The following is a 57,671-nucleotide window of genomic DNA, read 5'->3' as shown; positions in this document are numbered from 1 at the left end:
GATGAATTTTTATGCTAATAATTATCCAATTCTTACCACTGCAAAGGTTTCCGCTCCTCTGATTAAAGATGACACTATTCAATATCAATTTGAAAGTGTAATGGGAACTAAAGGATAACAGTTTATGAATTAAATCAAAATTAAGATGAATGCAACAAAATATTATAAAAGGAAAAATAGTAATTCCGGAAGAAAAAAAACAAAAACAGGTTCATCAGCAGGTAGGCGATTTTATGAAATGGATGAAGCAGGAAAAAGACAGTTCGGAAGTACAGAAAGACCAGAGAAAGTCTGTCCCATTGGCACAAATACCAATGGTTTTCTGAAAACGGCTTTTCTGCCAAAGCTTAAAGAATGTAGCACAACATCAAATTTGTCAAAATCAAAAACAATAAAATTGGAGAGGGATTTTTATAAATCCCTTTCCCAAATGTCAGAGCATTATAATCTTTCTCAATCTGATCATAAAGATTTTGAATTTCCATATAACATCTCACTATCTCTGAATCATTGCCGAAAGCAAATGAAAACGAGTATCAAAAATTGGCAGGATATTAAATTGGAGCACAAAGGTAACTGCCTATATTTTGTGAGCGAAGAAAGAATCAGTACAGGAATGACTCTTTACTATATTCCTGTCGTTCCTCTTCATAATATGCTTCATCATAAGAAATACAGAAAAACAGCTCAAATGCTACTTTCTGTATGCACTTATCTGTATCGGATTATTGATATTCCTTATTACAGACAGGAAGCTTCATACTTATTTTGGTTATATGAAATGCTAAGCGACTGGATTGACCAAGATGAAGAATTGGATGAAAATTGTGAATATAAAAAGCAATTACAACAGGCTGAATTAATTGGTGATATTATGGAGCAGAAGATTGCATCTATCAATAATTTGTCATTTTTTCAACAGCGTGTAACTTCATTTAAAGCAAAAGATAGTTTTGATGTTGAATGTTTGAATCTTGCTAATAAAGCTTTCTCCTTATACAGCAAATTTCCCGAAGAACGCATCTATAGAAACATACATTTTAATAATAATAAGGACTTCTCTAATGATGATGAATTCGATTACGATGAAAATGATGAAGCCGTTATTTCAATGGATAAATACATTTCATTTTTTGCTGATGATAGAGGATGGGCATATCAAAGTATTATCGATAGTGTAAATAATGAATTCAATGAATATGCTGAAATTCAAGAACCTATTGTTTTCAAAGTTTTTGATGGGAAAGAAGTTTCAGATAACAGTCTGGATTTTGAAAGTGAAGTTTTTGAAATTCTTAATCAGCTTGCAGGAATACTTGGCGACTTTTCAAGTCTATAAATCTTAACTCGAATTAGTTATGAAACGAAAAAATAATAATATTGAAGCAAAAGATGTAACAGAAGATTTTGAAAATCTTTATCATCCAAAATCAGCATTAGTTTTCTACGAAAGTGATGATAAGCTTTCTGATATGTACGTTGAATATTTTGATATGGATGAAGATGGCAGTCCCATTAATGCACATCCACTTACAACCAACGAAGCTAAATATTTAGCAAAAAGACTTAAAATTCAAAATTGCAGAGAAAAAGAATTTCTTAAACCACAGGGAATTATTTCTTCTAATATTTTACTCATCGACAATTCAGAAAATGCAAAAGTGATTTGGTACACAGAATTTTCAGAACGAGAATTATATTTTTCTAAGGATTTGGAAATACCAAATGGTACAGCGAAAGTACCATCCTTAATTTGGTGTGCTGATAAACTGCATTTGAAGATATTTGCTGTTGATTACAATCAGCGACCAACAGAAGAGACTTCGCTATATCACGCACCATTTTTTAACATCTATGATAACGGGAGTGTTTGTATGGGGAACGTTGATACTAAAATTAAAAAGTCAGCTTCCTTGGAAGAATTTACGGCTACTTGGGAGCATTTTTTTTTCAATTCCTATTTCAGTCACTTAATGTACAATCATAATCCTATAAAGGGAAATTGTGTCTCGCTTTGGAAAGACCTTGTTCAGAACAGAAAGGATTTTCCAAATGATGTGCTTATAAAATCTAATCTTAAATTAAAAAACCTACTGTAATGAATATTCAAAATAATTCAATTGTAAATAATAAGCCAAGAGTTCATTTTACCTATAGTAATTTTATTCAGCCGACAAACCCAATATCTATAAATCTGATAGGGGCAGGAGGAACGGGTTCGCAGATGCTTACTGCTTTGGGCAGAATAAATTATGCGCTTAACGAAATGGATCATCCCGGACTTTCTGTAATGTTATGGGATGATGATAGGGTAGAAGAAGCAAATCTCGGCAGACAGCTTTTTGCTGAAAGCGAACTTGGACTTAATAAAGCGACAGCATTAATCAACAGGACAAACCGATTTTTCGGAACGGCTTGGAAAGCGGAGACTAGAAAATTTCAAAGAGACGCTTCGGACAGGATTACGAGTAATATGACCGCCAATATTTTTATTTCCTGTGTCGATAATGTGAAAACAAGATTTGAAATCGCTGAGGTTTTAAAAACTTTGGATGATACTTATATACATCGTAATACAGCAAAATATTGGATGGATTTTGGAAACAGTAAATGTACAGGACAGGTATTACTCTCGACAATCGGAGATATTAGACAGCCTGATTCTCAAAAATATGAAACGGTTTCCAATCTTGCTTTTATAACCGATGAATACGGTGATTTATTGAGACAGTCAGAAACAGTAGATGATACTCCAAGTTGCAGTTTGGCAGAAGCACTTGAGAAACAGGATTTATTTATTAATTCTTCTTTAGCCCAATTAGGAGGCTCACTCCTCTGGAATTTATTTCGAAATGGGATGACCGAAAACAGGGGATTTTTTCTGAATCTTCAAAATTTTAACTCACAGCCTATAAAAGTTGCCTGATGGAAATCGGGTGGCAAAAATGCAATTTCTCCTATGGTCGAAAACGCATTTTTGCCTATATGGAGCAACCACATTTTAAAATATACCTATCTAATTCCATTCCTAATATTTTAAAAAAAGGTTGCGGACTTTTTAAATTTTATCATATGATTGTAAAATTAATTTATTTTTAACTCATTGTAATATAGTTTGTTATTATCTTTATGGTAATTAACCTTGAAAACAATAATGCAATGAGAACACGTGCTAAAGAGAACGGACTTGAAGTGACCTGCGTTGCAGGAACTTCAGCAGTGATACTTTCGATTGATATGCCCCAACAACAAACTGAGGGACTACTGGGATTTTCTATCGAAAGAGAAGATTTGATAGAAAATGAAAAGTACTTTTTAAAAGGATTTAAATATTTTGAAGAAACTGTTGGGAGCGCAGTAAAAAATGAATTATTCAGCAGCTTTGAGCATCCTATCCAATCATTTATGTGGGAGGATTTTACTGTAAAATCAACCTACGATTATATCTACAATATAATTCCTGTATATGGAAAGCCTAAATTTTTAGAGCATAGACCTGGCTGTAAAATCAAGGTTAATATTCCCGACGAAAGTACTTCAAAACACTCAGTGTATTTTAACCGTGGGGTAGCGGGGAGCCTAGCATATGCTAGAGAGTTTGGGAATATCAGACCTTGGTCAGAGGGAGTATCTGAAGAGAATTCTTTGAGAGCATTAAAGTGGCTTGGTAAGGGCTTGGATGATGCTTTGTTGAACTTTATCAAAAAAGCTGAAGATGAAACATATAGTATTAGAGCTGCTTTTTACGAGTTTGAATATTTGCCCATTTTAGAAGCATTGAAAGATGCATATGAAGATAGAAGCGTTGATGTTAAGATAATTTATGATTCCAGAGGAGAGGAGAAAGCAAATAATCTTGCCATAAATGAAGCAGGCATTCCAAGACAAATTTTAATTCCAAGAAAAGAAGAAGCAAATAAAAGCTATATTGCTCATAATAAATTTATGATACTGCTGAAAGATGGTAAACCTATTGAGATATTATCGGGGTCTACCAATATAACAGCAAAAGGAATTTTTGGTCAATGTAACGCTGCTCACATTATCAGAGATGAAGAGGTCGCTCAAAAATTTCATCAATATTGGGAATATTTAGCACAAGATCCAATTAACGAAGTGTTAGGTAAGCAAACTTTGGAAATTCAAGAAGATATATTGTATGATAATCTTAACAAGGGTATAACCGTATTTTTCAGTCCCCGCGAACAAAAAACTATTCTTAAAACGTATGCTGAATATATGGATAATTCAAAAAGTCTTATTTGTGGAATGTTTCCATTTTCTTTTAGTAAGCATATGAAAGAAATAATAACTAAAGATACAGAAAATCTCAAATACATCATCTTAGATAATAATAGATCTATACATACTACATTAGTTTCAAACGATTATGATAATGTAATAATTTATGGAACTTATTTAAAAGATGGTCTATATGATTGGCTCGCAGAAAAACATTCAGGTTTACTATTGAATGCAAAGCCAAGTGGAGTAGGGACAAATTTCATTCATAATAAAATTATACTTATTGATCCTCTAGGTGAAGATCCTATTGTCATTTCCGGTTCTGCAAATTATAGTGATAATTCAATTTTGAATAATGATGAGAATACTTTGGTAATTAGAGGTGATAAGGATTTAAGTGATCTTTATTTTACTGAATTTGTAAGAATTTTTAATCATTATTATGCGCGATCTAAAGCTTTAGAAATGTCGGGAAAAGTTTCAGGGAACGATAATCCATTGCATTTGAAGACGGACTACCTTGCTTGGGTAAAATCATTCTACAATAAAAATGCATTAAAATATAAGAGAAAAAAAATGTTTGTAGATTTAATCTGTTCCTGATTTACTAGCTGCAGGGACTTTTTAATTACATAGCGATGTTACCAAATACTTATGACAAACAAGGCTTTACAAAAATTAATAGATGATTTAAATAATAAAGGTAAGAGAACAAAAAGTGTTATTTATCTTAGACCTTTAAGCCCGAATGTAGATTTCGCTAAGGTCTGGATAAATAAACCGAAAATAACTGATAATATTACATCTTCAGACGGATTCAAAAAATTTTACTTCATTAAAAATGAAACTAAAACTTATGTAGCTGTAGTCTTGGATATGTATAGTGATTTACATTGGTATGTTGTACCAGAACATAGAAAAAATGGACATTTGACCAACTCAATGAAGGATGTAGTTTTGTTTCACTTATTTATTAATAGAGATGAGCAAACAATTACTATCACAGAAAATCAAATTGGAAAATCTTTTGCTGATGCGTCGAAAAAAGTGGCACTCGAACTAGGATTTATTCAAACTGATGATAATGAATATGTGCTTGCAGGTGATGACTACGTATGTTCTGAGTCAAATTTTGTTTTGAACTCTAAAATGTCCGAAGATAGAATGGTTGAATTAAGGAACGAAATTAATTACTTAGGTCGATCACTTTGGAAAATTCAAACTGAAATTGAAATGAATCTTGGACTAAGTGATTACTGCGAAGAGCTTAAACAGACGGTTGACACATTAAGAAGTAATTCTTTGAAATTTGAATTCTTATGGAGAAACAATAACAAATAATAACTTAAACTACTGATTTTTTTAAAAAAGTAGTTTAAGATATTATTTAATTCAAGGCATCAAGATTTCCGATATATCTACTTATGATTTTTAGGTCATCATTTTCTTCAGTGTTCAAATCAGTCTTTTTAATCAATGAAATTATTTTGGAATAAAAACTATTATTAAATCCGTCAAGTGCTTTCTGATATTCGATATCAGTGTATGATATTTTGAAATCGTCAAATGAAAATGTAAAACCGATATTTGAATCAAATAACATATCTATCAGAATTTCCTCAGATAATAAAACTGACGGTTTGTCTTTTGGTACAATCTCCTTTAGTTTGAAAGTCGTTTCATATTTTTTGAATTCTTCCGATCTAATTGTTTTCTTTGAAACTTTACCTTTTTCAGAAACACGTTTATGAGCAATTGTAGTAACAAGCTCACCTATATCCTCTTGTGACAATGTTTTTGTAGTAAGTAATTCCTTTTTTTGCTTGTTAACAATTTTTGGAATATACTTTTTTGAAAATGAATCTGTGTCATAAACTCCAATGCTGTAACCGGAATTATTTGATTTGATTTTGGCTAATGGCCTGAATATTTCATTTATTTCCTCCTCTGAAAATTCTTCTTTGATTTCGGTAATTTCTTGTTCACCAAGAGGATTAATGAAAATTTCATTATGGAAATTTTTAACAATATTTGATTTTAAATTAACAATTTCCTTTTCTTCGTCATTTCTTTTCATCCAATCATTAGCAATTGAAAATCGAAAACTTCCATAACTTGAGTTTGTGATGACCGGATTAATAATTCTATCAATTTCTTTTTGAAGTTCACTTATACTGTCATCTCTAAATTTGACCAAACGCCTAACTTTAGTAAGTGCATATGCCTTTAATGATTTCAAATAATTATCTGTAAAGTCTTTAATCATTTCTAAAGTAACAGAATGACCAAATTCAAGCTTGGTAGGCTCAATAGTATAATGTGTGCTATTTTGTCTAAGAATACTTAAATAGGTATATTCTTTTGTCTGCCCAAAAGGATTAATATTTTTTAAAGAAACTAAAATCTCTAAGGCGTCATACAATTGTTCCTTAACCTCTTCATCTTTACTGTTAGTTAACCCAAAAAAAATAAACTTTTGTGCCTCCTCTATCTGTCCAGCTTTTAAATTTAAAAACGCAGCACTTCTTACCAGTATACTCCTTGTGGGTTCAAGGTCTGGTTTGTCGAAATAGAAATCTGCAACCTCACTTTCTAATTTAGCTGCCGTTTTGTATAGTTCTAATGAAGCATCAAAGTCACCTTCATCTAAAGCCTGCTTAGCCTTAAATGAGTAATCCATAGCTTCTCTATGTTGTAACTTTGGTTTCATTTATGAATTTCTTTTATGGTTGTAGGTTTGGCAAAAAGTGTGACAACGACAGATGATGATTGGTCTCTTTTTGAACCTCTATTAATTTGCTCGTGTTTCTTTTTTATGCGATTTATTAAGGTATTTGATTTGTTTTCCTCCAAAATACCGGATATTTCTACATAATGATATTCTTCGTCAAGAAAATTCAAATCATCATCATCAGGTTCAGTTTTAGAAAATCTATAGTCAACGCCATCGCCAATTTCAGTTTGTTCTACATATTTGTAATCCATTATTACTGACATTACAAACCAAGCCAATGCAACACCACCGTGATTAGCAATATCTTTATCCTCCTTCATTGTTACTTTTGAAAAATTGGAATCCCAAGTAACAATGTTTTTGCTGGATTTTCCGTCAATGGTAAATTCAAATTCAGCCTTAGAGTCTTTATGATAGCGATCAAGTCCAACAGCAGCCCAATAATTGTGAACTTTTATATGCTCTTTTGGTGGGCCTTGTAGCTTATCTAAAGTAAGATCAAGATGAAGTTCTGTCATTAAGTTATTAAAGTTATTGTTTTCACCAAATATACAAATTAATCGTTTTAGTTGTCAATTGTCATTCTAAACTACTTTTAATCTTGATTTTGTTATCAAAAAAATATAGAGTTGTTGCAACTAAGAGTTATTACATTTCCATACCTAAATCGAGTACTTCGTCAAGAATTTTCATTGTTTTAAAGGCATTTTCCCAACCTCCACAGCATTCAGGGCTTAATGCAATTGTAATGACATCTATCTTATCCATATTTTCAACTAATACATTCCCGACTTTTCTGATCAATTCATCAGAATAAATCTGATAATAGCCTTTACTGTTAGAATAAAAGAAATCTATATCCAAATTTACTATACCGCCATTTTTGGAATCTTTCAGCCAATGATGTAAGCTGTTAAGAAAGTCTTCTATCTTATACTCCCAATCTATAAATTCATTTTCCGGATATGGCTCTTTGGTTATAAAATGTGTAGTTCCAAAGAAATTCGGATATACTTCATTTAGATTTAATATATAATTATCCCAGCGGAACAACGGAGCTTTTATATTGAGTTCCTCCGGATGATTTTCATTAAGTTCAACATATTCTTCAAATGTAATTTTTTCAAGATCAACATTATCATTTAATAAATCTTCCTTGATAGATGGAATAGGGTATAATAGGTCATTATGTCTGTCAATATGATAGAAGTCGTATGATTTAGTGATATCTGTTTCCTGTAACCAGCACCACGCTGCACATAGATGATTATCCATCACATAAACCTTTCCTTTTTTGTATAAAAAATTGGCTGTTGTACTTCCTGAATCCAATAATTGCTGAGGTTTTTCTTTTATCCACATATGCTACCAAATATAGTAAATATCCAGCTGTTGTTGTATAGATAATAGTTCTCTTAAACCTGCTATAATCTAAATGTTCCGTGTTTTCGGTTTGCAAAACTATAAATACAGTTTCTGTACAAAAAAATCTTTTTGGGTTTCTAAATAAAATGCTGCGCCATTTTTTTCAGATACTCCTAAATCCGAAGGACAAAAATATTTCATAGCCTCCATTACATACTTCATTGCGGTTTTGTATTGAATCTGAATTTCTTTCGTCAGAAGCAATGAAAAACAGGGAGAAAGTAGATTATAAAACAATGCTGTTAAAATATCAACTGCTCTCAACAATTTAAATATTAACCCAAAAAATTGGCAATTATGAAAAATCCCAAAATCTCAGCTAATGATTTTTACAATCAGTTTACAGGAACTGAGCAGTACTATTCCTACATCTTTGGAATATTATTGACTGACGGAGTCAAAAATGTGGCATATGAAGAAGAGTGCTACTGGTTTCTGGACTGTATAGCATCTTATCAGACTTCTCAAAAATTTCAAAGTGAAGATTTTCAAGTATGGACGATTAAAAGAATCAAGGATGAGCAGTTTAGTCTTTCTGCATCTGACGGAAATGAAAATCAGTTAATGTCAGCCATTATTCCATTCTCTGACTTCTTTTTTGAAGAATTTACCATCTGGAAAGAGGGTAATGTACTATTACTTCCAAGCGAACACTAAATAATATGAAAACCTCACGATGTATAGGTAATCGTTTTATCAAATTCCAAACTTAAGAATACTTATAAATTTTATGGGAACTTATTCAATTATATATTTAAAAGAAGCTCAATTAGCTGAGGAAGTAAATAACTTTCTGAAAGAAAACTTTGATTTGAACTATGAAAATTTCAATGGCGTTGACTATGGTGTTTTCTTTACACAGGCAATGTTCAATGAAGAACTTAGATTTTTAAATGAAGATGAAGAAGGTAAAAAGATACTAGCCCATTATGACCGACCGCTTACTACAGAAACTTACTATTCTCTCTTATTTGGAATAGGCAACTGCTTTGGAGATATTGGAACTGCCTGTATAAAAGTCTCAAGTGTAATTGAATCAGATTTCAAGTTTATCAGAGCACTTCAGAAGTTCAAAAAGACACCTGAATTTATCAAATATGTCGATTTGAAAAAATCACAGCATCTTCAAAGATTATTATCAATAAGGATTGAATAATTTTAATTGTTTTCTAATCCTTTATATTCTGACTTTCTCGGTTTTCTTATGCGAAATTAGAAATCCATCCTCCAATCAAAAAATCTTTTTGGGTCTCTATAATTACAGCATAGCTATAATTTCAGACACTCCTGAATTCTTCGAACAAAAAGATTTCAAAGCCTTCATTACATTCTTTCATTCCGGTTTTATTGAATGACAGATTTCTTTTGGAATGCACATAAAACAATAGAAAAGTCAGAATATTAAATAAAGTATTATGAAAACATTCACAAAAAAAAGTAATTCAAAAGATTCTTCACAAGAAAAAAATGAAGATAGATTCATTTTAAAAATACTCGAAAACCTTGATAAAGTTAATCCGCAGGACTGGGAACATTATGCTGATGTGCAATTTCAAATGCCGAAAAATCTTTTTACAAAAAAGCAATATCAAGGCTTTAACACAGTAGCTCTTTATATTGATGCTTTAATCAATAATTTCCAAACCGCCGATTATGCGACATTCAACTCTATTTCGAAAGCCGGTGGCAGACTAAAAAAAGGAGCAAAAGGTACAATCATTGAATTTTTTAGCTTCATCTACAAACATAGAGAGACGGGTAAAATCTATAGCAGAGAACAAGTATTAGAAATGTCGGTGAATGAAAGAGAAAATATTAATAAGATCAGCTGTTTAAAGAATTATACCGTTTTTAATGCTGAACTGATTGAAAATATAGCCGATCTAAATATTGATACTGTCATTGAAGAGGAAAATCTAGTACTGGATTTTCAGGAACAATGTAATAGTGAAGAATTTATCAATTCAATTATTACTAACGGTAATCTAACAGTTAGGCAAACTCTTTCTAGTACAGCTTATTATACGCCTTTAACAGATATAATTTCAATTCCAGAAAAGAAATATTTTATATCTGAAGATAAATATTATTCTACATTATTTCACGAGATCATTCACTGGACTGGTCACGAAAGCAGATTAAAAAGAGAATTAAAAGGTCATTCAGATTTAACAAGTTACTCTTTTGAAGAACTTATTGCAGAAATGGGTAGTATGCTAATCTGCCTCCAATTTGGAATTACTAAGGAGTTTATCAATTCCGTAAGATATCTTAAAAGCTGGTCTGTCAAAAATACATCTAAGCGTGAGGAAAATATCAAGAAAGCATTTGCATCATCTAAAAAAGCAAAGAAATTTCTTGAACAACTTTGAGTCGTCCTAAAATAGGTTGACATAAATTAAACAATATTTAATCCGGAGAGATATTTTATTTCTTCGGATTTTTTATGCACTTTATCTGGAGTTTGCATATTAAGGCTTAGATGTGGTCTTTTAGTATTATAAAGATAAATACTTTCTTTTACTAATGAGTTTAGATCTTGCATATTCTTTGTTTTATAAAAAAGGAATTCTTGTTTCAATATTCCATTCACCCTTTCTGCCAGTGCATTTTGATAGCAATCATAACCATCAGTCATTGACGGTTTGATTTCATTCTTATTAAGTATTTTCTGGTAATAACCAGAGCAATATTGCAAACCTCTATCTGAATGATGAATTAATGGGCCACTTGAACCTCTATTTTTTATTGCCATTTTTAAAGCTTTCGCAACATTTTCAGTGTTCATATTTGAACTTAATGAATATCCCATGATCTTTCTACTATAGGCATCTGTTACCAAAGATAAATAACATGTAGATTCTTTGGTTTTAAGATAAGTTATATCGCTTACAAACACCTGTTCCGCTTTTTCTACTCTCAAATCCTTCAACAGATTGGGATGCTTTCTAAGCCAATGCTTTGAAAATGTTGTTTTAATATATTTCTTTTGTCTACGGATTAGCATATTCTCTCTTTTTAAGTAGGCAAATAAAGCATCTCTTCCCAATTTGACATCTTCCTGTATGAGCTGTTCTTTAAGAAGATGATAAAGTTTTCTTGTTCCTAATTTAGGTAACTTCATTCGTATTTCCTGAACCAGAAATTTTACCTTCAGTAATTGGTTTTCCCGGATTAAAATCCTTTGCTTAGCTTGATAAATAGCCTGACGGCTTATCCCAAACAATCTACACAGTCTTGATATACTTATTCCTTGTCTGTGGAGTTGGAAGATTGTTGGGAGGAAAACTTTTTTCTGATTTGAGTCCCATATTGTTTATCTGAGATATCAATCATCGTATTAAGAACCTTGGTTTTTAGCTTTTCATCAGCTAGTTCTTTTTCTAAACGTTTAATTTTTTGAGCTGGTGTTTCTTTGGAATTAGGCATAGTATGAAGTTTAGGTTTACTCCACTCTAAGTTACCATATCTTCGCAACCAAACCAAAACAGTACTTCTTCCCTGGATACCATACTCTTTTTGAGCCTGCTTGTAAGTGTAATCGCCGTTTTCTACTTGAGAAACTATTCTTAATTTAAAGGCTATACTGTAGTCTCTTTGTGTGCGCTTTTCTCTTTTTAATACTTGATCTTTCATAAATAAGTCGATTAATTGTCAACTTATTTCAGGACGGGACACTTTGATAAAATAATAAGGCTGCCATAGGGCAGCCTTTTCTATTATCGTCAAGAATTATTATTAAATATTTTCCTAAAGAATCTTTTTAAAGGATTCTTCAAGACATTCCAGCCAACGACGATAATAACTAAAGTTAGAGATATTTTTCTTGCATTATTATTGTCAGTGGTATTACCTATAAACGCAAACAGAAATATGTAAAACGCTATTGCTCCGTACACCACAAATTTTATTATTCTTTTCATTATTAATTCTGATTAATAAGAATATGTAAATATAAAAATATTTTTGAAATAATAGGTAAAATATTTTAAATTGGTTTAATAGGTAAAAAATAGTATATTTGTTTAATTCTGATAACAATGAAATGGAAGAGAGTACAAATCACAATTTATTTACGGACATTGCAAGAAGGAATTTTCTAATAAAACAGTTCTTTAAAGCAAATGATGTTACCATTGATTTACTGGGAGATATCAATAATCCCTTAATGGTAACTGAAAACAATATTGTTTTAAGCTGCTATGTCAGTAATTTTAATCTTATTTTTAAAGATGATTCTTTTGAAGGAAATGAATCATTTACCATTAAACTTAAAAATGACCCGGCTATTTTGAAAGATAAATTAGCGGACTGGATTAATTATGCTTCTCACAGGAAAATATATATTTTTACCTCTGACGAAGGATTGTATTATTCCAAGTTTATAAGAATTTATAATGGAAAATTACCCCTTTTCAGCCCTTCAAAAGAGTTGGCATATTATGTTTTCCAACGACAGAAAGCTGTTGAAATGGTTCAGAAACTTAAAAAAGACAAAATAAAATTGTCTATTGTGCTTTAAATAATTTGTAAAGCCGTAAAAATATGATTTATATTTTTCGGTTTTAGTTTTACATTTGTAATAATTTGTTGTCGTTGAATCGGCAAGTTGGCTAATAAATAAGCATTCTATGTGCGCAAAAAAAGCAACCAAAAACTTATTGGTAAAAACCGATAAGTCTTTAGTGGACAATTTTAAGATTTGCAGTTTTACTTATTACAAGGATAACGACCTGTTATCCCTATTTTCCTATAGACATTATTTATGTGTCACATTACTGAATGTTCAAAAGAGTTTTCAGCAAAAATATCATAAGGTTACCGCTCCTAATGAGCAGTATCTTGTTTTTTATAAAAAGAGAGGAACTAAGATTGAAAATACAAAAGAAGAAAGAATATTGGAAAGTATCAATTTTCTACTTCCACTAAAATATTCTGATCTTTATTATGAATTGATGCACACTTATTACATCAATGAAAAATCTGATTCTTCAAGCTATTCTATTTCCGCTTTTTTTGAATTTCTTGTTTCTTTTGTCAGCAAAACTCCTTTGGAATTTTTTTCTGTTGAATTATAACATTCTATATTTCTACATCAATTTAAATATATAATTGTATAAATACGGTAGTATGTATTTATTGAATTGTTGAATTATATGTTTATATAATTCAATAATACTGTCAATATATATTTATATAATTGTTCAATTGTAGGTTTACACATTATTGCAAATGTTGATTTCAACTTTTAAAAAATGGCTTTTGAAGATGATATTGTAAAAATAATTTGTTTTTTTTGTGGTGCAAGATGTCCTTTTGGACGTCCATTTATATAAAATGAGCCTACAAAAGAGTATCTTGCCTTTTTTCAAAAGGATTATTACTAACTCGGAACTCGTTGAAATTTTAACTTAAAATACTCAATTAATCATATTTTAAATGCTCATTCAGAATGATCTCAATCATTTTCAAATTTAAAGTATATTAGATATAAAATAGTAATTACTTAAAATGGTGAATATTTACATAAAAGAACCTTGGGCGATAGATGCAAAAAAAGCATTGAATTTTTTTGTGTCGAGAATGGGAGATGAAAGATGGTTGAAAAGACGAGACAAAGTTGTATCATATTTTCGTGAGGTTGAAGCTATTCAGTATGGATTTAAAAAAGCGGAAAGTAAAGATGGCAAACTCGTCATGCCAATTGCTTTTTATGATGACTGGATTGCATGGTATATGTATCTGGTAGAAAGTATCTTTGAAAGACCTTTATCTGGTGACGCTCTACAATCCGCTCGTATATTTCCGTTTTTTTCGATGATAGGGAAGAATCTTTCAACACTTCTTGAGATTGATGGGATAGAGAAAAAGATTGAGGAATTATTGAACGAAAAAAAGAATCACCCTGATACCATTTTTTTTGAACTGGCAGTTGCAAATTTATATTGTAAAAATGGATGGAAAGTATCCTTTATACCTGAAAGCACTTATTATAAATCTCCGGACTTGCAGATTAGAAAAGATGGACAACAATATTGGGTTGAATGTAAAAGAATGCAGAAAGTTCCGGATTATTCTGAAAGCGAAAGGTCAGAATGGCAAAACAGATCTTTACGATTGACTGCCATTTTGCAAGAATATAAATTGTCGTATTCCATTGATATTATTTTTAAGGTTCCAGTTTCAGAGACAGGCGAAAATATTTTAGTTGATTGTTTTAATGAATATCTTAAAATTCATAGTGGAGATAAAAGAGCACAAATTCAAACTTCTGAAATTGAAATTTCATTTAGACCGTTGAACTTGGCTTCTATAAATAGAGAATTAAAAGAAAGAGATATTAGAAACAATTCACCGGAATTAATTGAGGTTTGCATTGGAAAATATGAAAGTGGGGGTAATTATGTGACCGTATTTAACCACGATGAACTATATAAATTGGGTAAGGATAAAAATTTTGATATTCTAAATCTTTACATTGACAAAGTAGGAAGTATAAGTATTCTTAAATGGACAAGTGTCTCCGAACATTCTATAAATATGAAAGCAAAGGACGTAAAACGACTTCTTGTAAAAGCAGTAGATCAAATACCACTTGATGGTCCAGGAATTATTCATATCGGCTATGAAAATTTGGACGGACCATATGTAGAAAGAAAAAGATTTTTGAAGTCGGAGGAAATAATACAGGGATTTGATTATAAAGAAAAAGATATCCGAGCGATACATTGTAATAGTATTCAGCTGCTTGCTTCCAGTAATAATTTTGATTGGGCTGAAACTACCTGTTTTTATAAACAAAGCCATTATCCTGTTCTAAAAAATGATTTGCTTTTGGCTGATTCAGTAAGTGGCTTTAATAGACCTCACTGGGAAGATGATATAGAAAATTTAGAAGGTAATCAATATAATTAGTGAGCTTTTAAATATTTAGTGGGAGCTTCCATTGATAATTAGAATTGATTGGATAGAGCCATTGTATTGTCCTGAGACAAAGTATCATCTGATATTTTATACCTTTGCCGCGATTCTCAAGTTTAATTTGAGTTTTCATGGTTATTAGTTTTTATCCCCATCTTCTTGGGGATTTTTTTGTTTAAAACTTTTTCTTTGTATTGTCGAAGCAATATTTATCACTAAATTATTTGATTTTTTAAATATTTAATAACGTAATTTATAGTCATGATCAAAAAAAAGAGATCGAAATTGATGCTCAAAACCTATTTTACTTAACTTCACTAAAAGTTCTAAATAACAAACATTATTTTGTTCTTGAGTACAGCGAAAAAAGAAAATTTATTGTCTTCTACGCTAAGACAAACAAATCTAAAGTTACTCTTAAGCTTTCTCCTCCAGTCAAGTATAATAATTGCATTATTTTGACGGGGAAATTTTTTTCAAAACAGCGATACACTGTTTTTGATATTTTTATTTTGGATAAAAATGTGTTTTTATTTATAGAAGAGCAATTAATTGAAATTAAAGATTCAGATCAAGTGTTGATTAAACTTTCAAAAAAACGTACTTCAATCAAATAAAAAATCCCAAGCCAATTTGGCTTGGGATTTTTTATTTGGAATCAATATTTGTTTGATGATTATATTCAAAAATATCCGCAGCTTCTTTATCCCATCGTTTCCTAGGCAGCAATACGATTGTTGTGAATAAATCTCTTTTTTTATCATAGCTGTCAATTCTTTCAAGCCGTCCTCCATAGTCCTTGTCAGCAAGCGGATTAAGAGAATAGGGTAGAATAGTATCGGTTTTATTTAGATAGAAAATACTGTAGGTCTCTCTACTTATAATTTGGAATCTTTTAAAGTGTTTTTTTCCATAAAGTACAGTGTCATTTAGATTTTTCCGTTGCTGATAGTTGGATATAGGTAAGTCAATCCACATTGCTCCGTACCTTTTATTTTTGACATTTCTACCATTTTCAAATTTTTGATCTTTAAAAATCAAAGATTTTGACTGTAAAGTATTTCCAATGCTGAAATATAATGAATCACGGATATAATATACACTGTCAATTATTTCTGGAATTTGAATATTGGGGACTAATTCTATTAAGTCCTTATCCTGGTAGTTCATTTTGGACAAAATGATCTGTTGGTGCTCTTCAAGACCTTTTGAAGCACTGTAATAAATATTCGTGACTATATCAATTCCACCTCTTTTACTTTGAATTTTTTTTCCCTTATTACAAGAAACTAGAAATAAACAAAAGAATAATAAAGCAAAAACTCTCATAGATATTAAATTTTTCGGGAATGGCTCTGCTGATTCTTTACCTCATTAGTTTCCGAATTATCCTTTTGAAAGGCCTGCTCATTAGAGTTGAATCTTTTCATCTTATTATCATACAGATTCAGCATCTTGTATTGGGGGTTGAGAATTGCTTTTCCTTCGACTATATTATTTTTCAGATCTGAAAATTTTACCGAAACAATATTGCCTTTTTCAAGTGATTTGGTGGTAATTTCTCTGTGCTTATCGTTATCAAAATGAAGTTTTGCTTTATCAATGATCTTTTCAATGTCAATTCCGTAGTTTTTATTAAAAACCTGAAGCTTGAAATTTCCTTTTTCATTCTTTTCTTCATTCAATTGTAGCTTTACAAAAGCATCCTCTTTTGCATCCAAATGTTTATTATAAATCTCCGTTTTAACAGATCTGCCTTCTAAAAGATTGATCGCTTCTTTAGCCGTAAAGTTTCCATTAGCGGAAAATGTATGGTTTAAGTTGACATCCTTCTCATTGTTCTTAAGATTTGCAAGGAAAGAGTTTAAGTAGAAGTTTTCATTTTTTTCAGATTTTTGAAATTTCAGCTCAAAATTGATTTCATTGTTTTTGAAAGATGCTTTATCTGAAGAAATATTGATGATAAATTCTTTTTTATCTGAAGCTAAATTATCAGCCAGTTCCGTATGAACTTTTTGTTCTTCGCCAAAACCTAAATACTTGATCTGATCTTTTAAATCTTGTAGATTTCTATTTTCTTCAGGATGCCCGTTTTTTAGCCTGTTAACTTTATTGTATTCTGTTTCCAGGTTTTGAAGAATTTCTGGCTTCTCGGTTTGTTCTTTGGTGAGCACTAATGAAGTACCGTTCAAATTAACGCGTAGTGTCTCATTTGGATTTAATTTCTGCCCCGCTTTTTGCAGCATATTAACCAAATTATTAGGAGTGGACATTTTTTCAAAAAACGGTTTCTCTTGATTGGGCAGTTCGATTTTTACTTCTAAATCGGCTTTTTTGGATTGAAATACATTATTTTCCATGTTGTTAATATTATGATTGTTATGTAATTTGTTATCTAAATCATTTATTTGCTTGGATCGAAAATTTAGCAATCCCGAGAGTAGCTGCAGTCTTTCGCTGTCATTTTTTATAATTATTTTGAAGTCTGCTCCTGAGGAATTAAAAGGTGAAATAGTTAGATCAATTCCGGAAAACATTTTTCTCTTGTTTTGAAGATTTTCTATAAGAGAGTTATAGCTGTCAATTTCACTTGAGATTGAACCACGGAGCCCTTCTTTTAACCAAATACTGTTGTTTGTATTTCTAAAGTATTCAGATATAATCTCAACTTCTGATTTTAATGCGTCATCGCTTTTCATTATTGCTATATATTTGGATGTGAGGTTACCAATAGAGATTTCTATCACTCATTAAATGTGATAGATCATAATTGCGAATTTTAAAGATCTTATCATTTATACCTAACAGAAACAAAATTTTACTTTTCGTCTGCTGTTCTGTATCAAGTATAATCTGAATTGATTTATACTTTATCTTTAGATAATTTTGACCTTTTAGCTGAATGGTTTCAGAGACAACTCCTTTATCTAAAAGTTCAAGATAGAGTACAGTTAATTCAAAATTTCGCAGTGAATGAAATAAATGAATCTTTGGTACGACAAGATTTTTCTGAATGTATCGTCTAAATAAAAAGGATTTTATTTCTTTTTTATTTTTTGACGCGGTAATGATAATTAGCGAATTCCTTAGATAATCACAATGTTTATTTTGTAAAAAAAGCATTGCTTCCAAAATGTATCTGAAACAGTATATATTATGGATGATCAAATCACCAAAATGATTTATAATCTGGTAAAAAGACTTTGTCTCTAGTGATGAGCCATCTCTGTAAATAATAGTCCAGCTATTCTTTCTGAATCCTAAAAAGTAGAGATTTCCATTTTCACTGATTTTTCCCTGAAATATCTTTAGCGTTTCTAAGCTTAGGAGCATGATAATTATCATTATTACCGTCCTCTGGAATGAGATGTTGACCTTGATGCTTCTTCTGCATCTCGTTTCTCTTCCTCTTTCTTTTGATTAGCATCTTGATACATATCTGGATCGTTAACCTGAAGATTAATATTGCTCTTTTCTTTTTCCTTATTAGTATTTTCATTTAAAGAGGATTGAGAAGCAGAGATTTCTTTGCTGACAATATTAAGGTCAGTTATGATATTTTTATTATCAGGATATTGCTCTGATTTCGATTTCAGGTGTGCTTTTAGTTTTTGAAGCTCGACCTGATATCTTATACTTTCTTTTTGTAGTTGATTTTCTTCCTGCATTCTAGCAAGCTTCTGAATGCCTTTTATGATCAAGAAACTAAGACCGCCATCCGTCGCAAGGGATAGTATCAGGAGTGATTTTGAACTTGCGCTCAATTTAGCCTCATTTTTTGATGCCGGACTTATCTGTATGGTGGTTTCATCATCTAACTTAAGCTCTTTACCTTTTCGTAATTGCTGAAGCTGTTTTTCTGAGATATTGTGACCGTTAACATTTTTGAGCTCGTATTTTGTTGTATCCACATCTTTTATCGTATTGTCTTTTTTATCCAATTCAAAAATCCTGGACTGGAACTGCTTATTTTTTTCTTTGAACGGGTTTATTATAAAAACATTATCAAATTTTGCGAGTTCCTTTTCATCAGCATCATCTATTTTAAGAACCGTTTTTTCAACACCGGTCTGAATAATCTGAATTTTATCTCCAACTTTAAAATCTTTAAGACTATCTTCAAGCTTGTTTCCGAAAAAGATTGTTTTTCCCCTTTCGTTTTCTATTTCAACAAATGTGGTCATTTCGTTTTCCGGGTTCTTATTAAAGTACCCTGTTCCAATATGAGTGATGTTTCCATAGTCAGCCATCACTTTGTAAAGATTTCTATTGCTTGAAGAAATTTCAAAAAGTTCGGCAGTTGAAAGGTCTTTGTGATTGACTATATCTTTATTATAAACATTGACATCAAGCTTATCGTCATTTATTTTAAAAGTGAGCCTGTTTTTATCATTTTCGGCAATGAGAATTCCTCCTTTAAGAAAATCATCAATTTCTTTTTTTGAGAGTTTCTCGGAAAAATGATCCTGCTGATTCATGATTCCGAACTTTCTAAGTTCATCTGTAAGTAAGGTGCTAGTATTTTCCATAATTGTAATCTGAAATTGCGTTGTTTGTTTTTATTAAGTCATTTAAGAAATGAACCGGATCTATATATTTTCCTCTTTCTTTCACTGAAAAATGCAGATGCGGTGCAGTGCTTTTCCCGCTATTACCACTTATAGCGATAATATCACCGGCATAGACGAAGTCGCCCAATGAAAAAAAGTTTTTTGCAGATGCAGATATATGGTCTCAAAATCGCCGTGCTGTACTTTGATGTAATTTCCTGCACCATTACTGTAACCTGTATCACTAATGATTCCATCCAATACTGCAAATACATAATCGCTGTTAGCCCGCAGGTCAACACCGGCATGAAATTTTTCAATTTTATCGATGGGATGAAAGCGATGCCCGAAATTCGAGGTGATCTTCATTTTTTCTAAAGGCATATAAATAATCTGTAGTTCTTCAGTTGGGTATTTTTCGTATTCTAATAATGAAAGTTTTTTATTTCTGTATTTTTTTTCGGATGGATGATTCTCTGACAATGAATCGTCTTCCGACGTCGCTTGAATATCATCATCTTTTTTAATTGAATTGGCTTGTGGAGTAGTTGTTTGCTCAGTTTCATTTGCTGCATTATTCAATGAATCTTTACTCTTCTCAAAATATTTTTTATTCAACTTCCCTGCAATATGGTAAGACAAAAAGCTGGTGGTGAATTGATTTTGTAAAGAGGAGTTCAATCGAATAGTATTGAGTTTTCCTTTATAGGAAGCCGTATTAAATTGAGGTAGGAAATTTGAAAAAATTAACAAATGCATCAGTATTACTGTTTTTTTCATTTTTTTTAAATTTTATGTTGTTAGAGTTACGGATTGAAGTCCTTAATGATCAACTCTACTTCTCTGTTGATTCGTAGAAAGTTCGACATCAGGATTTTCTCTTTATCATTTTTTCCTGACTTGTCTTTAAAGTTATAATACACGGGCATTTCAATATAGTTAGCTTCCTCATCCTCGATACTTTTCATATCAAGATTGATTCTGCCGTGTATGGCCGAAGTTTTATATTCTTCAGTTTGATTATTTTCATCACCTGCGATAATACCCACCATTTCTCCCGTTTTTAATCCTGCTATTTTACCGGCAGGAATGAGGTTATCCATCTTTTCCTGAATTGAAATGGTCGTTTGATTATTATTGATTGACATAGACTGGCTTTTTTGTTTTACTTTGCCAAATACTTTTTCAAGCCAATCCAGTGTACTTTTATCTCGAGCACTGCCACTGAGAATATTTCCGATGATTGCTGTAATCGTGTCTGCAACTTCTTTTTTATAAAATTGGCGGAACTGGGGAATTTCCTGCAGTCCAAGGAGTACAGCTACTTTATTGCTTCTTGCAGTAGCAATTAAATTATCTATCTTATGTATATAAATAGTCGGCAGCTCGTCGGCAATAATTCCGCTTGGTAAATTGCCTTTGGAATTAATCTGTTTTAATAGTCTATTTAATATGGTAGAATATAATGCAGAATTAATATCCTGTGTATTGGGATCAGACGCTAAGACAATGATTGTAGGGTTTTTTCTGTCAGAAATTTTAAGTTTGACATCATCACCTGAAAATACCCAGAAACTTTCCTTCGTTGCCAATCTGGATAGAAATATCTTAAGTGTTCCGATCTGTCCTTCCAGCTGGTCGAAAGCCCTGTTATCAAAAGCCGATTTAAAAGTTGATAATAGAGAATGCAGCTCTATATTGGTGAAAAGAGTATTGAAAATTTCCTCGTAACCACGGTTCATAAATGAAAGCAGATGCGGTAAGGTCGAAAATCTGCCCTCTTCATATTTTGCAAGAAAAGCGATGCATGATGCTAGAAAATTGATGGCTGACTGGGTGAAAAACTGATCACTTCCACCTCCTGACCCACCACCTTTTTGAAGTGAAGACACCATTGCTTCCGCCATTTCCTGAGCTTCTGCTAATGTAGCGAGATATTCTTTTCTTAAAGGATTGACTCTTTTTGATCTTTCAACTTCATTAAGATTAATTACCGCAAACTCGTGCTTATAGCTCTCGTCATGTTGCCTTTTCAATTGATAATGATAGTACGCTATCTTTCCCAAATCTGGAAATTTATAATCATAAATACAGAGACAAAATCCTTTGCCAATCAATTGCCTGATCGCCGGATTAATAATTCCAAAAGATTTACCACTACCGGGCGTTCCTATTACAAGTGTACCTCTGAATGGATTGATATTAATCCATCCGTGATTCATCCGTTTGTTATAATAAAATAAGTAAGGGATGTTGATTGAAAAGTCATTCGTAATTAATTCCTTGTTTTGATCGAATGATTCTTCTTCAATGTTCCAGCGGTCTTTACCAAGCTTGATTTTCATAATCTTGCTGATGTTGTCAGCACCTAAAAGGGTTATTAAAACACCTACGAATGAAAGTAATGCGTAAACAGCCTGATAGATATTAAAATAGGGAGTAAACTGCGGGATGTCTTTTCTAAATGTATCATCTATAAATGCCAATGAACCAAACATCATCAGTAATCCAACGACTATTGGTAAAAGGATTGATTTTGTAATATTAATATCTTGATTTTTTTTTGGCTTTGTACCAATTGCAATTAGTATGATTAACAGAAGTTCAGCAAGTTTGGCATGGTACGGAGGAAATAGAAATGGCATTTTCGCAAATGATTTCAATAGCTTTGGAAGTATCGGAATCTGAGTACCTCCAAAAAAGATAATGCTGCATTCAATCAAAACCAGCATATAGACTGCTTTCTGAAAGAATCCGTAGATTTTTTGTTGTTCTTTACTTTCCTGCATTGTTTCTCAAATTGAATTATATAAAAAGCAGACAGCCAGGAGTTCCCAGCTGTCTGCTATACTTTAGATGTAAATGAATATTAAAAAGTGTCAGCCTGTAAAATATCTGAGTATTTAATCTCCAGATTAATTGTTCTGCCGCTGATTTGATTTTCGATCAGCCTGATGTTTAGAACCTTGTTATTCGGATAAGTGAATTTCTTAAAAACGAAAATATTTCTGTAAGACTTTTTAAATGTCTTTAAGTCATACAGACGGAATACAGGCTCTATCTCAATAGACTGAACATTCGTGGCTTTGTAAACCTTTTTATCATCGATAGAAAACTTAAGTTTGTCAATATCATAGATGAGATTTGTATTGTTTTTAAAACTAATATCTAGAAATACATAATCACCAAAAGCGTATACATTATTAAGCTGCGATTCGATTCCCAAATCTCTGTTTCTACGTATTTTATTTGCTTCTTTTTTTCTGATAATCTCCACCGAATATTTTCTGAGTTCGGCACTGGACATCTGGTAATCCGGATATTCAAGAGCCTGCATGTCTTCAGGTAAAATTTCAATGTTGGTCATTATAGTCGCACTGCTGTCAACTTTATAGATCAGCTTGTACTGAGCCATAAAGGATTGTCCGACAATGGTAACAATTCCTAATTCCTGATTATCATAATAATAAATCGGAGTTTCCTCTTTTATTCTAATACTGTCGGTAGCGGAATGGCTTTCCTCTTCAAACTGTTGTATTTTAATTCTTACAACATTTTCTGTAGGAAGATCGCCTATAAGGTGTTTCGTACTTAAATCAACAAACTGAATAGGCTGGGGGCTCCTGAAATGAAGATTGACATTACCTGTAATATAGATTTCGGGAAGATTATTTTTATATACTCTCGATAGTACTGTATTCTGAGCGGATGTCTCCGTAGAAACAAGCATCAGCATAAGGATAATAATGAAATTTTTCATAGATTATGGATTGGTGTTTTTCTTATAAATGTTCTTTTTCTTTTTTTCAAGTTCTTTGTTGTCAATGAGGTAAACGAAAGAATTGTATTTAATTTTTGCCTTGTTTTTCCGTATTACGTCCGATATTGTTTTTGAGGTGGATTGATATACTGAGCTAAGCGTCGTGGTAAAAAAATCAGCGCTACCACTGGAAAGATTTTGACCTTGCACAATGTTTTCTCCCATAGATCTTGTCATTTCACGGAATGCCGAACTTGGGACATACAATCCTTCCATGCCATCAACATCATAGATATTGAGACTGATAGGAAGAATCTCGTTCTGATGCATTACCGATACGATGTTAAGGTTCACCCTTTGCAGTGAAAATCCACTGATCAATGCGTAAAGGGGAGTACCTTTCGATATTTTTGCATTTCCGACGTATACATCTTCGAGTAGGCGAATCCTTATTCTGCTTCCTGCAAAGCCCTTAATGTTTTCGTCGATCACAGCTTTGATAAAGTTATTTTCACGTTGTCTGAAGATCGAATTGAATTCTGTGCTTTTCGAGGCTTTTGTTACATCCAATGTAGAATTGAGAAAAAAATCCATCTCTTTCTCATTTTTCTTCATTTTCTCAATGGCTTTGGCTTGATTTTTAAGTTCAGGGTTGTTTGCTTTTTCGATACTATCCATTAACATCATCTGCTCTCTCATCAAGGTCATCTGATCCTTTTTCCAGTCGGAATTTTCAGCACTCCGAGTATCAGCTTTTCCTGAATTGTTTACCCCGTTATTGTCACCATTGAGCATTTTTAACATTTTCATACTTCTGTCGTACTGATCATCCTCACGTTCTTTCGACTGTTTAGCATCCATCGCGTTATAGTAGGACTGTCGATTGGCCTGTCGGGAAAGATTATTCAGACGTTCTTTTTCTCTGACATAATTCATACTGTCAATATGCCTTTTCTGTCGCTCTGAAAGATCATCATCAAATTTTTCAAGACTTTCATGCTCATCACCGAAACCGTCAATCATGGTTCTTCCATCGGTTCTTTTATCAAAGAAATCAGCATAAGCGTCGGCCTTTCCTTTAATTTCAGAGCGTTCTCCAACTTTTCCGAAATCGGTGGAAATGTCTTTACTCTCAGCCAGTTTATTTTTGTCTTTTCCTGAGTTTTCCGTGAATTGAACATAAAAATACCCTATCATTAAAACGAATGGCAGGGCGATGAGGGGAAGAACATATTTAGGTTGTTTTAAATTGAGTTTTTTCATCTTGAATTATTTATATTGTATTTATCGAGGAGATATTTAATTCTCGAACTATCGGAAGAACTCAATATCTTTTTTTTCCGATAGTAATCAAGTTCTTTCAGCGCTTCTCTTATACCCAGAATTTTTTCTGTCTCTGTAAACGGCGAGTTGAATGAGGTAGCAGCATCCTTTAGGACATTTTGCTTTTTCATCGTTTCGTATTCAGGAATGGAAACTTTTTGTATGTAAATCAAGCTTCCAATTGAGAATAGGGTGGACAAAAAAATCAATCCAAACATGAGATAAAATGTTCTCTTCGGCTGACGTTCTGCAAATTGTTCCACACTTTTCCATATGGTTGATGGATTTTTACTGATGATTTTATTTTGCTGTTCCATTATCTAAATTTTTCTTTTACGGAAATGTCCGAGTTATCTAATGTTTTCCATTTTTCGATCAGAACACCATGAGGATTATTGGGAGATCGGGGAAGATCTTGCAAAAAACCTTCAGTGATCAATTTTCTGACGATAAGCTGCGTCTTTCGGTTAATGGTCTGTTTGCCATAGTAAATAAATTTTAAGTTCTGCTCATCGAGTTTAATGCTGTCTGCTTTTATAGTCATCACACTATTGGAAGAAATGATCTGGTTGTAAAATCCCTTTTCCTTCAGATTCATATACTCCTTCATACCACTGTCATCGATCAGATACAATGCTTTTCGTGTCTGAGATTTTATATAATCGTCATCTGCTGAAAGTGTGAAAAATAAAGAATGAAACATATCGACTTGAGCTTTATATTCAACAGGTCTGTTTAGGAGCAAATCGGTCTGCTTGACTAAAACAGGAACCCCGTTATCTAAAATATAGATGGATTTTCTTGCATCTTTTATCTGTTTATATGAGAAAACAAATCCTGCAATAACGACGATGACTGATAAAATTATGCAGCCAATGGAAGTTACTTTATTGATCTTGATTTTTTTTTCAATGTTTTTTACAACTGCCATAATTATCCTTTTAATAATGAAACTCCTTTAGTGGCTATTGCCATTCCTGCTTTTTTCATCTTACTCATGGCTCCTGTATTACCACCGCCCGACGGAATGATATAATTGGCCAGGGTAGGAACACATAATATTCCTACGGCTGTAATTAAAAAACAGACGATGACCAATCCAAATGACATGATCCCACTGCTAGAATAGGTAAGCAGCAAATCCATGTTCTTTATACTGCCGTCTGTATTGATAATCTGATCATATCTCTCAATTTCTGCCTCAAAGGCAAATAGCTGAAGGAGGGTTCCGATTTTTAAAATAATAAATGCCACAAATCCGTAAAGATTGACATTGATGAATCTGGAAACCCATTGAGAAAGAAAACTTGAAAACGCAGGAAAAACTGATAACCCAACCGGTATAGGACCGATAATAATTAAGATGGTCGAAAATATCAGCTGGATAAAAAATATCCCATAGACACATATTCGAAGTATCCATAACCCAATCAATTCCAGCGCGCTCGATATGGCTAATTGTAAACCAACCTGTAATCTGAGATAAAGTTCATAGACAGGACTCATAAGACTTGTTAATCCATCTCCAACCATATCCAGTCCTTCTTCTATTAAAGATTGGTCTCCGGCTTCCTGTTGTTGGATTTCAGCTTGTGCTTTAGCTTGCTCTTCAACAATTCTGTCTACAACCTGCTGCTGTTTTTTAAAACGTACCCATCTTAAAGAATTCAATTCCTGCTGACTCTCAACAAAGCTGCTCTCTGAGACGTCCTGAAGCTTGATTAGAGGAGTACGGAGAATACCGACAAATGATACCCAATTCACAATAACCAGTCCAATGGCGAAGGGTTTTAGCATCGGTACTATTTCCCATTCACGATCTCCGCCTATCATCTGCCATCCTATATTCCCCAGATAGAGTAGTGCGCCTAAACCCGCTACAGCCTGTCCAAATAATATAAATTGTCCATATTCTGCGGTCATAAAGCTGTCGTAAAGCGGTAGGAACTTTTCAGTAAACCAGCCTTCCAATACGCCCTCACCCTGCAGAAAATCCATTGCTTTCTGGTAATATTCATCACTGTGTGTATCCTGTGAGAATGCAAAGCACGGAATGAATAAAAGCATTATTTTCATAATGCTTTTTAAAATCTTTTTTCGTTTCATAATTTTTTTAACTATAAATGCCCCGTCATTACATCCATGAATATCTCTGCATCTCTCCGTTCTTTTGTAATCTTTCCGGGATTTTTTGTTTTGTAACTTTCAAGTTTAACTTCGGCTCTAAACCTGTTCTCTCCCTGCTGGTTTAAGTACGCTAGGTATTTTTTCATTTTTCGCCATTCGATAAGGCAGTCATGGTAGGCAAGAATCCTTTTGCCTCTCGGCATATCTGCACTTTTAGCAAATTTGTATTTGTCCTGAATGACGTTGATCTTTCGCCTGCATTCTCCGATGATGCCGTAATTATTGAATCGTTCCCAGGCTTTCGAAGAAGTAAATCCCCACTGAGATAATGCCGAAGATCCGGTGTCAAAATTATCCAGACTGTTCAGTACATCTTTATAATAAAGCAGATAAAGAGGATCAGCCCCTGAGGTCGCACTGGAATAATGATAGAATTCTTTCAGGTTTTCTTCATATGTTGTCTTTGCTTCTTCCTGAATATCGCTTGTTTTGTCCTGCTGTACCAAGGTTGTTGCATATCTTTGGTTTTGCAATCCCGCCAGTCCTAAAGGTCTGATGTCATTTCCGCCTTTGTAATCACGGTTTCGACTTGGAGCCAGCCAGCCCCATACCATGGCATAGGCATAATTAGTCTGTATGCCCAAAAAGTATTTTGGTTCAGGCTGCCAGTCTCCCCATTGATAAAAGACCTGCCTTTTCTCCTGACCTACAATGTGTTTGTCCTTAACTCTTTTTATGGTCTGTCCCTTTACGAAAGATAAAAGGGGAAGAAATGATAGTATTAATAGTATGTTTTTCATAGATTATAATTTTACCAACCGTTTAAATTCTGGTTATAATTATTAATAATATTTTGGATTAAACCTTTGTCCCGTATATACCAGCTGTTGAAAACACCAATATGACGGAAGTATGGTTTTTTTTCAGCATTCCTCAGGTAATTGATAATGTGAACTGTCCAGCCATTCATAATTTTTATCTCATGCTGTATTTTTGAAAGAATTTTCTGCCGATCGTAGCTGTCCATAAGAAAATCATTTTCTTCATTGAGAACCGATTCGCTTATATTTTCATATGAGTTCATCGCATGCAGATAAAGCTTAGAATAATAATTCATAATCAATACGGCATACTGAGGTTTTTGAGCTGAAAGCTCCAGCATTTTCTCCATGTTTCCAATAAGTTTGGTAAAATCATAGTATATGGCTTCAAGCTGTTTTCCCTGCTTCAGTGCTGAATTGACATTACGAAGCTGATTATATATGTGATTTTTTATGACCACAACCTGCACAGCCTTTTCCTTGATATCATCGTAAGCTTTTCTTTGTTTCTCGTAAGAATTTTGGTAAAGCTTTTCAGAAGCTACTCTTGCAGCCTGGTTGGCCGTTACCTGAGCCTGCAGTTCTAAATTATAATAGAGCTGATAATAGGTTTGTGACTTTGCATTATTCAGTAAAAGCAGAAAAAATACAATTAGAAATGTTTTCATTTTAATAAAGATTTGCATTGTTAATGATATCCTGAATGATTTTCTTGTCCCTGTTCACCCAATTTTGAAGCAGGTTATTACGCAGTTTTATTTTTCTCTTGACATTGATGATTTTCTGAAGGGTAGAGTAGGACTGCTGCCGAAGAGTCTTGATTTCACTTTGAGCAAAATCCAGAAGAATTTTACGTTCGGCCTTTTCCATTTCGTTTATCGTCCCATACGATAAAACTATACCTGCCATCAGCCTGATATACAACTGCAGACTATTTATAAACTCATACTGACCATTGAGTGCGACAGGAATCCAGATTGGGGCATCAGATAATTCAGTATAAATTTTCGACTGTATCTCATAAATCTTATCAATTTCTCTGACGATGTTCACCGATGTCGGAATAGCCTGAACTGCAAACGAAAGGTTGTTAAGCCTTCCACGAATTTTTTCAGTCACATCCCTGTATTTGCTCCATTGTTCCTTATTGGCTGATTCCAGACTTAAATTGGTCAGCTGCTTATTTCTCATTTCTTTCTGCTTCTCATTTTCATCCATTGTTTTTTGAATTTCAGAGTTAATAAGGTAGTAGCAGATATAATTCCCTCCAGTAAGCTGACCTTTAAGTATATTTGAAAAAATCAGAATCAGGAAACAGACTTTAGTTTTTGATAAAGTTTTCATAGTCCCAATGTTCCTGCGTTGTTCAATATTTGCTGAAAAATATGCCTGTCAGTATTGACATACGTCTGAAATGGATTGATAGATTTCCAGAATCCTTTTCTTTTGGCTCTCCTTATCGTCATCTTTACGTTGATCAAATAGACATTCAGCAGACGGGTGTTATTTTCAATATTGTACAGAAGCCTTTTCCGATCTCCTGAAGTTGCAAGATTCAGCTCACCACTTGTCAGCAGATCAGCAACATCAGTATAAATGTCGGTCGCTTTGTTAGTTACCAGCTGTATTGATTTTGTCGCAAATATGCTGTACTCCGGTGCATCCTGCACTTCGTTATATATCCCATCAACATTCGTGATTATTTTGCTAAGGTTGTTGTAAATATTCTGAACTTGAATGCCGTTTTTCAAAGTACCATTTACCTCTTTTAATCCTTTGTACAATTTATTCTGCAGATCGTTGGCCAGAACCATCTGAGTTGAGACAACCGCCTGCGCCTGCTGCAGTTTATTCATCTCGTCGACTGTTTTCTCCTGCTCGCTTTTAATTTGATTGGCATATAAAATCATAGCAGGAGCTGTCAGTACATCTATATAGGGAGTTTGTGTTTTATAAAAACTCATGATAAAGACCATGAGTATGATGCTATATTTTTTCATAAGTCTGATTTTTGCTTTTAATAAATTCCTTTAGCGTTATATCTTGATCTATAAGTAGCCGTTTGATACTTTTGAAGAAATCTTTACTAGGGTTTTGCTTTTTGAATGAATGATAGTATTCGATTAACCCGTTGTCAATAGGTTTTTGGTAAATATTTACCAATGATACCAAGTTTGGTAGACCGTCTTTCAGATGATCAATATCTAGAACAAACTGCTCCAATGCATCCTGATAGTTTCGATATTCATTAACATAGTATTCGAGTGCAGATTTTTCAGGTTTTTCAGTAGTATAAGTCAAATATTGCTGTAGTGAAACTTCATTACCATATACTTCACCTTTGCTGCCCCGTTTAAGATAAAATTCTTTGAACCGGCTTCTACCGCTTTTATTATTTAGATTATTAATGGTGAAAATCTTACTCTGCTCAACCTCATTAAGTGAGAGCAATTTTGCAATCTTATCAAAATTATCGATGAATTTTGTCTGATCGAGAAGTATGAAGGTATCCGAATTATTAATAATACTGTCTTTTACGACAGCATTCCCGATAATATCATCCAGCTCCTGTGTAACAACAACGGCTTCACCCCAGAATTTTCTGACTGTTTTATACAGGTATAAAATATAACTTCCCATTAGTTTACTCGCAATTGCCTTCCAGGCTTCTTCAATAATGAGTGCTTTTCGCCTATCTTTTCTCAGACGCATTTTCTGGATAAACGTATCCATAATAATGAGGGTTACAATAGGAAACAGCTTAGGATTATCTTTAACATTATCAATCTCAAAGACGATAAAGGGCTCATAAAATAATGAGTTGTCTGCATCTTCATTTAAAGTCGTTCCATACCTACCTCCTTTGTAAAAATCAGCCAATACATAAAGGAATGTTCTCAGGTTGAATTCAGCTTCAGAAATTTTGAACTTTTTATTGGAAAGATAAATAGGAAGAAATTTTTCAGAATACTCATAAAAAGTGTTGAAAGAAAGTTCTTCCACGTCTAGCATTTCTTCAAGCTCTACCAGTTTTTTGATGAGTGATTTTCTGAAGGCATTTTCCCACTCCGCACTGTTGATTTTGGGTCTTTCAATTATTTTAGTATTTGAAAGGATCAGTTGGCTTTCATCGTAAGTCTTTCTTTTTTCGGTATTGACCAATGTTTCGTAAGCCTCGTGTATTTTGTCGAATATGGAATCATCAAAATCAGCTTTATCAAGATTTTTATCAGGATGATACTGTACCGCCAATTTTCGAAACGCCTTTTTAATGTCCGAGCTTTCAGCATCCATTGGTATTCCTAAAATTTGATAGTAATTTTCATTTTCACTGTATTGGCTCTCAAATTCATTATAAAGATCATCTTCGTAGATGTTGTATTTACTTAGGTATAGAATCAGCTCACGCGAGGTCTTTTGCTGATACCAATTGGTACCACCTTTGAAAAACTGATGGTAATACGCTAAGAGCAGATTATCAATAATGGATTTTTGTGTGGTGGTCATCGATGAATCTGCACCCTGCCATATCAGAAAAATAAGATTTCCTAGAAACTCAATTTTCTCAATATTAAATTCCGATTGGCTGACTACAAAGGGGTTCATTGTGATTGGCTTCTCTTCGGTGTACTGAATATACTTCCCATTCTTATATTTTGCCGTCCCGCTGTAACTGTCTCCGGTGTCCACAATTACAACATCATAATTGTAGGCTAAATATTGTTCAATGATATTATTCATCAAAAAAGATTTTCCGCTTCCTGACGGTCCAAGAACAAATTTGTTTCGATTATTGATTCTGCCGATCTGCATTGGCAGATCAGCGGTGTCGACCTTTAACGGAACTCCCTGTCTGTCCGTAAATCTCAGGTAAAAACTGGATGGTTCATCTACGGGGTAGCTCTCTTTAAAAAAAAAAGCACAGCGAGGCTTCACTCGTTGTGGTAAACAAATCGTATTCTTTTAGTTCATTGGCATTCCCCGGTAGTGATGCTCGAAACAACTCCAATTGATTGAAAGAATTTTTACTGGAAATTACTCCTTTTTGAAAGAGCTGGTTCTCAATCATCGACTGGATTTTTTCCAAATCCTCAATAGTTGGGCAGCTGGTGACAAGACTGTAATGTGCGTCAACAATAAGCTGACCGTCCTTAGCAATATTATCCAGCAAAATACCTATTTCTTCGGCGCAGATCCTATTCAAAGGTTCATTCTGAAATCCTTCGTGACGATTTTTTTTATTGGCTAAAAATTTAACTCTTTCCGTCTGATCAGGAATGACAATAATTTGGTTGTAAATAATGGTATTGTACAGTTCCAGGTCATTAATAAAAGAAAAATTGTCAACTGCGGTATCTTTGATAGCTCCGTTTCCACCCAACGTTGTGTAAGGGTAAATTTCATTGGGCAGTTCAATATTTTCAACATCTACTAAAGAAATGGTCTTCACATAGGAATTACCAATCTGGAGATTACTGTCAAGTGACCTTATATTGTCAAAAGCTTTTGTTGATCTGCCAAAGTTCATGGAAAGAATAGAGGAGATGTAATACTCAAAATTCTTTTCAAAGAAAAAATGGGGCTCAAAATCATTTTCCTTCAGAAGCATAAAGATTTTTTCTGCTTTGTCTCGCAATTCCTTATACTTTTTATCTGAATATTTGTACTGGTTTTTCTTTTTGCTTTGATCGATCCTGTGGGTAAATACCAGAATGCTATCGATTGTTTTGTAAATTCTTCCCGCAAAATGTTCTGAATATTTTTGCTGTAAATATTCTTCATGTGCTTCCGCCTGGTAGATCTTTTTATCGAAAATGTCCAGCTTCTGAACGATATATCCTTCTCCAATAATACTGATAATATTAAGTAGTATTGAATGATACTTCAGATACAAGGCACGGTCTGCCGAATACTGTGTGACAATATTTTTAATTTGGATGGCAATGATCGGGTTTCCAAATTCACCGATAAGAACATCATAATTAACATTAAATTCTGAACCGTAGTCGTAGCCAATAAATGGCAGACTAAAGCTTTTCTTTTTCATTGTGTGTATTTCCTAACGTTTGTACTTCTGCTTCAGTTTTATTTTTACAGGAATCATAAAAATCTCATTTTTGTTAAGCGTTTTGTTAAAAAGACCTTTGGTTTTCTGTAATCTGAAGACATTCCAAATCAATCCTGCACCAATACCTAAAGCAAGAACTATCCCTATAAAGAATCCTATAACTTTGCTTAGAATGATGCCTAAAACCATTGTGCCGGCAAATGAACCACCGGCATAATAGATATACTTTCCTTTCAGACCTTTAAACACAAGGGGCTTCTTTAGCCCCTTGTATAGAAAGAAACTCTTTTCTTCCATTTCTTATATTCCAAAAAATGCCTGAATTACTGTGGGAACGAGAAGCAGGAAGATACAGGCACCTCCCCAGCCAATCAGTTCTTTATTGACGTCTTGGTCACCATTGTTCCATTTGTTGTAAATTCGGACACCTCCGACAATGCCTACGATCGCACCTATCATTTGAACTAAGTTTGAGACTGGCTCAACGTACTCTTCGATATCCGATGTTGCCGAAGATATAGCTCCGGCGCCTCCTGTCTGAGCAAAAAGTAAATTTGTGCATAATACCAAGATTGCGGAGAACAGCGCTTTTTTAATTTTATGGTGTTTATTAATGCTTGTAATATTATTTTTCATTTGATTTTTAAAATTTTAATTGAACAATAATTGAATTGTTTCATTTGAAACCGTCTGGTAAAAAAAGATTCCAAAGCTCCATAAAGTGCTTTGGAATCGAAACAGATACGGCGTTTTCCGTATCATTGACTGAATGTAATTAAAAAACTAAACTTGATTTGTAAAAACTCTGACCGCTTTCAGAGCCGACAACGATATGTCTTGATGCTTTTTCAAAGAAATTTCGAAACATCTCATCCGAAATAACTGACGGAATTATTTCCTTCTGATGAGGTATTGCCTCCGAATTTTTGCTTCCGATCACTGAACTTAAATTTGAAAGAAATGATTGACGCACTTCTTTTTCATCTTTGCCCTGTTGATTGTCGCCATAGAAGTTTTCAATTTCCCGCTCTTCCTCAAAACGTCGATGGTTAAAAGGTTCGCCGTTTTCTTCGGAGGATAATTCTGTCTCTTCATAATCATAGGAACTTGGTAAGTTTAAATTCTCTACGTCATCTTCATAAATATTTATTATTTCTCCTGGAGTTTCTTCAATAAAGTTCTCAAGGCTGATCAATTCGCCATCATTTTCATTTCTATTTACGATCTGTTTTTTTATAAATAAGTCATAAACTGCAATGCCGGTATAATATAGAATGTATAGTAAACCAGTAATCATTAGGACTTTTCCCATAAATTTTCACTTTTTTAAAATGTTTAAGAAATTTTCATAATCGTCAGATTTTAGAGCGAGATGCACCGCAAAACTTACAAATTCGCTTACAGATATCCCGTCAGCACGAAGGCCCACCAACTTTCTGTAATGATGATCCTGTATCCTTATCATTCTGCTGGTTTTGTCATTACTCTTGTAAGAGTCAACAAATTCATTAATTATGCATAAGGTTTTATCATCAAGTTCGGTTAGATTGGTTGGTTTTTTCTTTGTCCGAGTGTTTTTTGCTGCATCTGCTGTTTTGTGTTTAATGCCCTTTTTCGATAAGACTGCCTCGTCACTCAGAATATTGAGATTCTTTGCTAATTCCTCTTTATCTTCATCGGTCGTATAGCGGTCTAAAATTCCCATAGATGATAAATTAATTCATCGAATGTTTCTTTGACAGCTAACTTTTGTTCATATGTCAGTCCTTTTGTGTTGATGCTAAGCATACATTTTCTGGTTAGAACTGATCCGCCAATTACTTTCCCTATCGTATTGAATTCAGCATCCATTACAGGTTTCAATTCGTAGCTGTCGTCTTTGCGCATATTATTTCTGATGAAATATATTTTTGCCTTGACTTTGATAAGCTTAAGAAGATTGAGAAACAGTACTGTAGACATCATTGTAACACTGGAGTATCCATAAGGAATTATTATGGCATCACTGTATTGTAATACCTGCGTGTAATTATTCTGAATATTTCCGGCGGTATCAAAAAGAATAACCTCCTGACTTTCCTTTAACTGCATTAAAACTTTTTCATTCTGCGTGAGATGAATATTTTCTTCCGAAATTTTCTCTACTTCATAAAGATAATCTGCTTTTAATTCTTTGTCTTCTGACCATTGCCTGTAAAATGAACGCTGAAAATCAAAGTCGATGACATTTACCTTTTTATCGGTAAACATAGAAAGATAGTTGGCAAATGCAATGGCTAAAGTGGTCTTGCCAACTCCGCCCTTCTGATTTGCAAACGTAATAATCATCTCTTTTTTTTCTTTTTTCTTCTTCTATTTTCTAGTTCTTCGCTTGATGGCGGAGAAGCTGCTGAAATATCAAATAGGGAAGTGCGTTTTAACATTTCTTCTAAACTTGATGCTTCTGCAGCTTGCACGCCATTGACAATAGACTGGTGTCCTGGATTTTGAGGATTTAGTAATTGAGATAAATAAAGGTTGTAATAGTAATCTCCGACCAATTCTTTTACGGTAAAGACAACATTGTCAATCTTATTAATGACGAATGCCTCATTTGAGAAACTGACGATCTTTATTTTATCCTGCGAATTATTACTTACTTTCCTTAAGTTTAGGATGTGATCTATTGTTGAATTTCGTGTGTCTTTCCAGATATTATAATTTGTCTTTTTCGATTGTTTCAAAAAAAGCATATAATCCTGGATTTCGCATTTGTACTCTTGTTCCAAATGCTTTTTAAAAACGTTCTTCGTTTCGATTGTCAAATTTGAATTGGCCAGAATGTCAAAGATCTTTTTGTCTAATACTTGGGAGCTGATAATGAATAGGTCACTCATTTTCATTATATCACTGCCTTTGTAAATCGTATTGGTTTTGTGGTCGATGATGGAATAGCCGAAAGGCTGTTTATCATCTTTGAATGAAAGAACAACATCAATCCCAAATTTTTTCTTCAGATGGTATTGAAGCTCTGATTGGTAGGAGGCATGGTTTTTATCCGATACTCTGAAAACCGAGTTGGAAAATACCTCTTTGTATTTTTTGAATAGAGCAAATATCTGTTTTTTTCTTTTCTCGTCAAAACTTTTTTTTGAAAAATTTAAATCATTGACATTTAAAACTTTGATAAAAGCGCCGTTTTTTGTAATATTTAACTTATCATTTTTTTCATAATAGCCGTATCCATTAAGTTCCAGCAGTGTCTTAAACTGATGTAACGTACTATAATTATAATCAATCAATTTTTCTAAATTTTGATGTACGTCAGTACCGTACAACTCTTTAATTGTTTCCTGTAAAGCAGTTTGACTTTTATATTTTTCGAAATCTCTCTCAATACGCTTTGAGCTGTCTTTATTAACCCTTGTACTTACAATATGAATGTGGTTGTTGGCAGTATCATTATGAAAAACAACAATGTACGGTTGTTCACCATAGCCCATTTTATCCATGAATTTATCTGCTGTAAGCGCCAATTGTTCCTTAGAATATTCGCGTCCTTTTGCGGATATTGTAGCGTGAAACTGCGGATTTTTTATTCTTGAATTATTTTTGGAAACTGCTTTCAGATAGTTTTTTATGTCTGGAGCTCCCGAAGAGTGATTAAGATGAGCCGGGAAATTTTTAATTGATAAAAGTTCTCCCTTTCCTTTTTCAATTTTCTTGTCATTATAAATCACACCATTGAACTCACTGGATGATTTGTTTAATATTTTAACAATCATTTTGCAAGTTCAATATAGATTTTTTTGATTATTCTGTTTTGCTCAATTTTCAGACTGTTGAGAATTTCAAGCTTTGAATTATAATCAGATAAAAGGGTAGTGGGTAAGTGCTTGTTGGTGTTGATATGTTTTGCAATCTGATTGATATTATTCTCAATTTTAGAGAATAAATTAACCTGATTTTCGATGAAATTCATGATTTCTTTCCTGTCATTATCAAGTAGCTTTCCTTCGACGCCGCTAATGATATAATCGGAAAGATGAAGGTTGTATTTATTACAGTGATTCAGCCATTTTTCTTTTACTTCGTCATGTAGCCTTAAAGTAATTCGTGCAGTCTTTGATCTGCCTGAGGTTTTTAAATCTTTCATTTGGCAATTTTTTAAAATAGTTAAGGCAATCCTAATTAGGATTCGCACATTTCAATTTGCAAACGAGAAGATTCTTCTCCTGATTAGATCATCAAAATTATGTAAAATTCACTTGAAAATTATAGATTAGTATTTTCGATTTCTATTTACCGTTATTATTTTTTTGCTCTTCTTTCTTTTTTTTGATAAAATCTGTTGGACGCATCCCATTAATTTCATAAAAAAGATCTGAAAAATTCTGACGGGATGCTATACCGCATTTTTCAGCTAATGCTTCAATTGTGTATTTCAAGTAATTTTTATCAGTATTCATTAGATTGGTAATGTAATCAATTCTAAGATTGTTTAGGTAATTTTTAAAATTAACGCCTTTTGATTCGTTGATAAAAGTTGATAAATATGTTGTATTAGTATTGAATTGAGCCGCCAACTGATTTAATGTTAATCCTATTTGAGTATATTCTTGTCTATCCTCAAATGATTTTATTTTTAATAGTAAATCTTGGTAAATCTCCTTACTAATTATCGATGTCTTCTCATCCTCGTAAATGGTATCGGGACTATGTTGATGTAGCATTTTTTCAAGCTGACGATTGTCAAGCTTTATCTGCAGTATCCTGTAATTCAGCATGATCTTCTTATTCTTCCTATATTTAAAAATGTATAGTGTGATAAAAAGCAGCGAAAGACATATAAAAAATATTACCATTAAGGAAGTGAGAAGATTTCTCTTCTCTAAAGCTTCTTTGTTATCTAACAATCGCTTCGTGTCGTATTCTTTGTGAATTCTTGAGGTCAAATAGTAAAACTCTTTTCCTAATAAGCTGTCAACTGATAAGAGCTGTTTAGTGTAGTACAGCTCTTTCTTTGTGTTGTTCAGGTTATTAAAATGGTTTATTAAAATTTCGTAGCTATCACGTGTCTCCGGTAAAACAAAATTTTTATGAACGAAAATTGAATCTACCATCTCAAAATAATGGAGTGCTTTTTCCTTATCAGAATGATAGTAGCTCTTTCCTAAGTAAGAGTAAATTAATGATGCAGTCGCAAAATCATCTACCTTCAATATTTTTGGTAAAGATTTATTTAAGATATCGATTGCATGCTTATAATTTTGACGGTTATATGCTGAAATGCCTTTGCACTTTAAAAAATAACTCTTTTCCAAAGAAAATTCATCAATCCCCTCAATTTCTTTTAGCCCAACATTTATTAAACTATCAGCAGCAGCAAAATTTTTTAGATTTCTCTGACAGATTATTAACTGGTGAAGAGAGTTAAAATATCCCCTTTTATTATTGAAAACTTCATTTGGATGAAGTTGTTTAACTGATTCATTATTAAAAAATTTAATGCATTCTTCGAAATTTTCTTTAGATTCTGAATAATAGCCTAGGTAGCTTTTGACGACTCCCATATGATAGACGACCTTATATTTCAAATACTCGTCTTTAGTATTTTTTAAATAGTTATAAGCTTTTAAATATTCATCTAAAGCCGGATCAAATTTTTTATAGTTAAAGTAATAGATAATCCCTTTTCCCAAATAAGCTAAACCTATCAAATCTTTATCTCGTGATTTTAAAGCGGCATAGATCATACTATCGGAATATACTAATTTTTGCTTTTCATTTTTAGTAAAGAAAACGGCATCCCGATATCCTTGGGTTAAATGTTCAAAATCATTTTCATTTTTCGATTTTTGAATATAAGTCTTTACATAAGGAATTGCTCTTTTATCATTTTTAGGAAGATTCTCATAATTTTTTCGGATAATCTCATATTCGCTCATCTTCTGCGCATTTAACAGCAGAAAAAAGGGGAATAATATCAAAATGAATGAAAATCCTTTAAGCATGGTTAGTAGGCTTCAATTAAGAACCGCCAAATTTATGTAAAATCTCCATAAAACAGGGCTTTTCCCAATATTCTATTAAGATATTTAATTATTATTAAAAACAATTGATAATGAAGCGGTTTCATTGTTTTTTGTTGTCGTGCTTTATAAAACACGACGTCGTGCTTTGTAAAGCACACCCACATATGCTTGTTTGGACGGTCTTTTCGACAATACCTTTGACTCCAAGAATTCTGAGAAAAACCGGCCGGGATAATCCTTAATAAATTTTACTATTATGAAAAAAGTTATCCCATTTTTAATTCTTATTGTGGGTTTATGTGCGCAAAGTTGCAGACAAGTTGATGAGCAAGTAGATAATGATTTTGCACTATCTAGAGTTGCAAAGGAAAGTAATAAAACATCTGATTCAACTAGAATGAAAATTGAATTAGAAAAAGATCCCCCTGTAAAGGATGGTCAAGATTGGAAACACTAAATGAAATGATATAAAGATTCCCTATACCTCAAAAATATAATATCCAGCCAACGACGTTAGATCGGGTATAGGGAAATCTTTCAAAAATTGACGAAGAAGATAATAATGAAAGGGCAGATTTTGATTTTAAAGTTTTTTAATAAATTTTTTAGCCATGAAAAAATCAGTCTTCCTTCAAGTGCCGCTAATAACGGCCTGTTTTTTTATTCTTTTATTCTGCTACGCTAGCGCAAGCAAAATAATGGATTTTGGAAATTTCCAGGTTCAGATCGCACAATCACCACTTTTAAGTGCTTATGCTGGATTTATTTCTTATGCAACAATAATTGTTGAGCTTCTTATTGTAGTTACTCTTATAGTTCCCAAATTTCGATTAATTGGGCTTTATAGCTCTATGGGAATTATGATAGCCTTTACAATCTATATTTATCTTATCCTAAATTTTAGCGACTTTGTTCCCTGTTCTTGCGGCGGGATACTTGAGAAAATGGATTGGACAGAACATCTATTATTTAATCTTGGATGTATTTTACTTTCTTTTATTTCCGTAATTCTAGTTGAGGTTATTAATAGACAAAAATTCATCATCTATTTTGTGAAAATTTTTGTAGTCTTTGTCGCGAGTACTTCTCTTGTTGTTTATCTATTTTATTCTTCAGAATACATTATAAAAAAAGAGAATAATTTTGTTAGAAGATTTCTAATACATCCAGTACTAGAAGATAAATCAATAGATTTAAAGCTGGATTCATACTATATTGCAGGCTCAGATAGTAAAAAAATATATCTTGGAAATATAACAGCTCCATTATTATTTTCTGAAATTAATTATGATTTATCAAATTTAAGCCAACAAAGGATAGAGCTGGATGAGAAAGACTATTCCTTTAAAAATCTATGGCTTCAGACCTTTAAAAACGATTATTTTCTTTACGATGGAAGTGTCCCAATAATTTACAGAGGTAAAATTGGTGACCAATATGCAGAAACAATAAGTTATCAGAACGCATACTTTACTCAATTATCCGTTTTAGATTCGGCTAGATTTGCACTAAGAACGCAGAGTAAAAGTACACAGCAATACACTTTGGGTAGCCTTGATTTAAATCGAAATCCAAAAGTTGTATTGAATCCAGATATTCTTCAAAAACAAATTGACGGAGTATTTGACAGTGACGGAAAATTGTTGCTCAACCAAAATTTTAAAAATCTTATATACATATATAATTACAGAAATGAATATATGATCATGGATGAGGATCTTGAATTGAAATCTCGCTTAAAAACAATTGACACCATAAGCCGAGCTAGATTTAATGTGGTTAAAATTCCAGACGGTCGACATAAAATGAATGTTCCAAGTTTAAAAAACAATCAAAATCCTACAACTAATCAAAACCTCCTTTTTGTGGAATCAAAGCTTATTGGCAAGTATGAGTCTAAGAAAGCATGGAAGAAAAATTCAATCATTGATATCTACAGGATTGACCGACAGGAATATGTAGGAAGCTTTTATATTCCTAAAAAGGATGATAAAGCGCTAACACAGATGTATGCAACCGACATGTATCTTTTTGTTTTAATTGACAAAGAATTGAAAAGATACAAGTTTACTAGACTGATTCTTAATTTATATGAAAAGGGGAATGCCGAAAACCTAAAATAGAGTAGGCAATAATTCAAATTTCTTTAATATGAAAAAATTAATGATTCCTGTAGTCACAGTATTACTTGGCACAGGCGCAGCATTTGCAACTAGTGCTGCAAAAAGCAATTCAGCAAAAGCAATTGTTGACGCTTACAGAATTGATGCCGTTACTGGCGAATGTCTAAACGCACAACAACAGTGTAACACAGTGGGCACAGCCCCATGTGTTTGGTCGGGCGACAGCAGTTCGTCTTTGCACGAGAAAATTTCGGACAACCCGACAATGTGCGGAGAGGAACTTTTCAGACTGCAGTAAAAAAGGGATGCTATAAAGCATCCTTTTTCATTTGTTTGTTAATCCAATCTATGTTTGTTTTATCTTTTAAAAAATAATCCCACCATTCTAATGTTCGATAATAAAGATCTTTTCTATCCTCTGAATTAAAACTTGGATTATGCCCCTGATTTGGATAAAACAGAGCTATAACATCTTTATTATTCCTTTTTAACCCAATATAAAATTCCATGACCTGATCCCATTTTATGTTTTCGTCTTTTTTACCAGCCCATAAAAGAATGGGCGCATTCACTTTCTCAACATTATAAATGGGGTTGTTGTCAAAGTACAATTTTTTGTTTTCACTGAAAGGAAATTTCAATTCATATTGTCCATTTTCATATTGCCAGTAAAATGGGCTGTGGAAATTATAATTGTAAGAAAAATAGGAACGTACAATATCACTATTACCAGCACCAGATAAATACGCTGCAAAACGGTTTGAATGTGTAGCAATAAAGTTTGTCTCATATCCCCCATGGGAATGCCCTGTTAATCCGATTTTCGACTGATCAATATACGGTCTGTTCTGAATTGTATCCAATGCTTTATTGACGCAGTCTAATGCTGAAAGACCTGTTCCTTTTGGACCAAATACAATATCGGGTAAATAAACGAAATAGCCTTGGTCAAGTAAAGTTCTCAAATCAAAAGAAGCAGGATTATTATAGCCTATAATATCATATTGATTTGCCGAATCATTCTGAATTTGATAAATTCTTACAATCATAGGATATTTTTTTTTAGGCTCAAAGTTAGTTGGGTAATATAAAATACCCTTCAACTTCTGATAATCCGAATTAATATAATTTATTATTTCAATTTTAAGATTCTTTACTGCAGCATCTCGATTTTCATTGGTTAAAAGAATTATTGGTTCTTTTTTATGATCATCAACGTAATATAAAGACATCGGTTTGTTGTAATTTTCTAATGTATAAGCAAAAAAATTTGCGTTTCTGTTGTAGTAGAAATCTCTAATATAATTTTCTGAGGATTTTATTATTGATTTTAAATCTTTATTTACAATGGTATAATATGACGTTTTGTTTTCTTCGTCATCTCTGACTTTTATTAAAACTGAATTATCATTCTTTAGGTACGATCTGTAAATCTTGAAATAGCTCCCAATTAATGGTAGACTCTCTTTATTCAAAATTTTAACTTTTTTACTTAGATTTTCGCTAATTTTGATCAGTCTATCCTTCTGAATATTATAAACGAAAATACCTTTTTGAGAATCAAAGTAAATTAATGACGCGTCTTTACTAAAAACAGGATTTTGCAGACTGTGATCTTGAATATATCCTTTTTTCATCGTAGAAAGATTACATAACACCCATTTATCCTGCAAGTCTCTGTAAATACTAAATTCTCCATCTTTGGATAGAGTGAAATATGCACTTTTTACAATATCAAAGGGTTTGGCTGTATTATTCTGAGTATCTAAAATCTGTAAATCAATATTTTGATTATCTACTGTATAATTTTGAAGTTTTCCTCTTTTAAAAGCGAAAAGATATTTATCACTGCCAGATAAAAAAATCTTTTTCGAATCTTTATTATCAATTGCGCTTACATGATTATTGTTTGTAATTATCCAATATTTGTCAATTGGATCAAAACCAGTGTCATGCTTGCTTAAATCACCATCATTTCCATACCATATTTCGACATTTTTGTTTTTTGGTATCTTCGTTTGGCCATTTACAAAATACTTTCCTTCTTCATTCATTTCACTAACTACAATGTAATCTCCAGTATCTATATCTTGTAAAATTGGTTTTGAGATATTGCCAGATTTGATATCTAATAAAACTAAACTTTCCGTTTTATCAGTACTGTTTTGTTCAATTATATAAAGTGTTTTCTTTGAATCACTTATTTCAATTCTCTTGATAAGCACAGGGCTCTCGTAGATCTTTTTTTTATTTTGGGAAGAAGTGTCGTAGATTTCGTATTTATTTTCACCCTTTCTTACGACAAAAATTTTACTTACATTATCTTTCGTAATATTGACTACACTATCTATTTCGTAGTATGATGCCCCTTTGTTATTATAGACAGACAATTTATCGGCAGTGTTTAGTAATGCAAAAGTTCCTGTGTCTGAAGACGCAAAAACTCTTTTAATATTGTCAAAAACCTTCTGTCTTCTATCATTCAGACTAACTAAGACAGCTTTATCTTTTGCCAATGCTACCACAGCTTCTTCTTGTAAAAAAATTGGAATATCTAAGGTTTTCGTTAACAGATGAGGTTTTTGAATTTTATTCTTTGTTGAAAAAATTTCAATAGTATCTTTGTTAATATCATAATGTTTTCCTGCTATAACCCAGTTTCCCTTTGGAGACATCGCAAGAATTTTTATTCGATATTGCTGAGCCATTTTTTTTTCTAATGTGCCTCTCAACGTTTGACCTTGACAAAAAGAAATCCCTACAAGTAACAGTAAAATTATTATATTTTTAAATGATCTCATTAGTAACCTGGATTTTGGGGATTTAAATTTGAATTTAGTTCAAGATCTTTTTGAGGAATTGGCCACAGTTGATGATTAGTCTGCCAATTAGGTTTTGAGGAAATAAGAGAATTTAAATTGTTATTCCTTTTGAGATCAAAGAAACGATGCCCCATCTCTGTAAAGAATTCTCTACGGTTCTCACTTGCGATTTCAGTAATTAAATCAGACTGTGAAATGCCTGAAGTTACCGCCGAAAGTCCAGCACGTTGTCTTGTAGCATTTAAATATAGCAGTGCTTCATTGAGTTTGTTTTGTTTTGCCAAGCTTTCGGATAATAGTAGGTAAACTTCTTCAAGCCTGAAAACAATGGAGTACTCTGTGGTATTATTTGAGCGATTTTTATATTTATCGGCTCTATACCAAGTGTTTGCGCCCACAGTAATTACTGCCATCCAGTTCGATTTTCTGAAATCCGATGATGCAAAGGAGGACATAAGAGATGTCGATAGTGCGTAGCTCGAAGGTGCTGCACCTGTGAAATAATATAAACTTGCCTCTTTTGTTGCATCTCCTGAATTTTTAGGTTTTAATTGCCACAAAATATGTTTTCCTGACTTTTGAAAGACTTTAGCAATGTCAGTTTCGAAAGTATAAAGAGAACTTTGAGCTATTGATTTTAATTTAGCTTCCGCATCGGCTGGTCTCTGCTCTGCAAAATATACCTTTGCCATCATCAGTTCTGCAACTTTACGATTGACAAAAATTCTTTCGGAGTTACTGTATTCGTCTGCTAATAATATATAACATTCGTTCAAATCGTTTTCAAGTCGAACAAGAACATCATCAGAACTCAATTTTGATGAGGTGTTGTTAGCAGTGTAATCAGTTGTAGTTAAATAAGGAATATCTCCATATATTTGCTGTAAATAGAAATATAAAATACAGCGTATCAGTAATGCTTCACCTTTCATTCTTCTTTTGTCTGTGTTTGAAATTCCTGATGATTTTTCAAGACCTTCTAAGATAGAATTGGAGAAATAGATTTGTTGATATGTATTTGACCACAGTGAATAAACTGCAGCATTGCTGGAAATGAGTTGATTTTGTGAAATTTCATAGATTCCATTTGTTGCGGTAGTTGCATAACAAGTGAGATCATCTGTATAATTGCTCAAAAATAATCCCATCTTATCACCTGCCAGTAGAGAATTATCTCGTAAACTCGAATATAATGCCGATAATGCGGAATTTGCTGTTTGAGTGTCCTGAAAAACATTGTTTTTATCAATTTGATTTTCCGGTACATCAACTTCCAGCATCTCTTCACAAGAAATCAGATTGAGTAGTAATAGTGAGAATAATAATATAGTAATGTTTGTAATTGTTTTCATTTCAAATTTTTTAAAGATTGAACTGTAACCCAAAAGAGTATGTTTTCAGAGGTGGCAGATAGCCCAGTGCTAAAAACTCAGGATCAACACCAAAATATTTGGTTACCGTGAGAAGATTTTGTCCTTGAATGTATATTTTGACATTTCTGAAGACGCTGTTTTTTAATGGAATCTGATATCCCAATTGTACATTTTTTAATCTGATAAATGATGCGTCCGACACTGATGCTGTACTGTTTTGAAAAAATGTGTGAAGCGTGTTTACTCCGGAAGTATATGGCATATATGTACCAGTAGGGTTGTCCGTTGACCAGACATCTAAAACTTCGACTGGCTGATTATTCATACTGCCAGGAACAGTTATAATACTGTTGTAATTTCTGTTTTTTTGCTTAACGAACTGAAACAAAAATGAAACGTCCCAATTTTTATATCTGAAACTGTTCGACCACCCACCGAAGAACTTTACACTTATGTCCTGAGCAACTTTGTTATCTTCAGGTGAAGATATCTTTCCATCTCCATTGAAATCAGTAAAACTGTATTTTCCTGTTTTAGGATCGATACCTTCAAGTTGATACAATTTGATAATTGAAGTAGATTGCCCAATGATAAATTGATTGGCATACGTTGAACCTTCCAGTCCCGGAAATGAAACTAATTTGTTTGTTGGAAAACTAATGTTGAAATTAGTATCCCATTTAAGAGACCCTGTTTTTAGTGGCTGAGCTGCCAACTCAAATTCCCATCCTTTGTTTTCGACCGTAGCATCAAGATTTGCCAATACACTTGTAAAGCCAGTGATTGAAGGCAGCTGGTAGCCCACCAATTGATTTGAAGAAAGATTTCTATACCAAGCTGTCGTAATATTAATATGGTCTTTGAAGAGCCCAAGTTCTAAAGCAACTTCTAGCTTTTTAGTTTTTTCCCAACTATAGTTACCATTATAGAGTCTTGACGGAATCAATCCTGTAACTGAATTATAGATATATGATGATGAGACAGTATAAGTATCTAAATATTGATAGTCTCCAATGTTGTCACTACCTGCAGTACCATAACTTCCGCGAAGCTTTCCAAAACTTAACCATTCTAGATTTTCGGCAAATTTTTCTTTTTTAAATAACCAAGCTCCTCCAACTGCTGCAAAATTGGCAAACTTTTTATTTGGACCAAAGCGACTGCTTCCATCACGTCTGCCAGTCAGATTAATTATATATTTATTTAAATATTGATAATTAAGCCTCCCAAAAAATGCGGCGTATCTGTATTCATTTGTGATTTGGTCTGAAACTGTTTTTGTTCTTGCAGCACCGATATTTGTTATAAAAGCATTACTTTCAAAGCCTACACCTACAATTGACCCTTGTTCGTTTGTCTCTCTTTGAAATGTTCCTCCCGCCAAAGCATCGATTTTATGATGTTCAGATTGGTAATTCCAGTTAATTTGTGGTTCAATGATGAAAGAAAATCTGTCCTGATTATTCTTAGATGCTGTCGAAGTTGCGCTTGACTGACCCGCAGCATAAGCCGGATTATAAATTGTATTGGGCTGTAACGAAAGTTCTTCAAATGTCTGGTAGTTAAATCCACCATTAAGCTTTAGCAATAAGTTTTTATAAACCTCATACTGTGTTGTAATACTATTAAGAAATTGCTTGTTTTCATTTGTATAGGTGCTATTGTAGGCTGCCACAGGATTGGCAAATGTATTATTCTGCCAGTTTAATCCACCTTCAGAATTGTAAAGCTCAGGTGCATTTGGAACTAAATTGTACGCCTGCCTCGTAATATCTGTTCTAATGACATTGTTTTTCTGAATTGAAAAACTATTGGCAATATTCATCTGAAATTTATTGTCTGCAGATCGATGCGAGATATGGCTGGAAATGTTTTTGCTTTTGTATTTAAAGTCTTCCCCAAAAACAGTGGTCTGCTCATTATTTGAAAGGCTCAATAAAAAATTGGTTGTTTCTCCACCGCCATTTAATGATAATTGTGTGTTTGACAAAGCTGCTGTGTTCCCAACTAATTTATCCGGCCAGTTTGTATATCTATCTTGATTCCAAGTTCCATTGATATCATAAGCCGTTGCAGGATAAGTACTGATTCCATCATTTTCAAATGCTTTTTTTCTCATAGATAAATATTCTGATGTATTAATCAAATTGAGATTAGAAATCACTGTACTTAATCCATAGGATGTATTAAAATTTAAATTCAGTCGTTTTGACTTTCCTCTTTTAGTAGTTACCAAAACAACACCATTAGCACCACGGGAGCCATATATTGCTGTTGCATCAGCATCTTTTAAAATTTCAATTTTTTCAATGTCGTTTGGATTGATGCTGTTGAGAGGATTAAGACTTCTTCCGGGTAGAATAACAGTCGAATAGAGTGATGTCATTTCTCCACCCATCGGAACACCATCGATCACATAAAGTGGCTGATTTCCATCAATTGTGCTGTTGTCCTTGTTTCTTAAACTGTTTCTACCTCTTATTTGAATATCATAACCACCTCCGGGAACTCCTGAATTTTGAGTGATAGTAACACCCGCAAGTCGTCCCTGAACACTAGATAGAACATTAGTCACAGGCTGATTTTCTATATCCTTCGCTGAAACTTTTGCAATACTACCGGTACTTTCTTTCTCTTTTACTTTATAATATCCGGCATTGACAACAACTTCTTCAATGCCCTGTACTTTCTGATCTAATGAAAGATTAATAACAGCTTTACCATTTACGGTAATTCTTTTTTCTGCATACTCAGGATGTCGGAAAATTATGATGGGATTTTCACCGTTTATTTGTAAGATGTAAAATCCTTTCGAATTGGTCTGTGTAACTTGATCACTGCCTTCCTGAGATACATTGACTCCAGAAAGTGGTGTCTGATTCTCGCCGACAGTAACTGTTCCGGTCACTGTCTTGGTTTGTGCTTTTGCATTACTGCATAATGCAGTTAACAAAAAGACAATACCAATGCTTCCTATTTTAGAATAGGATTTTTTCATAGTTTTGTATGGGTTTTTTGATTAAACTCCTTGATAAACCTAGCTCTTTCCTGAAGTCTGCAAACTGAATAGGGAAGGGCTTTCTTATTTATAAGGATTATTTTTTATTTCATTTTTTAGTTATTATTACTTCTGGATTCAGGTATTTGAAAACAAAACTTTCTTAGTGCCTTTTGGATAGGGGATAGTCGTTAGTTAACCGCAAGGCACCTAAAAGCCATTTAATATGAATGAAATTGTGTCCCGAGAAAGCTTTAAAAGCCGCAATGAGTTGTACACCTCATTGTATCATATAATCTGATACTATTTTTGGAAGGTGCTTAGAAGTAGAAAAGCGAACAGCATTGGAAAAAGACGGCGTGGAACTCTACATTATCCAATTCGGGGTACTGGTATACCTTGTATACAGATAAGAGAGCCCACGCCTAGGTCGTGAGCTTCCTGCTTATCGTCTCGTATACTAAAATTACCAGTTTTCGAATTGAGATTCTAAGCAATAGCTTCTATTATTCTTTGAAGTATCGCAAAATTACATATTCTGTAACTTATTTTACAAATATAGTAATTTTATTTATTGTATGGTAATATATTACCACGAATTTTCAAATCAAAAATCCAAAATTGCCCATAAATACATTATTTATGGATAGCAAAGAAGTCTTAAGATTATTTATGCTTGAGTTTTCAGAAAATTTGAAAAAGATTCGAGCTACAAAATATAACTCAATGGATGAGGTTGCGCAGAATTCAAATTTCGATTCAAGCAATTACAATAAATTTGAAAATGGAAAGGGCAATCCAACTATAGAAACGATGTTGAAAATGTCATCAGCTTTTGGTATTACCCCAAAAGAACTTTTTGACTTTGATTTCGATATTAATAAATATAAGATTGACGAATAAAAAAATCCTAACTAATTTGTTAGGATTTCTTTTACTTATTAATTTCCTGATAATACCGATCAGAGCATTGATCAAGAACTTCTTCTGTTTCTTTTAATTCTTTTTTAGTTGAGTAAACCCAGACTGAAAGTCCAACTATTACCAATGTTGCTACAATACTGTAGATTTTTATTGCTTTCATATTTATGCTTTTTGTAAATATATGAAATTTATCGCATCGGAGGAGGTGGTAATGACTTGCTTGGAAGATAATTATCAATTTGGTTCTGTGTAATGATTTCTTTTTCTACTTTTTTGAAATCTATAGGAGATGCTTCAGTTCTTTGAGATTCGTCCTGCAAATAAATTTTGTCTTCCAGCGAATCTATTACCTTCTTAAAATCAGAATCCATAAAAGGTAAAATAAAACATATTTTGTCTTCCTTTCCATTTACCTTAAAACTTAAGTAATTTCTACTGCCTGCATAACCTTGATTTGCATCCAGCGCTTTTTTTATTACATATTTATCCAAATTTTTATCTGATAAGCTATTGATTTCATCAAGTTCACTCTGGCTTAATTTATATTGATAATATACTTTATCTCTTTCTCTATCAAGATAAACATTTAGAACTCCATCTTTGTCCAAAGTGGTATAAGCACTAATGGACAGTTCGTTGTTTGATTTTATATCATAGCTTACGAGCTTAAAATCAGTAACCTTTTTTTGACAGCTAACAAATATAATTTGTATTAGTAGCAAGAAAAGAAGTTTTGTTTTCATAGTTATTTTATTGTTGATGATTGAAATTAATTAAAAGTTATAAGATTATACATCCAACAAACTTTCATCATACCAAATATCCTCGTAGCCGTTACTATCTATTAAAAAACGATTACCAGCCGGAAGCCCGAGATATTGAATTATAAAAGAAGCATCTTCCAACAAATGATAGGCGTGAGAAGGCTGAAAAAAATCATCTGCATAAGAAAACTCACCTGACCAAATATACCAACCAGTTAAACCTTTTGTTCGGGGATGTCTAAGTCCATTTATTTGAATGTTGGGATTAAAATTTCGACCCAATGCAATTACGGTATTTAACTCTACTACATCAGAAATTTGAGAATTCTTTTCACAAATTTTCAATTGGTCTTGTAAATAATCTTGAGTATCCATTCTTTTTGAGATTCTATAATTATTTTATATAAATGTTAGATTTCCTTTTTTCCACTCGTCTAAAGTAATTTCAGCTGTTGAACCAATTATTCCCGATTGCTTTATTATTTCTTTTAAAACTTTGACCGCTTTCTTTTCATCAAGATGTAAGATATAACAGGCAGACCATAATCGCGGACCTTTATGCTGATGGTTTAAAAACTGAAATAAACTTTCTATTGAATTTTGGTTTTTAAGAAATGAAGCTGCATTCATTACCTTCTCGTAATTTTTATTTCCTACTTTAAAATTACCATTTTCTGTAGATTCTACTTGAATAATTGAAGCCTCCTCAAACATTTTTAATGCAGTTTCAATGTCTACTATTTTCTTCATAATCTCATAATAATAGTTCTAATTTTCCTTCTTTCCACAAATGAAGAGTCGCAGAGGCTGTCATTTTTACTTTCGAATTTGTAGATAATTTTTTTAGGATGTTCTCAGCTATATCAGGTTTTGATTTTAAAGTAAAAATGGCCGCCCACAATTTTACATATTCGTCAGGATTATCCAACATTTCACTAAAAAGCTCTTCTTCACGTTGCTCCTTTGCATGGTTATAAAGGTTATGTAATTCTTTGTGAAGTTTATTTGCTTTTTTATAATCTCCGTTTACATAAAGTACTCCGTGTTGAACTGAATGTTGTAAAAATTTCTCTTCTATTTCTGTTCTGCTTATTTCCAATCTTTTAGTCAAAAATATTATAAGACATTTTCAATAATGTCATTGGGATTAATACTCGATATTTTCTTCGATAATTTTAACCGACTTTCCTTCGAGATAATACTTATAAACTAATTCAAACCAATCCTTACCATTTGATGTATTGTAAATAATAATAACATCGCCGATTTCTTTAATTTTAGCATCTACGCAAACTGCTCCAAACTCAGTGTTACCCTCATTAAAATCTTCTATAATAGTACTAATTAAAAAATTTTTCATTTGATCCGATGTAAGGTTTTCGTCATATGCGCCAAGATCAATCCATTCATTATTTTTAAATATTAAACCAAATGGAGCAAACTCTTTAAATTCATTTAAAAATGCTTGAGCAGTTTTGACAACTTGTTTTATGCCTGTAATATATTTGTCTTCCATAATATTTTAATTAAATACAACCTGGTATTCCTGCACAAGGATCTTTTTTTACTGGGACAGGTTTAATTTTTGGAGCTGGGTTGTTATTTACTCTAATGTTATCTGTTTTTGCAGGAGCTGGTCCTGTTAGGTTATAAGGTTGAATTTCAATCCCTGAATCTTTTAAAGGATTTGATAAATTTGCATCCTTGTTTATCCTCAAAATTAGCCTTTTTCCATCAACTAAATTGTCCTGAAATCTTAATTGTCTTGTAAGAGATTGATTTTTTACATTTTTTATTTCCACAGGATTTCCTTCTTTGGTGAATCCATCAGGTCTCGTTCCTCCTGTTTTACCTGTTTTCGAATCTGTTGCTTCAAAATTTTTAGTATTCTTTGTAACATTTTGTCCTTCTTCATTCATTCTGTTTATTTGCTCTGGTTCCATCTGCCTACCTCTGTTAAAATGTTCCTGAGATTTTGTAGTTGCTTCACTAGTTTTTGTCATTGTTTCAACAACAGGATTAGGCCTCACATTTGAGCCACCTTCAAAGATTGGCATAAATCTCACTAATCCACTTATACCAAAAAGACAACATTGTTCTGATTCTTCAACTGCATCTTCGGTAGACCTTCCATCCGGATCAATAAATCGCAATGGATTGTTCATTGCGTAGTTATATGGTGACCAACGTCTGTATTCTTCGCTTAGTGGATCAGGAGAAAACCAGCGACCTGCAGTATCAAGATATGGTTGTGAGTCAGCATTTTCTATGTTGATATCTAATAATTCAACAATTTCATTGGTTCTTGCATTGTAACGGACTGATCCAATGCTTACAATACTGTCTAAGTCGTGAGCTTCTAAATATTTACCTTTGCTTAATGTAGCAATTTTAGGATAGAAGCCATATTTCTTAAAAGGATTTCCTGCTTCAATGTTTTGTCTTCTCCGCTCTGCTTCGGCTGGTGTTAAAGTATCCCTCGTTTTTAGAACTTCGTCCATATAAGGACGCAATCTTTCTTCTTTGGTAAGTTTTACGGGATTTACGTAAATCTTTTCAGGATTGTTTGAAACATTCTTTTCTACTTGAGCATTGAGAAAAACTGCGATTATCAAAAAGAATACATAAAATAGTTTTTTCATTTTCGTGGTTATTTGAAGTTGTTTTTTAATTTTTTATTTTCATATTTATTTCTTTCTGTTTTCAGAGATACAAGCCAATCCAAATACATTCCTTCAGGCATTTGTCTGTAACCAAGCTTGTAAAGCGTACTGTATTCCTGAACCATCAGATCATATATTTCTTTTGCTTTCGGATTTTCTAAAGCCAGTTTGATATTATTTGAAGACCCACTCTTTAGATCTTGTCTATCCATTAATTTTTGAAATCTGGCTTTATACGTTTCAGCTTTTAGAATGCGTGCTTTTGCGAAATTTGGATAAACTTCGAGAGCTTTATTGAGGACTTTTAGGAGAAATTCGCCATCGTTGGAAGGAAAGCTTCTGTTGTAAGCTTGTGCTAGATCAAATAGGCATAATGCTAAACTTTCTTTGTTATCCAAAGCTTTCATAAACATACCGTTTCTGATGGCGTCCAGATGGATATATCCAGATGCCATTAACCAACCATCTTCAGGGAAAATTCCACTCGTCAATTCGGTATTAAACCATCCTAAAGACTTTACATTATGCTTGATGTAGACGTGATTAGGGGCTAAAGCCAGATTGGCATCAACTCCCAATTCTTCAGCAAGGATTTTGTACAAATAGGGCATCGAGTTGCAATTTCCTTTTTTTGTTGCAAGTAATTTGGAAACAAAGAGATTGGGTAAATCATCGTGACCAAAGACGTCGGTAAAATCGTAAGAGAAAGGTTTGTATTGAATGGTAGAGTCTTTCACAATCACTGGTATCGGTTGGCAGATGATCGAGTAAAGAGCCGCATATTTGCTGACTTTATCTTTATCATTTCCCTGATAGGTCAGTTCTCTGCTTTTAACTATTTGCTCTGCAAATGATTTCAGGAATTTGAGTTCATTATTAATCGCTATCGTGTCAATCTTTCCCTGGTAATAAGACTGCTCAACACTTAAGACAGCTTTCTTAAAACTATACTTTTCCTTGCCACTTAGCATATTGTCAATGTGTGCATAGGCCTCCTCGTAAAATTGATTACGCTGAGCTTTGACAGTAATAACCATTGAGACTATTACAAGCAAAGCAAATTGCATTGATTTTCTAAAATATTGATTTTTCATCTTGATGTTTTTATGTTAGAAGAGGTTTAGGTTTATTTTTTTCCTCCTCTCTTTTTTTCTCTTTTGCTTTTCTACGCTCTTCCTCCAATTTCTTTTGTTCTTCTTCCTTCTTTTTTCTCTGTTTTTCTAAATTGGTAAGACGAATTTTCTCGGCAAGCTCTTCGCTCCTTTGTTTGTTGGCTTCACGGTTCATATTGCTCAACCATTCTGAATAAGCTCCATCTGGCATAAATTTGAATCCGAGCTGGTCGATATTGTTGAACTGCATCTTTGTTTCTTTTAAAAGTTCCAGACCTTTCGGGAAATATTTTATATTTTCAAGTTCTGCAGGATTTTCTACATTTTGAATTCCTAATTCTGCTGCTACATATTCAAATCGCGCCTGCTGATACATTGATTTAAGTAAATTAGCATACATATTATTGGGATAAAGTTCAAGAGATTTATCCAATGCTTTTCCGACAAATTCATCCATTCCGTACTTATGAATATAGCCATTGGCTAAGTCTGCATATAACAATGACATAAGCTGTTTTTTACTTAAACTATTCATATAGACATCATTCAGTAAGGCTTCGGAGCCAATGTAACCGGATTCTAAAATCATAGCATTTGTACTAAGGATTCCATTAGTCAATTCTATATTCTGCCATTGATTATCATCGTCTTTGAAACGGATATACGTATGATTGGGAGCCATAGCCAATGAAGCATCTGCCCCGATTGATTCTGCTACCATCAAATAAAGTAGAGGCATTGAGTGACATTGTCCTTTTCCTGTTTTTAGTAATTTGGAAACAAACATTTTGTTCCATTCTTTCTTTCCCATAAAATCATCAAAATCATATTTGTAATTCTTTGAGAAATGCTTAAACAAAGCAATGTTTTTCAGAGTATTATCGACTGGGGTCACCTTTCCGGATTTCATTTTTTGCAAAACCTGAGAAGCTATTTTTGAAATGTTGGCTTTGAAATTAGAATAGTGTAGCTTCCTTTCAGAATAAGCATTTTCAACAATGAAATTCGCTTCAGCTAATGAATAATTGCTTTGATCTAAATTATTAAGTTGAGACAAGGCATCATAATAGAAGTTAGTTCCTGAATTAGCTGATAGTGATGGCAGATTATAACCGGAAATTTCTAGATTATTTACTTTTTGTTCAAACTGTTTTTGCTCTTTCTCTCGATTTTCTTTCTCTACGATTTTAAAATCGTTTTGCTGCATTTCCCAGTTTCTTCTTTCAATTTCTGACTTTCTTGAAGAATTATTAACTGAGGGAATGGATACCGTATTTTTTGACGTAGAATTGTTTCTGAAAGATATTTCAGAATAATTTTGAATTGGGGAAGTCGATGCACTTGGTCCTGTCGGCAGATTTGGAATCTGAGCGGATAATCCTGTACTAAAATACAGCAGTATAATAGAAATTGTACTGTTTCGCATAATTTGTGTTTTGTTTTTTTATTGCAATATTACTGGATGTCATTTTAAATTGATACCGTAGTATTACGGTGATTCCGTCCAATATTACTTCAGGGATTTTCATTATATTTTTAGTTTTTGGTTGTAGTTTTTGGGCATAAAAAAAGAGCGTGAATTAACTGACACTCTAAACTCAGGATACTGGTATAATCCCTCTAAGAAATGCAGCAAAACACGCCCCAGAAGGGCGAATCTTGCAGTTACATTTTCTTAGAATTCTTATAGTACCAGTATTTGAGTTTAGAAAATAACTGCTTAACGCAATGTTTTTATATGTATTTAAGATTTATTTATTCTTATACTTTTTTTATTTTTTGTTTACCACAAATATATTAAGAATACTTCATGGAGCAAAGTCTTAAGTGGATCAAAAAAATCCGAAGGACTGACAATTACATTAATACTATCTGGTTAGTGGTACAACAACTGTTTCTTCCTGAGTTGATATTGAATATCCAAATATTTTATTTTCTTTTTCATCTTTTATAAAATAGTAATTAGAAGTCTTATAAAGATAGAACCTTGTACTACTTTCCTCCGTAAGAATTGGTTGCTCCGAGTGTTGCTTTAAGTATATTGTAAATTTTGGTTTTTCTTTTAATATATACTTTGCTTCCTGTGCAGCGGTTGCGTACATATAGATAAATGCGAATGCTAAATGCATCCAAAATCCAAGATTTCGACTTTCAAAAAAGTAAACATAGCTGGAAATAGTGATAATTGTTATAAAAACAATATTTACTGGCGTAGCAAATTTGTACATATTGATTAGTACACCGAAACCACAAATTAATAATACGATAATTACAATTAATGTAATTATTGATAAACCTTTGCTTCTTGACTTTAAGTCAGTCAGCAACAAACAGACGATTCCTGGTGAGAATAACACTCCAATTAAAATCATTAACATTAGGTTTTCATATAGTACAGCAATTGCGTCCGACAGATTGAAATATCGATAGTAGCTAATTCCTAATAAATCAAAATAATGCCACAAATAAAATAATCCAAGTGCAGGCAATATAGCTGTTAATTCGGCAATTTTCACAAACGGCTTATCCTCTACTGGAATGTATTTTTTATTCAACTTATGATTAATAATTCTTAATTTTCGGATTAATCTTTGTCTGTTCATGTTTATTTCGTTTTAAAATTGTTTTGTATTTGTAATTTATTAGTTTAAAAGTAGAAATATTTTAATTTTAATAACATTAAGTTAGTTCGTAATTTGGATATGAAAATTTCTCTATTTTGAGAACTTATATTTGTATATTTACCTCATAACCAAAAAACTAATAAAACATGAAAACAATTATTCTGGGATTGTTTATGCTTTTCAGCATGATCACTTTTTTACATTCACAAACTAGCAGCTACAGACTCAAATTTCGTTATCACATTTCTAAAGAAAAATTGAAAGATTTAAATGATCAAGGGTATGTGATTACTGACGGTACTACGACTAATTACAGTTTTTGTCCTGCCTTAAATAAATCTTTTAAATGTTTAGTAACCAATAAGGATGGAGAATTATTTATTGACCCTTGGCAAATAGAGCATGATAAAGGAGGCTCTGATGCTAAAGGCGCAGTAGATCCCTGTTACGGTCAGGAAAGAATTATTAATGCAGCTACTCCTAATAAACTTAAACTTGTGAAATTGAGTAGAGATAAAGTGGGCGATCCTACAAGAAGCATTACTCTGCATTACCAGACCGTTATTGTCGGAATTAACGCTATAGGTGTAAAAGTTAGACCTTCAGTTGTCGACTATAATAATAATCAGTACTCTGCTAATGTCGTAACTGGGAATATTAATTTGGGTTTTTCTGTTGGATATTCATGGGGTTGGACAACTTTTTCACACAGGTCAAGTACCAGCTGGTCGGTAACTCCCGGAGCTTCATTCGGATTCTCATCAGCAAGCTTGGGAAAAGAACCGCTGAAGAAAAAAGTTGTTACTACTTATAATCCAAGTAATCTTGTTCTTTCTCCTTCAGCAGGTTTAACGATTGCAAGAAATGATATAGGAATTATTTTTAGTTATGGATATGATTTTATGACAGGAAGTAATGCAGATGCTTGGGCATATCAAGGAAAAAGATTCTTTGGATTAGGTATTGCAGCTGGACTAAAATTGTAAAAAAATTCTTTAATACTGTAACAAATCTATAACTAAACCTTAAAGATTATCAACCTAGATAATAATAAAATAAAAATATAAATCTTACAGAAGATCAACTGGAAACAGTTGCAAAAATTGTTAACCAAGAAATTAAAGATTACGCGGGGGTCTTGCATGAAGTCATTTGCGGAAAAGATCTGGATGATACTCGATTTAATGAGCTGAAAAAGCTTGTCTACACGGATGTAAATGTTTGGAGAAACAACTAAAAACAATTTTTTATATTAGTTTAATGAAAAATATTTTTACAAA

Annotated in this window: 59 protein-coding genes and 1 pseudogene (2 of these 60 only partly in view); 19 read left to right on the top strand and 41 right to left on the bottom strand. The window is 32.8% G+C overall.

What is annotated here, in order from left to right:
* The 7 genes from EL165_RS10790 to EL165_RS10765 form a co-directional block, all read left to right on the top strand.
* Positions 1-118, top strand: the 3' portion of a protein-coding gene (locus EL165_RS10790) for a PRTRC system protein C (protein WP_002977268.1). Its footprint begins 101 nt before the window's first position; only the last 118 of its 219 coding nucleotides appear in the window; the start codon falls outside the window, past its left edge; it ends in the stop codon at positions 116-118.
* A 31-nt stretch (positions 119-149) separates the two neighbouring features.
* Positions 150-326, top strand: a complete 177-nt coding sequence (locus tag EL165_RS25825) for a hypothetical protein (RefSeq protein WP_002977271.1) — start codon at positions 150-152, stop codon at positions 324-326.
* Positions 327-523: 197 nt separating this feature from the next.
* A complete protein-coding gene (locus EL165_RS10785; protein ID WP_126358622.1) occupies positions 524-1,339 on the top strand; it encodes a hypothetical protein in 816 nt (271 codons plus the stop codon).
* Between the two features lie 19 nt (positions 1,340-1,358).
* The gene (locus tag EL165_RS10780; RefSeq protein WP_002977276.1) at positions 1,359-2,099 is read left to right on the top strand and encodes a PRTRC system protein B; all 741 of its coding nucleotides are present in this window, start codon (positions 1,359-1,361) and stop codon (positions 2,097-2,099) included.
* The gene (locus EL165_RS10775; protein WP_002977279.1) at positions 2,099-2,926 is read left to right on the top strand and encodes a PRTRC system ThiF family protein; all 828 of its coding nucleotides are present in this window, start codon (positions 2,099-2,101) and stop codon (positions 2,924-2,926) included. Before EL165_RS10780 ends, EL165_RS10775 begins: the two co-directional genes overlap by 1 nt.
* Positions 2,927-3,159: 233 nt before the next feature.
* Complete coding sequence (locus EL165_RS10770; RefSeq protein ID WP_164720334.1) at positions 3,160-4,848, top strand: phospholipase D-like domain-containing protein; 1,689 nt, start codon at positions 3,160-3,162, stop codon at positions 4,846-4,848.
* A gap of 51 nt (positions 4,849-4,899) precedes the next feature.
* Positions 4,900-5,586 carry a hypothetical protein gene (locus tag EL165_RS10765; protein ID WP_002977283.1) on the top strand — a complete coding sequence of 229 codons (687 nt, stop codon included), beginning with the start codon at positions 4,900-4,902 and terminating at the stop codon, positions 5,584-5,586.
* A 46-nt stretch (positions 5,587-5,632) separates the two neighbouring features.
* Here the strand turns inward: EL165_RS10765 and EL165_RS10760 are convergent, their stop codons facing one another.
* The 3 genes from EL165_RS10760 to EL165_RS10750 form a co-directional block, all read right to left on the bottom strand.
* Complete coding sequence (locus EL165_RS10760; protein WP_002977285.1) at positions 5,633-6,955, bottom strand: hypothetical protein; 1,323 nt, start codon at positions 6,953-6,955, stop codon at positions 5,633-5,635.
* Positions 6,952-7,497 (bottom strand): hypothetical protein, encoded by a 546-nt coding sequence (locus EL165_RS10755; RefSeq protein WP_002977286.1) that lies wholly within the window; start codon positions 7,495-7,497, stop codon positions 6,952-6,954. Before EL165_RS10755 ends, EL165_RS10760 begins: the two co-directional genes overlap by 4 nt.
* 130 nt (positions 7,498-7,627) lie before the next feature.
* On the bottom strand, positions 7,628-8,341 hold the full coding sequence (locus tag EL165_RS10750; protein WP_002977288.1) for a hypothetical protein: 714 nt from the start codon (positions 8,339-8,341) through the stop codon (positions 7,628-7,630).
* Positions 8,342-8,701: 360 nt separating this feature from the next.
* Between EL165_RS10750 and EL165_RS10745 the strand changes: the two genes are divergently transcribed.
* The 3 genes from EL165_RS10745 to EL165_RS10735 all read left to right on the top strand — a co-directional run bounded on the left by EL165_RS10745 (position 8,702) and on the right by EL165_RS10735 (position 10,776).
* Entirely contained in the window at positions 8,702-9,061 is a 360-nt protein-coding gene (locus EL165_RS10745; protein WP_002977293.1) for a DUF6876 family protein, read from the top strand.
* 73 nt (positions 9,062-9,134) lie between these two features.
* Positions 9,135-9,560: a hypothetical protein gene (locus EL165_RS10740; protein ID WP_002977295.1), complete on the top strand. Its 426-nt coding sequence runs from the start codon at positions 9,135-9,137 to the stop codon at positions 9,558-9,560.
* A 259-nt stretch (positions 9,561-9,819) separates the two neighbouring features.
* Positions 9,820-10,776: a zincin-like metallopeptidase domain-containing protein gene (locus EL165_RS10735; RefSeq protein WP_002977297.1), complete on the top strand. Its 957-nt coding sequence runs from the start codon at positions 9,820-9,822 to the stop codon at positions 10,774-10,776.
* A 26-nt stretch (positions 10,777-10,802) separates the two neighbouring features.
* On the opposite strand, the gene EL165_RS10730 is transcribed toward EL165_RS10735, so the two are convergent.
* A protein-coding gene (locus EL165_RS10730; protein ID WP_429825934.1) for an IS3 family transposase occupies positions 10,803-12,040 on the bottom strand; the annotation gives its coding sequence in 2 pieces (ribosomal slippage) (positions 10,803-11,692 and positions 11,692-12,040; 1,239 coding nt in all).
* Between the two features lie 409 nt (positions 12,041-12,449).
* On the opposite strand from EL165_RS10730, the gene EL165_RS10725 reads away from it, so the two are divergent.
* From EL165_RS10725 to EL165_RS10715, 3 genes are all read left to right on the top strand, one after another.
* The gene (locus tag EL165_RS10725) at positions 12,450-12,926 is read left to right on the top strand and encodes a hypothetical protein (protein ID WP_002977301.1); all 477 of its coding nucleotides are present in this window, start codon (positions 12,450-12,452) and stop codon (positions 12,924-12,926) included.
* Positions 12,927-13,035: 109 nt separating this feature from the next.
* Positions 13,036-13,482, top strand: coding sequence for a hypothetical protein (locus EL165_RS10720; protein ID WP_002977302.1), 447 nt, complete (start codon positions 13,036-13,038; stop codon positions 13,480-13,482).
* 433 nt (positions 13,483-13,915) lie between these two features.
* Entirely contained in the window at positions 13,916-15,319 is a 1,404-nt protein-coding gene (locus EL165_RS10715) for a hypothetical protein (protein ID WP_002977303.1), read from the top strand.
* A gap of 654 nt (positions 15,320-15,973) precedes the next feature.
* Here the strand turns inward: EL165_RS10715 and EL165_RS10710 are convergent.
* From EL165_RS10710 to EL165_RS10595, 24 genes and pseudogenes are all read right to left on the bottom strand, one after another.
* A complete protein-coding gene (locus EL165_RS10710; protein WP_002977304.1) occupies positions 15,974-16,654 on the bottom strand; it encodes a hypothetical protein in 681 nt (226 codons plus the stop codon).
* A 5-nt stretch (positions 16,655-16,659) separates the two neighbouring features.
* Positions 16,660-18,024 carry a hypothetical protein gene (locus EL165_RS10705; RefSeq protein ID WP_050791093.1) on the bottom strand — a complete coding sequence of 455 codons (1,365 nt, stop codon included), beginning with the start codon at positions 18,022-18,024 and terminating at the stop codon, positions 16,660-16,662.
* Between the two features lie 648 nt (positions 18,025-18,672).
* Positions 18,673-19,854, bottom strand: coding sequence for a hypothetical protein (locus EL165_RS10700; RefSeq protein ID WP_002977307.1), 1,182 nt, complete (start codon positions 19,852-19,854; stop codon positions 18,673-18,675).
* Positions 19,841-20,023 (bottom strand): M23 family metallopeptidase, encoded by a 183-nt coding sequence (locus EL165_RS26645; RefSeq protein ID WP_164720333.1) that lies wholly within the window; start codon positions 20,021-20,023, stop codon positions 19,841-19,843. The genes EL165_RS10700 and EL165_RS26645 overlap by 14 nt, the downstream gene beginning before the upstream one ends.
* Positions 19,984-20,655 (bottom strand): M23 family metallopeptidase, encoded by a 672-nt coding sequence (locus tag EL165_RS26490; RefSeq protein WP_126358621.1) that lies wholly within the window; start codon positions 20,653-20,655, stop codon positions 19,984-19,986. Before EL165_RS26490 ends, EL165_RS26645 begins: the two co-directional genes overlap by 40 nt.
* 26 nt (positions 20,656-20,681) lie before the next feature.
* On the bottom strand, positions 20,682-22,664 hold the full coding sequence (locus EL165_RS10685) for a type IV secretion system DNA-binding domain-containing protein (RefSeq protein ID WP_002977309.1): 1,983 nt from the start codon (positions 22,662-22,664) through the stop codon (positions 20,682-20,684).
* 80 nt (positions 22,665-22,744) lie between these two features.
* Positions 22,745-23,635: a conjugative transposon protein TraN gene (traN, locus tag EL165_RS10680; protein WP_002977310.1), complete on the bottom strand. Its 891-nt coding sequence runs from the start codon at positions 23,633-23,635 to the stop codon at positions 22,745-22,747.
* Positions 23,636-23,638: 3 nt separating this feature from the next.
* Entirely contained in the window at positions 23,639-24,898 is a 1,260-nt protein-coding gene (gene traM / locus EL165_RS10675; RefSeq protein WP_002977311.1) for a conjugative transposon protein TraM, read from the bottom strand.
* Complete coding sequence (locus tag EL165_RS10670; protein WP_002977312.1) at positions 24,895-25,275, bottom strand: hypothetical protein; 381 nt, start codon at positions 25,273-25,275, stop codon at positions 24,895-24,897. Before EL165_RS10670 ends, traM begins: the two co-directional genes overlap by 4 nt.
* Complete coding sequence (gene traK, locus EL165_RS10665; protein ID WP_002977313.1) at positions 25,275-25,889, bottom strand: conjugative transposon protein TraK; 615 nt, start codon at positions 25,887-25,889, stop codon at positions 25,275-25,277. The genes EL165_RS10670 and traK overlap by 1 nt, the downstream gene beginning before the upstream one ends.
* Positions 25,890-25,891: 2 nt before the next feature.
* Positions 25,892-27,064: a TraJ family protein gene (locus tag EL165_RS10660; protein WP_002977314.1), complete on the bottom strand. Its 1,173-nt coding sequence runs from the start codon at positions 27,062-27,064 to the stop codon at positions 25,892-25,894.
* Between the two features lie 11 nt (positions 27,065-27,075).
* Positions 27,076-27,885, bottom strand: coding sequence for a hypothetical protein (locus EL165_RS10655; RefSeq protein WP_002977315.1), 810 nt, complete (start codon positions 27,883-27,885; stop codon positions 27,076-27,078).
* An 11-nt stretch (positions 27,886-27,896) separates the two neighbouring features.
* Positions 27,897-28,574, bottom strand: coding sequence for a hypothetical protein (locus tag EL165_RS10650; protein WP_050791097.1), 678 nt, complete (start codon positions 28,572-28,574; stop codon positions 27,897-27,899).
* 1 nt (position 28,575) lies between these two features.
* The gene (locus tag EL165_RS10645) at positions 28,576-29,250 is read right to left on the bottom strand and encodes a hypothetical protein (protein ID WP_002977317.1); all 675 of its coding nucleotides are present in this window, start codon (positions 29,248-29,250) and stop codon (positions 28,576-28,578) included.
* Positions 29,247-29,906 (bottom strand): hypothetical protein, encoded by a 660-nt coding sequence (locus tag EL165_RS10640; RefSeq protein ID WP_027383743.1) that lies wholly within the window; start codon positions 29,904-29,906, stop codon positions 29,247-29,249. The genes EL165_RS10645 and EL165_RS10640 overlap by 4 nt, the downstream gene beginning before the upstream one ends.
* Positions 29,893-32,953, bottom strand: a pseudogene (locus EL165_RS10635) (TraG family conjugative transposon ATPase). Before EL165_RS10635 ends, EL165_RS10640 begins: the two are co-directional and overlap by 14 nt.
* 12 nt (positions 32,954-32,965) lie before the next feature.
* Complete coding sequence (locus tag EL165_RS10630) at positions 32,966-33,271, bottom strand: DUF4133 domain-containing protein (RefSeq protein ID WP_002977321.1); 306 nt, start codon at positions 33,269-33,271, stop codon at positions 32,966-32,968.
* A 3-nt stretch (positions 33,272-33,274) separates the two neighbouring features.
* A complete protein-coding gene (locus EL165_RS10625; protein ID WP_002977322.1) occupies positions 33,275-33,610 on the bottom strand; it encodes a DUF4134 domain-containing protein in 336 nt (111 codons plus the stop codon).
* A gap of 139 nt (positions 33,611-33,749) precedes the next feature.
* Positions 33,750-34,286 (bottom strand): hypothetical protein, encoded by a 537-nt coding sequence (locus EL165_RS10620; protein WP_002977323.1) that lies wholly within the window; start codon positions 34,284-34,286, stop codon positions 33,750-33,752.
* A 6-nt stretch (positions 34,287-34,292) separates the two neighbouring features.
* Positions 34,293-34,679: a hypothetical protein gene (locus EL165_RS10615; protein ID WP_002977324.1), complete on the bottom strand. Its 387-nt coding sequence runs from the start codon at positions 34,677-34,679 to the stop codon at positions 34,293-34,295.
* Positions 34,667-35,302: a ParA family protein gene (locus tag EL165_RS10610; RefSeq protein WP_002977325.1), complete on the bottom strand. Its 636-nt coding sequence runs from the start codon at positions 35,300-35,302 to the stop codon at positions 34,667-34,669. Before EL165_RS10610 ends, EL165_RS10615 begins: the two co-directional genes overlap by 13 nt.
* Entirely contained in the window at positions 35,299-36,738 is a 1,440-nt protein-coding gene (locus EL165_RS10605; protein ID WP_002977326.1) for a relaxase/mobilization nuclease domain-containing protein, read from the bottom strand. Before EL165_RS10605 ends, EL165_RS10610 begins: the two co-directional genes overlap by 4 nt.
* Positions 36,735-37,109 (bottom strand): hypothetical protein, encoded by a 375-nt coding sequence (locus tag EL165_RS10600; RefSeq protein ID WP_002977327.1) that lies wholly within the window; start codon positions 37,107-37,109, stop codon positions 36,735-36,737. Before EL165_RS10600 ends, EL165_RS10605 begins: the two co-directional genes overlap by 4 nt.
* Positions 37,110-37,251: 142 nt before the next feature.
* Positions 37,252-38,901 (bottom strand): helix-turn-helix domain-containing protein, encoded by a 1,650-nt coding sequence (locus tag EL165_RS10595; RefSeq protein ID WP_164720332.1) that lies wholly within the window; start codon positions 38,899-38,901, stop codon positions 37,252-37,254.
* Positions 38,902-39,244: 343 nt separating this feature from the next.
* Between EL165_RS10595 and EL165_RS10590 the strand changes: the two genes are divergently transcribed.
* The 3 genes from EL165_RS10590 (at position 39,245) to EL165_RS10580 (ending at position 41,409) form a co-directional block, all read left to right on the top strand.
* Positions 39,245-39,445, top strand: coding sequence for a hypothetical protein (locus EL165_RS10590; protein WP_002977329.1), 201 nt, complete (start codon positions 39,245-39,247; stop codon positions 39,443-39,445).
* A 154-nt stretch (positions 39,446-39,599) separates the two neighbouring features.
* Positions 39,600-41,111 carry a MauE/DoxX family redox-associated membrane protein gene (locus tag EL165_RS10585; protein ID WP_002977330.1) on the top strand — a complete coding sequence of 504 codons (1,512 nt, stop codon included), beginning with the start codon at positions 39,600-39,602 and terminating at the stop codon, positions 41,109-41,111.
* A gap of 28 nt (positions 41,112-41,139) precedes the next feature.
* A complete protein-coding gene (locus EL165_RS10580; RefSeq protein WP_002977331.1) occupies positions 41,140-41,409 on the top strand; it encodes a DUF6520 family protein in 270 nt (89 codons plus the stop codon).
* 10 nt (positions 41,410-41,419) lie between these two features.
* Here EL165_RS10580 and EL165_RS10575 read toward each other — a convergent pair whose 3' ends face one another.
* From EL165_RS10575 to EL165_RS10565, 3 genes are read right to left on the bottom strand one after another with little or no spacing between them, the layout of a single operon-like run.
* Positions 41,420-43,912: an alpha/beta hydrolase family protein gene (locus EL165_RS10575; protein ID WP_002977332.1), complete on the bottom strand. Its 2,493-nt coding sequence runs from the start codon at positions 43,910-43,912 to the stop codon at positions 41,420-41,422.
* Positions 43,912-45,285 (bottom strand): RagB/SusD family nutrient uptake outer membrane protein, encoded by a 1,374-nt coding sequence (locus EL165_RS10570; protein ID WP_027383741.1) that lies wholly within the window; start codon positions 45,283-45,285, stop codon positions 43,912-43,914. Before EL165_RS10570 ends, EL165_RS10575 begins: the two co-directional genes overlap by 1 nt.
* A gap of 10 nt (positions 45,286-45,295) precedes the next feature.
* Positions 45,296-48,304 (bottom strand): SusC/RagA family TonB-linked outer membrane protein, encoded by a 3,009-nt coding sequence (locus EL165_RS10565; RefSeq protein ID WP_002977334.1) that lies wholly within the window; start codon positions 48,302-48,304, stop codon positions 45,296-45,298.
* A 642-nt stretch (positions 48,305-48,946) separates the two neighbouring features.
* Between EL165_RS10565 and EL165_RS10560 the strand changes: the two genes are divergently transcribed.
* Entirely contained in the window at positions 48,947-49,207 is a 261-nt protein-coding gene (locus EL165_RS10560; protein WP_002977335.1) for a helix-turn-helix domain-containing protein, read from the top strand.
* A gap of 31 nt (positions 49,208-49,238) precedes the next feature.
* On the opposite strand, the gene EL165_RS25820 is transcribed toward EL165_RS10560, so the two are convergent.
* The 10 genes from EL165_RS25820 to EL165_RS10515 form a co-directional block, all read right to left on the bottom strand.
* Positions 49,239-49,388, bottom strand: coding sequence for a hypothetical protein (locus EL165_RS25820; protein ID WP_002977336.1), 150 nt, complete (start codon positions 49,386-49,388; stop codon positions 49,239-49,241).
* A gap of 28 nt (positions 49,389-49,416) precedes the next feature.
* Positions 49,417-49,971, bottom strand: coding sequence for a hypothetical protein (locus tag EL165_RS10555; protein ID WP_002977337.1), 555 nt, complete (start codon positions 49,969-49,971; stop codon positions 49,417-49,419).
* Positions 49,972-50,016: 45 nt separating this feature from the next.
* Positions 50,017-50,367, bottom strand: coding sequence for an immunity protein Imm33 domain-containing protein (locus EL165_RS10550; protein ID WP_002977338.1), 351 nt, complete (start codon positions 50,365-50,367; stop codon positions 50,017-50,019).
* Positions 50,368-50,391: 24 nt separating this feature from the next.
* A complete protein-coding gene (locus EL165_RS10545; protein WP_002977339.1) occupies positions 50,392-50,742 on the bottom strand; it encodes a hypothetical protein in 351 nt (116 codons plus the stop codon).
* Positions 50,743-50,746: 4 nt separating this feature from the next.
* Complete coding sequence (locus EL165_RS10540) at positions 50,747-51,091, bottom strand: hypothetical protein (protein ID WP_027383739.1); 345 nt, start codon at positions 51,089-51,091, stop codon at positions 50,747-50,749.
* A gap of 48 nt (positions 51,092-51,139) precedes the next feature.
* The gene (locus tag EL165_RS10535) at positions 51,140-51,508 is read right to left on the bottom strand and encodes a hypothetical protein (protein ID WP_002977341.1); all 369 of its coding nucleotides are present in this window, start codon (positions 51,506-51,508) and stop codon (positions 51,140-51,142) included.
* Between the two features lie 10 nt (positions 51,509-51,518).
* Positions 51,519-52,634, bottom strand: a complete 1,116-nt coding sequence (locus tag EL165_RS10530; RefSeq protein WP_002977342.1) for an RHS repeat-associated core domain-containing protein — start codon at positions 52,632-52,634, stop codon at positions 51,519-51,521.
* 8 nt (positions 52,635-52,642) lie between these two features.
* Positions 52,643-53,749, bottom strand: a complete 1,107-nt coding sequence (locus EL165_RS10525) for a hypothetical protein (protein ID WP_002977343.1) — start codon at positions 53,747-53,749, stop codon at positions 52,643-52,645.
* A 10-nt stretch (positions 53,750-53,759) separates the two neighbouring features.
* Positions 53,760-55,193: a transglutaminase family protein gene (locus EL165_RS10520; protein ID WP_027383737.1), complete on the bottom strand. Its 1,434-nt coding sequence runs from the start codon at positions 55,191-55,193 to the stop codon at positions 53,760-53,762.
* A 442-nt stretch (positions 55,194-55,635) separates the two neighbouring features.
* On the bottom strand, positions 55,636-56,370 hold the full coding sequence (locus tag EL165_RS10515; protein WP_002977346.1) for a hypothetical protein: 735 nt from the start codon (positions 56,368-56,370) through the stop codon (positions 55,636-55,638).
* A 167-nt stretch (positions 56,371-56,537) separates the two neighbouring features.
* Between EL165_RS10515 and EL165_RS10510 the strand changes: the two genes are divergently transcribed.
* Together EL165_RS10510 and EL165_RS10505 are read left to right on the top strand one after the other, a co-directional pair.
* The gene (locus EL165_RS10510; protein ID WP_002977347.1) at positions 56,538-57,377 is read left to right on the top strand and encodes a hypothetical protein; all 840 of its coding nucleotides are present in this window, start codon (positions 56,538-56,540) and stop codon (positions 57,375-57,377) included.
* 274 nt (positions 57,378-57,651) lie between these two features.
* Positions 57,652-57,671, top strand: the start of a protein-coding gene (locus tag EL165_RS10505; RefSeq protein WP_002977348.1) for an AbiU2 domain-containing protein. It continues 664 nt past the right edge of the window; the window shows 20 of its 684 coding nt (coding positions 1-20); it begins with the start codon at positions 57,652-57,654; the stop codon falls past the right edge of the window.

The organism is Chryseobacterium gleum (assembly GCF_900636535.1).
Taxonomy (GTDB): domain Bacteria; phylum Bacteroidota; class Bacteroidia; order Flavobacteriales; family Weeksellaceae; genus Chryseobacterium; species Chryseobacterium gleum.
The sequence above is the reverse complement of the archived record's forward strand: the minus strand, read 5'-3'. Positions and strand labels throughout refer to the sequence as shown.

Excerpts from the sequence above, each read along its gene's own strand:
- EL165_RS10600 (WP_002977327.1), bottom strand. The coding sequence starts at position 37,109 with ATGAAAGATTTAAAAACCTCAGGCAGATCAAAGACTGCACGAATTACT.
- EL165_RS10535 (WP_002977341.1), bottom strand. The coding sequence starts at position 51,508 with ATGGAAGACAAATATATTACAGGCATAAAACAAGTTGTCAAAACTGCT.
- EL165_RS10725 (WP_002977301.1), top strand. The coding sequence starts at position 12,450 with ATGGAAGAGAGTACAAATCACAATTTATTTACGGACATTGCAAGAAGG.
- EL165_RS10625 (WP_002977322.1), bottom strand. The coding sequence starts at position 33,610 with ATGAAAAATAATATTACAAGCATTAATAAACACCATAAAATTAAAAAA.
- EL165_RS10755 (WP_002977286.1), bottom strand. The coding sequence starts at position 7,497 with ATGACAGAACTTCATCTTGATCTTACTTTAGATAAGCTACAAGGCCCA.
- EL165_RS10555 (WP_002977337.1), bottom strand. The coding sequence starts at position 49,971 with ATGAAAACAAAACTTCTTTTCTTGCTACTAATACAAATTATATTTGTT.
- traK (WP_002977313.1), bottom strand. The coding sequence starts at position 25,889 with ATGGCAGTTGTAAAAAACATTGAAAAAAAAATCAAGATCAATAAAGTA.
- EL165_RS10590 (WP_002977329.1), top strand. The coding sequence starts at position 39,245 with ATGAAAAAAGTTATCCCATTTTTAATTCTTATTGTGGGTTTATGTGCG.
- EL165_RS10595 (WP_164720332.1), bottom strand. The coding sequence starts at position 38,901 with ATGAGCGAATATGAGATTATCCGAAAAAATTATGAGAATCTTCCTAAA.
- EL165_RS10670 (WP_002977312.1), bottom strand. The coding sequence starts at position 25,275 with ATGGAACAGCAAAATAAAATCATCAGTAAAAATCCATCAACCATATGG.
- EL165_RS10605 (WP_002977326.1), bottom strand. The coding sequence starts at position 36,738 with ATGATTGTTAAAATATTAAACAAATCATCCAGTGAGTTCAATGGTGTG.
- EL165_RS25820 (WP_002977336.1), bottom strand. The coding sequence starts at position 49,388 with ATGAAAGCAATAAAAATCTACAGTATTGTAGCAACATTGGTAATAGTT.
- EL165_RS10760 (WP_002977285.1), bottom strand. The coding sequence starts at position 6,955 with ATGAAACCAAAGTTACAACATAGAGAAGCTATGGATTACTCATTTAAG.
- EL165_RS26490 (WP_126358621.1), bottom strand. The coding sequence starts at position 20,655 with ATGAAAAAAACAGTAATACTGATGCATTTGTTAATTTTTTCAAATTTC.
- EL165_RS10630 (WP_002977321.1), bottom strand. The coding sequence starts at position 33,271 with ATGGAAGAAAAGAGTTTCTTTCTATACAAGGGGCTAAAGAAGCCCCTT.
- EL165_RS10765 (WP_002977283.1), top strand. The coding sequence starts at position 4,900 with ATGACAAACAAGGCTTTACAAAAATTAATAGATGATTTAAATAATAAA.
- EL165_RS10655 (WP_002977315.1), bottom strand. The coding sequence starts at position 27,885 with ATGAAAAACATACTATTAATACTATCATTTCTTCCCCTTTTATCTTTC.
- EL165_RS10775 (WP_002977279.1), top strand. The coding sequence starts at position 2,099 with ATGAATATTCAAAATAATTCAATTGTAAATAATAAGCCAAGAGTTCAT.
- EL165_RS10510 (WP_002977347.1), top strand. The coding sequence starts at position 56,538 with ATGAAAACAATTATTCTGGGATTGTTTATGCTTTTCAGCATGATCACT.
- EL165_RS10700 (WP_002977307.1), bottom strand. The coding sequence starts at position 19,854 with ATGGAAAATACTAGCACCTTACTTACAGATGAACTTAGAAAGTTCGGA.
- EL165_RS10780 (WP_002977276.1), top strand. The coding sequence starts at position 1,359 with ATGAAACGAAAAAATAATAATATTGAAGCAAAAGATGTAACAGAAGAT.
- EL165_RS10585 (WP_002977330.1), top strand. The coding sequence starts at position 39,600 with ATGAAAAAATCAGTCTTCCTTCAAGTGCCGCTAATAACGGCCTGTTTT.
- EL165_RS10640 (WP_027383743.1), bottom strand. The coding sequence starts at position 29,906 with ATGAAAAAATATAGCATCATACTCATGGTCTTTATCATGAGTTTTTAT.
- EL165_RS10660 (WP_002977314.1), bottom strand. The coding sequence starts at position 27,064 with ATGAAACGAAAAAAGATTTTAAAAAGCATTATGAAAATAATGCTTTTA.
- EL165_RS10770 (WP_164720334.1), top strand. The coding sequence starts at position 3,160 with ATGAGAACACGTGCTAAAGAGAACGGACTTGAAGTGACCTGCGTTGCA.
- EL165_RS10565 (WP_002977334.1), bottom strand. The coding sequence starts at position 48,304 with ATGAAAAAATCCTATTCTAAAATAGGAAGCATTGGTATTGTCTTTTTG.
- EL165_RS10740 (WP_002977295.1), top strand. The coding sequence starts at position 9,135 with ATGGGAACTTATTCAATTATATATTTAAAAGAAGCTCAATTAGCTGAG.
- EL165_RS10570 (WP_027383741.1), bottom strand. The coding sequence starts at position 45,285 with ATGAAAACAATTACAAACATTACTATATTATTATTCTCACTATTACTA.
- EL165_RS10550 (WP_002977338.1), bottom strand. The coding sequence starts at position 50,367 with ATGGATACTCAAGATTATTTACAAGACCAATTGAAAATTTGTGAAAAG.
- EL165_RS10720 (WP_002977302.1), top strand. The coding sequence starts at position 13,036 with ATGTGCGCAAAAAAAGCAACCAAAAACTTATTGGTAAAAACCGATAAG.
- EL165_RS25825 (WP_002977271.1), top strand. The coding sequence starts at position 150 with ATGCAACAAAATATTATAAAAGGAAAAATAGTAATTCCGGAAGAAAAA.
- EL165_RS10520 (WP_027383737.1), bottom strand. The coding sequence starts at position 55,193 with ATGCGAAACAGTACAATTTCTATTATACTGCTGTATTTTAGTACAGGA.
- traM (WP_002977311.1), bottom strand. The coding sequence starts at position 24,898 with ATGAAAAAACTCAATTTAAAACAACCTAAATATGTTCTTCCCCTCATC.
- EL165_RS10715 (WP_002977303.1), top strand. The coding sequence starts at position 13,916 with ATGGTGAATATTTACATAAAAGAACCTTGGGCGATAGATGCAAAAAAA.
- EL165_RS10560 (WP_002977335.1), top strand. The coding sequence starts at position 48,947 with ATGGATAGCAAAGAAGTCTTAAGATTATTTATGCTTGAGTTTTCAGAA.
- EL165_RS10710 (WP_002977304.1), bottom strand. The coding sequence starts at position 16,654 with ATGAGAGTTTTTGCTTTATTATTCTTTTGTTTATTTCTAGTTTCTTGT.
- EL165_RS10685 (WP_002977309.1), bottom strand. The coding sequence starts at position 22,664 with ATGCAGGAAAGTAAAGAACAACAAAAAATCTACGGATTCTTTCAGAAA.
- EL165_RS10750 (WP_002977288.1), bottom strand. The coding sequence starts at position 8,341 with ATGTGGATAAAAGAAAAACCTCAGCAATTATTGGATTCAGGAAGTACA.
- EL165_RS10705 (WP_050791093.1), bottom strand. The coding sequence starts at position 18,024 with ATGAAAAGCGATGACGCATTAAAATCAGAAGTTGAGATTATATCTGAA.
- EL165_RS10745 (WP_002977293.1), top strand. The coding sequence starts at position 8,702 with ATGAAAAATCCCAAAATCTCAGCTAATGATTTTTACAATCAGTTTACA.
- EL165_RS10530 (WP_002977342.1), bottom strand. The coding sequence starts at position 52,634 with ATGAAAAAACTATTTTATGTATTCTTTTTGATAATCGCAGTTTTTCTC.
- traN (WP_002977310.1), bottom strand. The coding sequence starts at position 23,635 with ATGAAAAATTTCATTATTATCCTTATGCTGATGCTTGTTTCTACGGAG.
- EL165_RS10575 (WP_002977332.1), bottom strand. The coding sequence starts at position 43,912 with ATGAGATCATTTAAAAATATAATAATTTTACTGTTACTTGTAGGGATT.
- EL165_RS10545 (WP_002977339.1), bottom strand. The coding sequence starts at position 50,742 with ATGAAGAAAATAGTAGACATTGAAACTGCATTAAAAATGTTTGAGGAG.
- EL165_RS10580 (WP_002977331.1), top strand. The coding sequence starts at position 41,140 with ATGAAAAAATTAATGATTCCTGTAGTCACAGTATTACTTGGCACAGGC.
- EL165_RS10610 (WP_002977325.1), bottom strand. The coding sequence starts at position 35,302 with ATGATTATTACGTTTGCAAATCAGAAGGGCGGAGTTGGCAAGACCACT.
- EL165_RS10645 (WP_002977317.1), bottom strand. The coding sequence starts at position 29,250 with ATGAAAACTTTATCAAAAACTAAAGTCTGTTTCCTGATTCTGATTTTT.
- EL165_RS10620 (WP_002977323.1), bottom strand. The coding sequence starts at position 34,286 with ATGGGAAAAGTCCTAATGATTACTGGTTTACTATACATTCTATATTAT.
- EL165_RS10735 (WP_002977297.1), top strand. The coding sequence starts at position 9,820 with ATGAAAACATTCACAAAAAAAAGTAATTCAAAAGATTCTTCACAAGAA.
- EL165_RS10525 (WP_002977343.1), bottom strand. The coding sequence starts at position 53,749 with ATGAAAAATCAATATTTTAGAAAATCAATGCAATTTGCTTTGCTTGTA.
- EL165_RS10650 (WP_050791097.1), bottom strand. The coding sequence starts at position 28,574 with ATGAAAACATTTCTAATTGTATTTTTTCTGCTTTTACTGAATAATGCA.
- EL165_RS10785 (WP_126358622.1), top strand. The coding sequence starts at position 524 with ATGAAAACGAGTATCAAAAATTGGCAGGATATTAAATTGGAGCACAAA.
- EL165_RS10615 (WP_002977324.1), bottom strand. The coding sequence starts at position 34,679 with ATGGGAATTTTAGACCGCTATACGACCGATGAAGATAAAGAGGAATTA.
- EL165_RS10515 (WP_002977346.1), bottom strand. The coding sequence starts at position 56,370 with ATGAACAGACAAAGATTAATCCGAAAATTAAGAATTATTAATCATAAG.